This is a genomic window from Ruegeria sp. CDSC002 (assembly GCF_059610905.1).
Genome location: NZ_JBXWOM010000014.1, coordinates 54,460 through 112,130, shown reverse-complemented (window position 1 = coordinate 112,130; position 57,671 = coordinate 54,460). Strand labels below are relative to the sequence as shown.

The window sequence follows — 57,671 nt, the reverse complement described above, 5'->3', positions numbered from 1 at the left end:
TGGACAATGCAACCCGTCTGCGGGGGCGGCGTCAGGTCATCGACGACCTGATTTCGGCCCGCAGCCAGGAAACGCCTTTGTTGATCCATATCGAGGATATCCACTGGGCTTCACCCGAGATCCTGACAGCTTGCGCCCATATCGCGGCGATGACACGTAATCTGCCCTGCGTGTTGCTAATGACCAGCCGCGTGGAAGGCGATCCGATCGACCGCGAATGGCAACTTGCGACGGATGGTGCCCTGATATCCAAGCTGGAACTGGCGCCGATGGGGGACGAACAAGCCCGACAACTGGTCGAAGAGTTCACCGGGATCGATCCTGAACTGTTAGACGCCTGCGTGAAACGCGCCGGGGGCAATCCGCTGTTTCTTGAGCAGTTATTGCGCAATATCGATGTGCTGAAACAGGAATCCGTTCCCGGCAGCATTCAGGGCATTGTTCAGTCCCGTCTGGATTCGCTGGACCGGACCAGCCGGACGTCGATTCAAGCGGCATCCGTGCTGGGGCAGAGGTTCTCGCCCGAAGTTTTGAATTTTGTTCTGGGTGAAGGGCATCTGGATACCTCGACCCTGATCCGCTCCGCCCTGATCCGCGAGGCTGAGGCCGATCTGATGTTTGCCCACGCGCTGATCCGCGACGGATCTTATGCAACTTTGGTGAAATCTGAACGCGCGCGCCTGCATCGTCAGGCCGCGAGTTGGTTTGAGGACCGTGACGCCACCCTGCGGGCACAACATCTGGATCGCGCGGGTGCAACCCATGCGGCCCAGGCTTATCTGGAAGCCGCGGACAAGCTGATACAGGTTTTTCAGTTCGACGATGCCAGCCCGTTGATCGAACGGGGGCTGGAACTGCCAGCACCCGCAGGGGTTCGCTTTGATCTGTTCTGCGCCCGGGGTGAGACGCACCGGTTGCAAGGCCTGTCCAATGATGCCCTGCGTGAATTCAAAGAGGCCGCAGAACTGGCCGAAACGGATGAACAAATCTGCCGTGCACAAATCGGCCTGGCGCAGGCTGCGCGGCAGGCCAGCCTGTATCAGGAAGCACTGGAAAGTCTGGATATTGCCGAGGCAGCCGCAGAACGCTGCGGGTCTGACCGTGACATTGCCCAGATCAACTATGTGCGCGGCAATGTATACTTCCCGCTGGGGCAGGTGACAAAGGCGCTTGAGAGTAATGAAAAGGCTCTAACACTGGCCAGAAAGCTTGAATCCGCACGACTTGAAGTTGGCGCGCTCAGTGGATTTGGCGACGCCAATTTCATGAATGCCACGATGCAGACCGCAACGGGGTTCTACACGCAGGCGGTCGAACGGGCGCGGGAAAAGGGTTTGGTCCGTGACTTGGCCGCAAACCTGCACAATCTGAGCGTCGCGCGTAGTTATACCGGCGAAATAGCGCAAGGAAAGCTGGATGCGCAGGAAGCCATTGAGGTGTCACAGAAGTATTTTGCCTTTGTTCCGGAATGCGTTGCGCAGACCTGTTTGGGCGTTGCGCACACCTTTTTAGGAGAAATAGATCAGGCGCTGGACGCCTTCACCCTGTCTGCCGAGATCGCAAACCGTGTTGGTGCAAAACGCCTCGAGGCGCAGGCGCTTGAACATCTTGCCCGCACACACGTCTATGCCGGGCAGCTGGAACAGGCGCGCGAAACCGGTCGCCGCGCGGTCGACATTGCCCTTGAGCACGGTCGGAATTTTGTCGGACCAAAAGCGCTGTCAGCTTTGGCCATGGCCGAAGAGGACCCAACTGCGCAGGATGAAAACCTAAAGCTTGGCGAGAAGATCATCGCCGAAGGCTGTGTTGGCCATAGCCACCTGCATTTCTATACGGACGCTGCTGCCGTCATGCTGGCGCGCAAGCAGTGGGACGAAGCCACGCGGTACGCAGATGCCTTGGCCGATTTCACAGCGGATGAGCCTTTGCCGATGGTTGATCTGTCGATCCTGCAGGCTCGAACACTGGCTGAATGCGGGGGTTGGGGCATTCCTGTGACGGCACATGAAGGGTTCGATGAATTGAAGGCGCGGTTTCAGAACCTGGGCATCAAGCAATCGCTGGTCGGGCCGCTGGACTAATCAGGTGAGGGGCTGAATGAGCATAGAAAAGAAAGTCTGGCTGATCTCGGGTTTTGTTACGCTGGGTCTGGCCCTTGTTCTGTTCAAACTCTGGATTGAACTGAACCATTTCGACGAGGATCCGACGCAACTGCCAGATCAGGCGTCGGTCGACGCTTACCTGCAAGACCTTCCAAATTTGCCAGGCTATCAGGTCAAAACTGGCATATTTATCAAATCCTTCAGTTTTACCGGTGCCAGTGATGTGCATGTCAGCGGCTATATCTGGCAGCATTATGAGGACGGTGTGCATGACGCCATCAAACCAGCCGAAGGCGAAGTGGGGTTCATCCTGCCGGAAGCTGCCGAGGCAGCGAGTGGCCTGATTGAAGAAGCCTACAGGATAGATCAGGGCGGGTCCGAGTTGATCGGCTGGTATTTTGAACAGACCTTGCGCCAGGCCTTTGACTATACCAGTTATCCGTTTGACCACAAAACCGTCTGGGTCCGTTTCTGGCCGGGCGAGTTTGACGTAAATGTGGCTCTAATCCCTGACTTTTCGGCCTATCCGGCCACGGGGCCGAACGATATCTTTGGCATCGACAACCGGATCGTCATGGGAACGTGGGAGCGTGAAAACACCTATTTCGACTACCGACTGTCCGATCTGGATACGACCCTTGGCATCGGCAAGAACGAATATCAGACCAACCTGCCTGAGCTGCACTATAATTTCGTCATCAAACGGAACTTTGCGAATGCTTTTATCGTCCACATGATCCCCCTGATTGTTGTGACGATGCTGCTGTTCGGGGCCGTCATGACGGTCACGCGACGCCCCAATCTGGTGGAACGGCACGATTTCAGTACGTCCAGTGTTATCGGCACCTGCTCGGTCCTGTTTTTCGTGATCCTGCTGGCGCATGTACAACTGCGCGAAGGGTTTGCCGGATCGCCCGTGATCTACATGGAATCGTTCTTTTTCCTGATGTATTTCCTGCTGCTGGCAGTGTCGGTAAACACCTACTTCTTTGCAGCCGAGGCCGTGCCGTCCCTGTGGTTCATCCACTATAAAGACAACTTGATTCCCAAGGCCTGTTTCTGGCCCTTTGTCCTGTCGTGCATGGTGATCATCACGGCCTATAACCTCAGCCTCAAGGACAGCCCCAAGGATGAGGTCGGGATACAGGTTCAAAACTAGGCGGGTGGCTGCCACCCGGGTTTTAATGTGCCTGTGGCCATGTCCAGCGTGTATTCCCCGACCACCCCGGCTGCGCCCTTCTCCAACTGATCCAGATACTTGGTGGGCTGCGCGATCACATAGGCATATGCTGGTTTCATTACGCCCTCGATCAGCACGTTGATCCGCTTACGGACGTAGACGTTCTCGGGTGATCCGGGTCCGTGAAAACCTTCGAGCTTGTCGAGTTCTTTCATACCGGACGAAGTCACCCGATACACCTCTCCGTGGATCGGTTTGCCACGGCCTTTCTGGTCGACCAGCGTGGCCATCCGATGCAGGTAACCACAATTCGGATTGTCGCAATGCGGCTCATGCGGCACGATCAGGGGCATGCGCTGTCGGGTCACGGCCTTGCCGACGAAATCATCCAGCACGTCTGTGTGGGCCTCATGGTTCGGGAAGCCTTTCTTCAACGAGCCATAGGTGAAGTAGAGATAGGTACGTTCACGGTCATCTACGACATCGTCTTCGCTCTCTTCCTCGATCTCTGCAAGCGTGTGGCTGTTGGCCCAGTCATCCAGCATGCCCAGCACTTCATTCGAGATTTTGGCTTCATTGACGTCCTCGGCGTTTTTGGGGCTTTTCAGGAAGTGGATGCACGAACTTGCGTCAATGCCATCTGCGGCCAACAGTGTTTTGACCATATCAACCGAGTTGTTCATCACCGCCACGTGCAGGCTGGTGAACCCATGGTCGTTGGTCGCATTCACGTTGATGCCGCGCCGTATCAGCTCTTGCGCGGCCTCAATGTCAGGTTTGCCCAAGCCCTTTCCGTTTTCATGCAACTCACCTTCGCCGCCAGCTGCGTAATGCAACAGCGTATCGCCATTGTGCTCATCCACGATGTCGATCCCGGCCATCCCGTTTTCAATCGCGTCGAAAACACGGTGCCATTGCGCGAACTCATCCGAAGCTGCGGCCTCTTGCGCCCATTTGCAGATGTTGTGTTCCTGATCGGCTAGTTCCTCGAACGCTTCGTCCAGAACTTCCATGATCTGGTCCGGGGTGGCCATCATACCGATCCCCATCATGCCGTTCGACAGCCGCCCTTTGCGGGGACCGACCAGATCAACACCCAGATCGCGCAGCTTTTCGACATTCCTTTGGGTTGTGACGTTATTCCACATGTTGGTGTTACACGCCGGGCAAAGGATCGCCGGTTTGTTCCGGTACTGCCAGGCGACAAAGACCGAGGTCAAAAGGTTGTCGGCAATCCCATTGGCGATCTTGCCCATTGTATTGCAGGTCACGGGTGCCACGATCACGCAATCGGCCCAGTCACACAACGCAAGATGCGAGGCGCGCAGCGGCATGCCGAACTTGGTGTAGCGGAAGTTCCATTCGTCGTCGTCGCGGTAATAGTCGTTGTGAGAGATATAGTCCTCGACCTTCTCGGGCTCATACCCCCTTTCAATCTCGACATCCGCTTCAATCTCAATATCGCGAAAGAACCTTTCAGCGGACACTGAAGGGATCAGTTTCACATTGTGGCCAGCATCGGTGATTTTCTTCACCAGTTGCGGCACCTTGTCCGCCGCCGATGATCCACAAGCACACAGCAATACGTTGCGCTTTTCGCTGGGGGCATCTGTCAGCCCACCCTTGGGGTACCCAAAGATGTTCTTGTCCAGGCTGGGGGATTCATGACGCAGCAGAACCGGCAACCCGGCCTTTTCCACGTCCTTCTGAAATTCACCTTTCAGGATACTGTCCACGATGTCGTTTCGCCGGCCCAGACAAACGCCATTGAAAAACAGATAGGGAACGGTTTCCTTACCGGTTCGGGCGATCAGTTGCCGGCGCATTTTCATAACATTTGCACCGTGCCCCTCGACATCAATCAGCTTGATGTCGGTGATGCCGATATTGGCCAGGATACTGCGCAGCATGTAGGACCAGGGGTCTTCATCCGCATAAAACAGAACAAGTGGGTTGTTTTTGACGATCTGGTCTACGTCGCTGGGGTCTTCGGGTGGGTCCTGTTTTTCGATCACGAGCAAGGCCGGGTCCTTGAGGTCCCGAAGGCCGCGGAACAAATGCCCGCGCGGTGCTTGCCATACCTGTGAGGTTGCGGGGCTCATGTCCACAACCGTCACCATATCGGTTGCCTCTTTATAAGCGATACACAGGCACCAGAACTCCTCCAACAGGGCCGTTTCACGGAACGCATTTTTTGGGGGGCGTATGACCTCAGACCCCAGGACTTTATTGAAATCGATATTGATCATCAGATGACGAAGATCTTTGTGTTCGTTCAGACTTTGCAATTGGTGGTGGAACCAGTCTTCGGGTGAACTGACGTTTTTGTCCGAACGTTTGGCGTAGCTGCGGAAAGTGCTGCCCAGATGCACGTCCGGTTCCTGACTGAGGTAGCGCTGCGCCATCGCGTGCATTTCCCGGGCTGTCGACACACGGCTAAGCGCTTCGGCCAAATCGGTTTGCGTTGCTCTCAGCAGTTTGTCTTCGTCAACCTGTTCATCCCCAAGGATGGCCAGGCTTTCGGCAAGAACGCCCATCGAATTCATGTTCGGGCTGGCCCGTCGGAACAGGTTGCGCCGCTTTTTGGGGTCCTTGGCCAAGTATTGCGTACTGTCGACATAATTGCAGTCCTGCTTCAGGGTTTGCAGGTATGTTTTGACAGCGTCTAGCGCCGAAAACCGCAGCATCCCCCGTGATCGCATCGATGTTCCATCGCGGTCGGTCATCCCGGCCCACAGTCGATCAATGGTTGTCACCCATAGCTTGCCGTACTTTTCCGGGTGAACGTCCATCATATGCACAAGGCCGGTGCTTGGGTTGCACTTTGCGATAATGGCAAAATGGCCGCCCGGCATGTTCTCCTTGCCATGTGCGACACCGACTTGAAAGTTCGCCACAAGAATATCGTTCTTTCCACCCAGCCGATTGGATTCGTCTATTGCCTCAAGCAGCAGATCCACGGATGTCGTGGCCTCATCCATGAAATAGGCCTGCACCTGAATGACATCGCGCAGGTCCTGAGTATGGATGAATGTGCAGGCAACATCGAAAAGTTCGCCCAGCGATATTCCGTCGTTTACGACAAACGAGGTCGGTAAGCCGCATTCGCGAAAGATGTCGTTGACTTCGTAGCTGAATCCAAGCGCCGACATGCTAAGGGCTGCAGCGGTCACGCTGCAGCAATTGATCGGCTGTTGATAGTTCTTCAGATGCACACTGACCAGATCGCCAAACAGCGTATCTTCACAGGCATCTTTAATCTTTTCCGGGATTGCCTTCCATTGGTGTTTGGGCAGATAGGCCAATCGGGTGCCCGGAGTGGCAAGCGCCTGAAGACTGACGGGAATGTCCTCGATTTCGAGATGTTCTTCGTAAAAATAGTCCCCGGTGTCTGCGGTCGCGAGAACCGCTTTGTCCTGCCGGAGCTGAACCATGCCGCCAAGGACCACAAACATACCTTCAGAGGGCAGGACCATCTCTTCGGATACTTCGTAGAACTCGAATTTCGAATGAATGACTGATAGATCCTTAGATGGCAGAACCTCGTCTATCAGGTTCAGATCGTCTTGGGATGGATTGAATGATTGAGAGCTTTCAATTGGATCTTTAGGCACGTCTTGTCCCCCCTGAACTTCGCCGCGAAAATTGTCAAAGACCCAACGCAGAAGCTTGTTTTTGGGTCAGGCACCCATCGGTCATACGGAATAGAAAACCGGCCTGACGTAATTTCCCGCGCTGGGCGGACCGATTGAACATATTGATATGCGCGAACAAAAGGGTCCAATTGAGCGCACTGTATAATATATGAATATAAAAATCACTGGCGTTGTTGATTGGGCCAATTGCGTTGCAGCCATAGGGTGATCATGTCGTTCATCGTGCCGCCGAGCGCGGAAGCTCGCACAGGTGGTACGACGAATTGACAAAAATCTTGTCAATATGACAAGCATAACCACGATTTCGTCAAGATTGCCCCTGCGTTTCGGACAGAAGCGGCCTCATACTTTCAAAAACGAAAGAGGAGGCGCGTTTTGAGCTGGAACATTTGTGTCATCGGAGCAGGCAAGATCGGTCAGATGATCGCGACCTTGCTGAAGTCATCGGCCAATTACTCGGTCACAGTGGCCGACCGCGATTTGGCTGCGTTATCAGCATTGAACAAGCAGGGCATTTCGACCCGGCAAATCGATGTGAGCGACGAAGCGCAACTGACCGAAGGCCTGGGTGGGTTCGATGCCGTAGTCTCGGCGGCCCCGTTCTTTCTGACGCCGAAGATTGCCAAAGCGGCCAAGACCGCTGGTGCGCATTATTTTGACCTGACCGAAGATGTCGCGGCGACCAATGCAGTGCGTGACTTGGCACAAGGCAGTGATACGGCGTTCATGCCGCAATGTGGTCTGGCACCGGGTTTTGTCGGTATCGCGGGGGCATCGCTGGCGGCGGAATTCGATGAAATCGACAGCCTGCATATGCGGGTGGGGGCGCTGCCGCTCTATCCGACCAACGCGCTAAAATACAATCTGACCTGGTCCACCGACGGGTTGATCAACGAGTACTGCAACCCTTGCGATGCCATTGTGAATGGTGAACGGGTCAAGACCGCTCCGCTGGAGGATTATGAGCTGCTTGGCCATGACGGGGTGGAGTACGAATGCTTCAACACCTCTGGTGGGTTGGGAACGTTACCCGAAACGTTGGACGGCAAAGCGCGGGCAGTGTCTTACCGTTCGATCCGGTATCCGGGCCATTGCGATATCCTGAAATTGCTTCTCAAAGACCTGGGTCTGGAACACCGCCGCGATCTTTTGAAGGACATTTTTGAGACCGCACTGCCGCGCACCGATCAGGATGTGGTGCTGGTCTATTGCACCGCAAAAGGCATGATCGACGGCGCGCTGCGCGAGAAATCCCTGATCAACAAGAGCTTTGCCCGCACCATCAACGGACAGGTCTGGAGCGCTATACAGGTCACCACGGCCGCAGGCGTTCTAGGCGTCGTCGATCTAATGCGGACAGGTGCTTTGCCTGCGAAAGGGTTTGTCCGGCAGGAACAGGTGAACCTGTCCGATTTCCTGATCACCGAATTTGGCCGGCTCTATCGCGCCGGCGACGTAACCGAACAGAACAAGGCGGCCTGAGATATGAAAGACATCGTGATGACAGCCCAAACAACCCTCGCCAATCTGGATCTGACCGAGGCCGAACTGACCGGCGGCACGCTCAAAGTGACGTCTCCAATTGATGGCAGCGTGTTGGCCGACGTGCATGAGACACCCGTTGCCGACATGGACGCCATCTTTGCCCGTTCTAAAACGGCGTTCAAAGAATGGCGGACAGTACCGGCCCCACGCCGGGGCGAGCTGATCCGCCTGTTGGGAGAGGAACTGCGCGCTGCCAAGGACGATCTGGGTGCTTTGGTGAGCTGGGAAGCCGGTAAGATCACATCCGAAGGCTTGGGCGAAGTGCAGGAGATGATCGACATCTGTGACTTTGCGGTCGGTCTTTCGCGTCAATTGTATGGTCTGACCATTGCGTCGGAACGTCCGGGTCACCGGATGATGGAGACGTGGCATCCGGCAGGCCCGGTCGGGGTGATCTCGGCCTTCAACTTCCCGGTAGCGGTTTGGTCGTGGAATGCGGCACTGGCGCTGGTTTGTGGTGACCCGGTGATCTGGAAGCCGTCCGAGAAATCGCCGCTGACCGCGATGGCTTGTCAGAAGATTTTTGAACGCGCGCTGGTTCGGTTTGGCGATGCGCCGGACAACCTGCTGCAAACCCTGATCGGTGGTGCGGCGCTGGGCGAGGCCTTGGTCGCAAGCGAAGACGTTCCGGTTATCTCGGCCACAGGGTCCACCGGTATGGGTCGCGCCGTGGCACCTATCGTAGCACAGCGTTTTGGCAAGTGCATTCTGGAGCTGGGCGGCAACAATGCAATGATCGTTGGTCCTTCGGCCGATCTGGAAATGGCTGTCCGTGCGGTTGTGTTCTCGGCCGTAGGTACGGCCGGTCAGCGCTGTACCACGCTGCGCCGCCTGATCGTACATAACTCGATCCGCGAAGAACTGGTGGGCCGTCTGAAAAAAGCCTATGCGGGATTGCCCATCGGCAACCCACTGGTCGAAGGCACGTTGATTGGCCCGTTGGTAGACGAAGCCTCGGGCACGGCCATGACCGCAGCGCTTGAGGCTGCCAAGGCCGAAGGTGGAACGGTGCACGGTGGTCGTCGCGTGACCGAGGGTGTGCCCGCGGGTGTCTATATGGAACCGGCCATTGTCGAAATGCCAGGCCAGACGGCGGTTGTGAAAACCGAAACCTTTGCGCCGATCCTGTACGTCATGGGCTATGACGATTTTGATGACGCGATTGAGCTGCAGAATGACGTCCCCCAAGGCCTGTCCTCTTGCGTGTTCACCCTGAATATGCGCGAGGCCGAGCAGTTCCTGACTGCGGCCGGGTCGGATTGCGGTATCGCCAACGTCAATATCGGCCCGTCAGGTGCCGAGATCGGCGGGGCCTTCGGTGGTGAGAAGGAAACTGGCGGTGGGCGCGAAAGCGGCTCGGACGCGTGGAAAGCCTACATGCGTCGTCAGACAAATACGGTGAACTACTCGGCTGAGCTGCCTTTGGCGCAGGGCGTCAAGTTCGATATCTGAACCAATTATCCAGCGGCGCTTCGGCGCGCCGCTGGAAGATCCGCTTTAATCCGCAAAAAGATAATCAAGGCTCATGATGGCTTGCGCCTTGTCCAGCGACACGCCCAGAAACTCTGCAATCGCGGTCTCATTCTCAATATTTGAGTTGGTCTCACGGATACGCAGGTATCCGTCGAACTCTGCCTCGCGGATCAATTCGGATTCGTGCATCAGTGAACTGCGCAGTGCTGGGATCAGACGGGCCACGGATTCCCGAGGACTGCTTTCTCCGGCCAACCCCACGCGGCGGGCGTGGCCGATCAGATAATCGTCGGAGTACTCGCACTCGATTTCCAGAACATGGCTGCGGGCCTGAACCGAGCAGAAATCCTGAATGATATCCAGATCTGCGGGATCCACGCACAAGACCAGCTTGTTGGAATCAAAGCTTTCAAACAGCATGCGCGCCACCGCGCGCCGGTGCCGCGTGCGCTTGGCCAGAGACGATTCAATGCCACCCAGATCAGGCAAAGAAGTGTCTTCTTCGTTGAACAGGTATTCCACGCAGGGAATGTCGGTTTCCGAGACGATCTGATCCACCAACCTCTTGGCAACATGCCATTTCTTACTCACGATCAGAAACACTTCGCGCTCGGGGCCCAGTGAATTGCCCGCCTCCCAGAACCGTTGCGCATAGCGCCGCCCCACCCGGCCACGCCCTGTCAGAAAGCTGTACAGGTTGCGGCCTTCGTCCGAGATGTGAAAGGTCATCCCTTCGGTTGCGTACATCTGACCCAGCCTGTCCTTCAGTTCATGGGCTTCGGGGCTGATCTTGCGGGCGAACAAGTAATCTTGGGATAGCAGCAAGTCATAGTGATCGTTGTAGAACGTCACCGGCATGCCATAATCCGAGAACATCAGAAATGTGGGCGTTCGGTTGTCGATCTCAGCCTTGGGGATCAGATGGCGCACCAACGTCTGAAAAAAGGTCTCGTCCGGAATCCAGGTGGTCGAGAAAAACCGTTTTACATCCGGGCGCTTTTGCAGAAAATCCAGGATCATTTCGATGGTTCTGCGGCGCAGGCACCACCATTGGCTGCCGATCATTATCTGAACGTCTGACGGAATCTCGCGCGTCAAACCAAACCGTTTTTGCAGATTGTACGACCCGTAAAACAGCTTGGCCTGTGTGCGTTCGTTGAAATAGTGCCGATAGATCAGCCGGTCCTCAACCATGCCGGTCTTGATCCAGTTGCTTTCCAGGAAGTCATGGCTTTCGACGAAATCAACGTCGTTCTGGTTCAGAAAGTCGTGGATGTACTCAGCCGATTTGATCGGCATGCAGTCACCTGACACCATGTAGAAATGAGTGGCGCGGGGAAACGCATCCACAGCGGCCTGCAGGGCATTCAGTGTGGCCTGAACCAATGACCAAGCCCCCCAGCCGCATTTGATGCGCTTGCTGGCAAACGTGACATTGGGGTTGTCTTTCAAAGCCTCGCGAATGCGTTCGAAAGCGGCGGCACTGGCCCGCGCGTCAAAGTGGATCGCCATGCAATCCCCGGCTGCGGTCAGTTGCTCGGCCTGCGCGATGATTGCGTCAGGGTCTTTGTGACAAAGCAATATGTAGGCAATTCTTGCCATATTGGCCTATTGTTTTCCGTTTCTGCCCGTTTCCAACCGTGATACTGAGGATGAGCGATTGAATAAATAGAATATTTTTGGTTTTTTGGTTTCAAATGCTGGCGCGTCAATTTTAAGACCAGATCAGCAAAGGAGGCACAGCAGATGGGTTTTCCCGGTACATGGATGACCGAAAGCGAAAGCATGGTTTACCGTGTGGTGCCGAAATGCGCCTGTTCGACCATTGGTCAGATCATGTTTTATTCCGATCACGGGCAGTTTTTTGACGGTGATATCCATGACGCAAAAGACGGGATGCACAAATGGGCCTTCGGTCCAAGTCAGGATCAGATCTCGGGAAATGTCCGCAATCACAAGTCCTTGGCCTTTACTTGCGTGCGCAATCCCTACACTCGAATTCTAAGCTCGTTCTTCGACAAGATCTGCGGCATTCAGCGCAACGGCAAGCGGTATCGGGGCAATTTGGTGCCCACGCTTATCTATAATTACGGGATCGAAGTTGGCGGCGACGATGGCAAGGGTGAGTTCGATCAGATCGCCAGTTTCCGCCGGTTTTTGCTGTTTGCACGTGATACGATCCGCTGGCGCCGCCCGATGGATCCTGACATTCACTGGTCGGCCATGTCCGGGCATGTTTCCACCTTCATCGTGAATGGTGGGCAGTACGATCAGATTTTCTGGACTGAGCAGTTCAACGAAGGAATGCAAAGTGTCCTTGATCGGTTAGAGACACCGCACGCTGTGAATTTGTCCGAAATCCCGCGATTCAATGAATCCGAAGGCCACGGGCCCAAACGTGCGCATCCGGTCGAGGACTACTTTGACGACCTTTCGATGCATCTGGTCTACGAAATCTACAAATACGATTTCGAGTTGTTCAAATACGATTTTGAGAACCCGGGCAACAAGATGCCAATCGGTGAGATCGATCTGGACGAGGTGCACGCCAAACTGGGCGACTAGGCGAACGAGTCAGCGATTGATCAGGCACTCTTTCAGGCCAGACGGGTATAGCTCTGGGCCGCCGGTATCCAGAGCATCCAGACTGAACCATCCTGCTGTCCAGCTCAGGCCATTGTCTTCGGTGAACGAAATCGGCGCGTCGGGCCAGTTCAAAAGCTCGGGGCACTGAATCTCGGCCACAAAGATGATCTCATGCCCCTGATGCCCTTCATGCCGGTACAGGTTCTCGATCACCAGCGGTTGTTCAATGACTTCAACCGTCACATCGAGCTCTTCGCGGAACTCACGTTTCAGCGCGTCACGCCATGTTTCGCCGAATTCGACCGATCCACCCAACGGACGGACACCCTTGATGCGGCCGTGGTCATTTGGGACTTCAGCAGCAAGAAGGCGGTCCCCCCGCCAATGCAAGCCGATGGCTTTGACACGGATACCGTTATGCGGGCGCCAGAATGTCATGCTTCTCACCGATTGTGCTATGGATGTCGTTAAATACAAAAGAAAAAGGTCTCGCTAAAAGAACTAGCGAGACCTTTGAAGTTATTGCAGTTTGGGTGGTTTGGAAACCGCTTCGTCAGACTTGGCGCACGGCACCTTTCGCGGCACTTGTCGCCAGCTTAGCATAGGCCTTGAGCGCGGTTGACACCTTGCGCTTGCGCGGTGCGGCGGGCACCCATCCCTTTTCGTCCTGCTCTTCGCGGCGAGCGGCCAGTTCTTCGTCAGACACGGCCAGATGAATCGTCCGGTTGGGGATGTCGATCTCGATCTTGTCGCCTTGCTTGACCAGCCCGATTTCGCCACCCTCGGCGGCCTCTGGTGAAACGTGGCCAATCGACAGACCCGAGGTGCCACCTGAGAAACGCCCATCGGTCAGCAGGGCGCAGGCTTTGCCCAGACCCTTGGATTTCAAGTAAGACGTCGGATAGAGCATTTCCTGCATCCCCGGACCGCCGCGCGGGCCTTCATAGCGGATCACCACCACGTCGCCTTCTTTGACCTTGCCGGTCAGGATGTCGTTCACGGCCTGATCCTGGCTTTCGCAGACATAGGCAGAGCCGGTGAACGTCAGGCTGTTGGGATCAACGCCTGCCGTTTTCACGATACAGCCTTCGCGCGCGATGTTGCCGAACAGGACCGCCAGACCGCCATCCTGACTGAACGCGTGTTCCTTGGATCGGATTACACCGCCTTCGCGGTCGGTATCCAGTTCCTTGTACCGGTTCGACTGGCTGAATGCCTGCGTCGTGCGCACACCGCCGGGCGCGGCCTTGAACAGGTCCTGCGCTGCGGGGTTGTTGGCGACCTTGATGTCCCAATTGGCAATCGCTTCGCCCATGGTCGCCGAATGCACGGTGCTGCAATCTTCGTGCAGCAGTCCCGCGCGGCTGAGTTCACCGAGGATCGAGAAGATGCCACCGGCGCGGTGCACGTCCTCCATATGAACATTCTCAGTGTTGGGCGCGACCTTGCACAGACACGGCACCTGACGGCTCAGGCGGTCCATATCGGTCATGGTGAAATGCACTTCACCCTCATGTGCGATGGCCAGCAGGTGCAACACCGTGTTGGTCGAACCGCCCATGGCGATATCCAGCGACATTGCGTTCTCGAACGCGTCGAACGTTGCGATTTCGCGTGGCAGGAAGCCTTTTTCGTCCAGATCATAGTGACGCTTGGTGATCTCAACGATCCGGCGACCGGCCTCAAGGAACAGCTCTTTACGGTCGGCATGCGTTGCGAGCGTGGAACCGTTCCCCGGCAGCGCCAGTCCCAGTGCCTCGGCCAAGCAGTTCATCGAATTCGCAGTGAACATGCCCGAACATGACCCGCACGTCGGACAGGCGTTTTCTTCAATATGCTGAACCTGCTCATCGGTGAACCGGTCATCAGCGGCAGCGACCATCGCGTCCACCAGGTCGATTTTCTTGGCGTCCAAATCAGCAATGTCGATCTTGCCCGCCTCCATCGGCCCGCCCGAGACAAAGATCGCCGGGATGTTCAGGCGCATCGCGGCCATCAGCATGCCGGGGGTGATCTTGTCGCAGTTCGAAATACAGACCATCGCATCAGCGCAGTGGGCGTTGACCATGTATTCGACCGAATCCGCGATCACTTCGCGCGAAGGCAGGGAATACAGCATGCCGTCATGACCCATGGCGATACCGTCATCCACAGCGATGGTGTTGAACTCTTTCGCAACTCCGCCTGCGGCCTCGACCTCACGCGCGACCATCTGGCCCAGATCCTTCAGGTGTACGTGGCCGGGGACGAACTGGGTGAAAGAGTTGACGATGGCGATGATCGGTTTGCCAAAATCGTCGTCACCCATTCCGGTGGCGCGCCACAGGCCGCGGGCACCGGCCATGTTGCGGCCATGGGTAGAGGTTCTGGATCGGTACATTGGCATGATGCTGTTTCCCTATTACCCAAGCTGCGATATTGGGTGTGTACGTTATAGCGCACGTATCATATGTACGTTATAACGCACAAGACAAATCGCAAGGCCTGGGTATGGAATCGGACGAACTAACACTTAAACTCAGGGATGTTCGCGCAGCGTCAGGGCTGAGCCTGTCCAAAGTGGCCGAACTTACCGGGGTTAGCAAAGCCATGCTGGGTCAGATTGAACGCGGCGAATCAAGCCCGACGATCGCGACCTTGTGGAAGATCGCAAAAGGCTTCCAGCTTCCGTTAAGTGCTTTGATCGGCACCGCTGCGATGCGCGACACAAAGGATACCGGCGTATTTAGCACTGTAACTTTCCCGGGCAGCATCGAAGTCAAGATTGTCTTCCCCTTTGATCCCGCGTTGGGCGCCGAAACATTTCACGTAGATCTGTCGCCGAATCAAAGTCATGAATCACCCGCCCATGCAGCCGGCGTGACCGAAGAGGTTTTTGTACTGAACGGAACACTGGACGTCCTGCGCAATGGAAACTGGGTTCCACTACAAGCCGGTCAGGGGTTGCGGTTCGCAGCTGACGTGCCGCACGGGTACCGCGCCGGTGATCGTGGGGCGGCATTCCTCAACATGCATCACTATTCGCAACCAATTGAGTTTCCAGAGCAGGACCGAACACTTCAATGACCGCATTTTTTGACAGCCTGACCTTCGTGGATGCCATCGGTTCATTCGGGGCATTGATTGTAGTTGCGGCTTATTTTGCCACCCAGATGCGAATGATGAACTCGGATGACCTTGCTTTTCCGATGGTGAACTTGATCGGCTCGATTCTGATCGTGTTTTCGTTGATGCAGAACTTCAATCTGGCGTCGATGCTGATCGAAGGGTTCTGGATTATCATCAGCGTCATCGGGATTATTCAGTATTTTCGCCTGCGTCGGGTGCGGTAAATCCAGAACGACTTGGGCGCTAGCGTTATCCAGCCTTGAACCAGCATCCCACCAAGTATAGGGAAAAACCAAACGCGTTTAGGGGAGGCTTTTATGCAGGACGATCCGAAAACCCTCGTTTCTACCGAATGGCTTGCCGCCCATCTCAAGGACCCGGATCTGCGGGTGCTGGACGGGTCGTGGTATCTGCCTCTGCAAGGGCGGGACGCAAAGGCCGAATATGACGCGGCCCACATCCCGGGTGCGAGGTTCTTTGATATTGATGATATCTCGGACCACCGCTCGGACTTGCCGCATATGGCGCCCCCGGTCGAAAAGTTCATGTCCCGCCTGAGGGCGATGGGCGTGGGCGACGGCCATCAGGTTGTCGTCTATGATGGGGCCGGTTTGATGTCTGCCGCCCGCGTCTGGTGGTTGTTCCGGTTGATGGGGCAGGAAAACATCGCCGTTCTGGATGGTGGTCTGCCGAAATGGCAGGCCGAGAGACATGGGATCGAAGATCTGCCGCCGGTGATCCGCGACCGCCACATGACCGTCCGGGTCCAGAACCATCTGGTCCGTGACGTCACGCAGGTATCTGCCGCCGCCAAGCTGGGAGATCATGAGATCATCGACGCGCGCTCTGCGGACCGCTTTGCCGGAACCGGGACAGAACCGCGCGAAGGTCTGCGCCCAGGCCGTATTCCAGGGTCGCGCAATGTGCCCTTCGGCACGTTGCTGAACAAGAACGGCACGATGAAATCCCCTGAGGAATGCCGCGCCATCTTCGAGTCCGCAGGTGTGGATCTGTCGAAACCAGCCATCACATCCTGCGGGTCGGGTGTGACCGCCGCAATCCTCAGCCTTGCGCTTGAGCGCATGGGCAAGAAAGACCACTCGCTTTATGACGGCTCCTGGGCCGAATGGGGTGCCTTCCCGACCCTGCCCGTCGCAACCGGAGAGAACTGATGTTCGAAAACCTCAAACCGCAGCCTGCCGACAAGATTCTGGCGCTGATGCAGGCGTATCGCGAAGACCCGCGCGATCAAAAGATCGACCTGGGAGTTGGCGTTTACAAAAATGCCGAGGGCGTGACCCCGGTGATGCGTGCGGTGAAAGCGGCCGAAAAGCGCATCCTGGAAGAGCAAGAGAGCAAGGCCTACACCGGATTGGCGGGCGACCCGGCTTATGCCGATGCGATGATTGGCCTGATCCTGGGCACCTCGGTTCCACGCGGCAACATCGCTGCCGTGGCGACGCCCGGCGGAACCGGTGCCTGCCGTCAGGCGTTTGAGATGATCCGCATGGCCAACCCATCGGCCCGCGTGTTCGTGTCTAACCCCACTTGGCCGAACCACTTGTCGATCCTGAACTACCTGGGGATGGAGACGGTCCAATACCGGTATTTCGACGGTGAAACCCGTGGCGTAGATTTCGACGGCATGATCGAGGACCTGAAAACCGCGAATGCGGGCGACGTGATCCTGCTGCACGGTTGCTGCCACAACCCGACCGGTGCCAACCTGAACATGGTGCAGTGGCAGGAGGTCGTGAACCTGATCAACGAGCGCGGCCTCGTGGCAATGATCGATATCGCCTATCAGGGCTTTGGCGACGGACTGGAAGAGGATGCGCAGGCGACCCGCCTGGTGGCCTCGTCGGTCAAACGTTGCCTGATCGCAGCGTCCTGCTCGAAGAATTTCGGTGTCTACCGCGAGCGGACCGGCTTGTTGATGGCCATCAGTGATGATGCGGCGCAGACTGCTCTGAACCAGTCCACGCTGGCATTCCTGAACCGCCAGAACTACTCGTTCCCGCCGGATCACGGCGCACGGGTGGTGACGACGATCCTGAATGATGAAGCCCTGCGCGCTGACTGGGCGGCTGAGCTGGAAGAGGTGCGCCTGTCCATGCTGGGCTTGCGCCAACAACTGGCAGACGAGCTGCAGGCCCAAAGTGGGTCCGATCGTTTTGGGTTTGTCGCCCAGCACCGCGGCATGTTCTCGCGTCTGGGGGCGGCACCGGAACTGGTCGAAAAGCTGCGCGCGGATCACGGCATCTACATGGTCGGTGACAGCCGGTTGAATATTGCTGGCTTGAACGCGACGACGGTTCCGATCTTGGCCAAGGCGATTATCGACGTCGGTGTCTGATTCAATTCAATAAATCAGAAAACCCGGGCGCGAACGCCCGGGTTTTTTGTTTTCGAGTGGCTGGCTCTTAGCCTTTCGAAAACTCTGGATAAGCTTCCATACCCAGCTCTGCCATGTCGAGGCCGTTGATCTCGTCTTCTTCGCTGACGCGGATGCCAACCGTCGTCTTCAGAATCGTCCATAGGATCAACGCGCCAACAAATGTGAACACGCCATAAGCTACGATACCGGTCAGTTGGGTGATCAGGTTTGCCTCGCCGTAGAAGATAACGGCGATGGTGCCCCAGATACCGGCAAACAGGTGAACCGGGATGGCACCGACAACGTCGTCGATCTTGAACTTGTCCAGCATCGGAACCGCGAAGACCACGATGATGCCGCCAACTGCACCGATCCAAAGCGCTCCGAACAGGGTCGGGGCAAGCGGTTCTGCGGTGATCGAGACCAGACCGGCCAGCGCGCCGTTCAGCACCATGGTCAGGTCAGGTTTCTTGTACAACACCTGCGTCATGATCAGGGCTGCGATAGCACCAGATGCGGCGGCCATGTTGGTGTTGGCAAAGATGCGGGAGACGTCGGATACGTCACCTACGGTGCCCATCGCCAGCTGCGAGCCGCCGTTGAAGCCAAACCAACCCAGCCAAAGGATAAACGTACCCAGGGTTGCCAGCGCCAGATTCGAGCCGGGCATCGGGTGAACTTTGCCGTCTTTGTACTTGCCAATGCGGGGGCCAAGGATCAGGCATCCCGCCAGAGCGGCCCAGCCACCGACCGAATGCACAACTGTCGAACCGGCGAAGTCGGAAAAGCCCATGGCATCCAGCCAGCCGCCGCCCCATTTCCACGATCCAGAGATCGGGTAGAGGATACCAGTCAGCACTATGACGAAGACCAGGAAGGGCCACAGCTTAATGCGCTCGGCCACGGCACCGGACACGATGGATGCGGTTGCTGCCACAAAGACCAGCTGGAAGAAGAAATCCGAACCGATAGACGCGTAGTCTAACGCCGCGTCTGCGGGCGCAACACCCACGGCATCAAGCACGGTCGGACCGCCAAGGGCAAAGAAACCATTAAAATCGCCCGGGTACATCGTGTTGAAGCCGACCAGCCAGTACATGATCGCGGCAATCGAAAACAGCGCGATGTTCTTGATCATCTGCATGGCAACGTTCTTGGAACGCACCAGACCGCCCTCGAGCATGGCAAATCCTGCTGCCATGAAGAAGACAAGGAAGCCTGCCATCAGGAACAGCAGGGTGGTAAAAATATACTGGGTGTGCAGCGCGGCTTCGCCCTCGGCGGCCTCTTGCGCCAGGCCCATCTGCGGCAGCACGACTAGCGCGGCGGCTGGGATGAGAGATTTCATCAGGTTCATTGTCAGTCCTCGAATGCTTTGGAGTGGCGGCGCTTACAGCGCCTCTTCGTTCGTTTCCCCGGTCCGCACGCGCAGCGCCTGCTCGACATCAAGGACGAAAATCTTGCCGTCACCGATTTTGCCGGTCTTGGCGGTTTTGGTGATGGTCTCGACGATTTGGTCGGCCATCGTGGCGGGCACCACGATTTCAAGCTTGATCTTGGGCACGAAATTCACCGCGTATTCGGCCCCACGATAGATTTCGGTGTGGCCCGATTGCGAGCCGAAGCCCTTGATCTCGGTCACCATCATGCCGCGCACGCCGGCCTCGGTCAGTGCCTCGCGCACCTCCTCCAGCTTGAATGGCTTGATTGTCGCAATGATCAGTTTCACGTCTTTCCCCTCTTCCTGTCCGGCAGGACCGGTTGTTTGCACCTGCAGAAAGAGAGCGTGACTGACCGCTGTTAGAAACGGTCAGGGCGGGTGAACGCAGGGGAAAAGGGGGGAAGGTGCACAATTTTTGCACAAAGAAACGTTTTTGCCCAAAAATCAGGCAAACTTTAGAGGCCGGTTAGCGGAATTTCATACCTCTACTTCGCGCCAGTGGCAGGGTATGGTGCCTCAAAATGATAACCGGGCAGAGTTTGAGCATGACTGAGTCCAAGCGCCGCAAGACATCGCTTGTTGCGGACAAAAGATACCCTTCCAAAGGGCGCAAACCCGCGACCACAAAGCGGACGACAAAGCCCGCCGGCAAAAAGGCGACGGCGCGTAAAACGTCGACGCGCAAAACCGCCCGAAAGAAAACCCGCAAGACGTCCGGTGGTGGCGGCGGCTTCTTTCGCCGCATGTTCCGTTGGATTTGGCGGTTGATTTGGGGAGTGACCTGGCGTGTGGGCGCGGTGGCTGCCATGCTGTTGGCTTTGGCGGTTGGGGTTGTCTACTCCTCTCTGCCTGACGTCGATGCTTTGCTAGACGGTCGGGCGCGCGGGTCGGTGACCCTGTTGGATCGGGACGGCAAGGTCTTTGCCTGGCGTGGGGACCAATTTGGTGGGGTGATCACGGCCGATACCGTCTCGCCGCATCTGAAGAACGCGGTCGTCGCGACCGAGGACAAGCGGTTCTATCGCCATTTCGGCGTCAGCCCGCGCGGTGTCGCAAGCGCTGTGCGCATCAACCTGAGCGAAGGGCGCGGACCGCTGTCGGGGCATGGTGGGTCGACCATCACGCAGCAGACGGCCAAGCTGTTGTGTCTGGGTGTGCCTTATGAGCCCAGTGAATGGGAATCCGAAGCTGCCTATGAGTCCGATTGCCGTCAAGGCTCGCTTTGGCGCAAGGCCAAAGAGGCGGTCTATGCGATGGCGATGGAGGTCAAGTATTCCAAGGACGAGATCCTGACCATCTATCTGAACCGGGCCTTCCTGGGCGCGGGTGCGCGCGGGTTCGAGGCGGCAAGCCAACGCTATTTCGGGATTTCGGCGGCTGAGGTCAGCCCGTCGCAGGCTGCTATGCTGGCTGGTCTGCTGGTGGCACCGACGCGCTATGCACCGACGAATAACCTTCAACGTTCGCAGGATCGAGCGCGGCTGGTGGTTGGCCTGATGGAGGCACAGGGGTATCTGACCTCGGCACAAGCAAGCAGTGCGCGCAGCAATCCAGCGCAACTGTCCGAAGCCGCGGCTGCGCGGGCGGGCGGTTATTTCGCCGATTGGGTGATGGCCAGTGGGCCCGAGTTCTTTACACGCAACACGACCGAAGACGTTGTGATCCGCACCACGCTGGATCAACGTATCCAGAAATCAGCAGAAGAAGCGCTGCAATTCATCTTTCAAGAAAAGGTCCGCGAGGGATCAAAGGCGCAGGCCGCGATCGTGGTGATGTCGGCGGACGGGGCCGTGCGCGGCATGGTTGGCGGGCGCAAGACCCGCGTGTCCGGCGCATTCAACCGCGCCACGCAGGCGCTGCGGCAAACAGGGTCTTCGTTCAAACCCTTCGTGTATGCCACCGCGCTTGAGCTGGGATATTCGCCATTGGATACGGTGGTGGATGAGCCCTACTGCGTGAACATTCCGGGCTCTGGCCAATGGTGTCCCAAGAACTACACCAACAAGTTTTACGGACGCGTCACACTGGCAGATGCGTTGAAAAACTCGTTGAACATCCCGGCGGTCAGAGTGGCCGAGATATCCGGGCTGGACAATGTCCGCACGGTGGCCAGCGAATTCGGTATCGATAGTGATCTGGCGCAAGGCCCCGCTCTGGCGCTGGGCGCGTCGGAAAGCACGCTGATCGAGATGACGGGGGCTTACGCCGGCATCCTGAACGGTGGCTCGGCGGTGGAACCCTATGGGCTGACCGAATTGAAGCTGTTGGGCGATCAAACCCCGGTCATGGTGACGACAACCGGCATTGGTGAGCGGGTCATCAACGACAAAGCCGCCAAACAACTAACCTGGATGATGGAGCGTGTTGTGTCTGAGGGAACCGGTGCGCGTGCACAATTGCCTGGTTGGCAGGTGGCGGGTAAAACCGGCACGACGCAGGCTGCGCGGGATGCGTGGTTCATCGGGTTCACGGCCGATTACGTAACGGGCATCTGGATGGGGTATGACGACAACACCCCATTATCCGGTGTGACCGGAGGCGGGTTGCCGGCTGAAATCTGGAAAGAAACCATGCTGCGCGTGACCGAAGGCATGACACCGACGCCGTTGCCGATGCTGGCCCCGGACCCACCGGTCAGAACAGCGCAACCGCAGCAACAGCGCCGTAAGAACCAAACCGGGTTGGACCGGGCTATCAACAATCTGCTGAACAACATCTTCGGTGGAAACTAAAAAAGGCGGTGCGCTGGGCACCGCCTTTTCAATTGAATGTGGGTCTGATCAGAGGCTGTCGTCAAGGGCGGCCAAAATCGCATCACCCATTTCCGTGGTCGAAACCGGCGTGACGCCTTCATCTGCCAGCAGGTCGCCTGTGCGAACACCGTCGGCCAGAACCTTCTCGATCGCGGCTTCAAGACGATCTGCTTCTTCAAGCTGATCAAAGCTGTAGCGCAGCGCCATGGCAAAGCTGAGGATACAGGCGATCGGGTTGGCTTTGCCCTGACCGGTGATATCCGGGGCCGAACCATGGACCGGTTCGTACATCGCCTTGGGGCGGCCATTCGCCATCGGAGCACCCAACGAGGCCGACGGCAGCATTCCCAGCGAGCCGGTTAGCATCGCCGCGCAATCCGACAGGATGTCGCCGAACAGGTTGTCTGTCAGGATGACGTCGAACTGTTTGGGCGCACGCACCAACTGCATCGCGCCATTGTCGGCATACATATGGCTCAGTTCGACCTCGGGGTAATCCTTGGCCACACGGTTCACAACTTCGCGCCACAGGATGCCCGATTCCATGACGTTGGCCTTCTCCATCGAGCAGACCTTTTTGTTCCGGCGCATTGCCAGCTCAAATGCCGAGCGCGCGGCGCGTTCGATCTCAGATTCGGTGTAGCGCTGGGTGTTGATGCCAACACGTTCATTGCCTTCCTCGAAGATGCCGCGCGGCTCGCCGAAATAGACGCCCGAGGTCAGCTCGCGCACGATCATGATATCGAGGCCGGCAACGATGTCTTTCTTCAGCGACGAGAAATCGGCCAACGCGTCAAAGCACTGTGCCGGGCGCAGGTTGGAATACAGGTCCATCTCTTTGCGCAGGCGCAGCAAGCCGCGCTCGGGCTTGAGGCTGAAATCCAGATCGTCGTATTTCGGGCCGCCAACAGCACCCAGCAGAACCGCGTCAACCTCTTGCGCTTTGGCCATCGTCTCGTCCGACAGGGGCTTGCCATGCGCATCATACGCGGCACCGCCGACCAGATCCTCGCTCACGTCGAATTCCAGGCCGCGTTTCGCACCGAACCAGTCGATGACTCTGCGCACTTCGGCCATGACTTCGGGGCCAATTCCGTCTCCGGGCAGGATGAGGAGCGAGGGGTTGGACATGAAGGATCTCCTTGCGTTTTACAGCACAGGCCCTAGCGCCTGCGCGGCATCGGGTCAATGAGACGATCCCGCCTGACGGCAAGGAAAATACAGGTTTGTTTCCGTTAGCGTCTGAAAATTGCGTCAGGTCTGCTTTGCAGGCCAGATCATGGCGCAAAGTGCCGTATCAGCGAGGCAGTGTCAGGTCGACCCAGATCAGCCGGTGACGGCTGGCGCTTTCGGCGGTTTTGCGTTCTTCAGAGCCCGCGAAGGGCCAGTGCACCCCGGAATCCACCACCTGCCATTGGGCCGATGGCAGGACGTAATCGACCCGCATTGGACCAACCGTTTTCCAGACCACCGTTGTCAAATCGCCTGAGGGGTCTTGGGGTGAAGGGTCCTGAAGGCGGGGGTCGTTCAAAAACTCTCGGATCGCCTCTTTGCGTCCATCACCTCGCATTGGGTCCAGATTGGCGTCACCCGCGATGACAAACAGACGATCGGGTTTGCGCCCGACTTCACCATCCATGACTGCGGACCAAAGGCGTATTTCGTCCTGGTTTCGCAGGCCATTGCGGTCCTCTGGCCCGTCAAACACTGGGGGTGAGGCATGAAAAGTCATCAAATCCAGCTGCCCTGCCGGAGTTTCAATGGGCACAATCCAATGCGCCACGGATGAGAGCCGCTGAACGTTTTGCGCCGGTTCTGATGGGTAGGGGCCTGCGTCATGTTGAGGCAGTTCAGCGCCGGGCAGTTCCAGCCATAGCAGGTCGGACAGGTCCTGAATCTGATCCGAAGCGATGGAATAGCGGGACATCACGGCCAGCCCACCTTGTCCGGTGAAGCGACCCCAACCTTGTGCGTCACCAGGGCCGCTGGTGCGACCATCTCCGTCCAGATCAAGATCCGTTTCCAGGCCGGAATTTGGTTGGGCTGCGAAAGTGTAGGGGTAATCCAATCCGGTCTCGCGCAACCGATTTGCCAGCGCCGCCAGCGCCAGCCCCTCGAAATCCCAGTCGATCCCCTGCAACGCAATGATATCGGGGCGGGTGTCCGCCAAAACGGCAACAACCGCCATCACCTGATCATCACCGCGGTGAATATCCCGCAACAGCAAGCCCGGACCATCGCGGCTGAGTTCTGTGTTGAAGGTGGCAATACGGATCGTCTCTGCCTGCGCCACAACGGGCAACAGCAGCAGGATCAGGATGCGGATCATGCGGTCTGCGTAGACTCGGCTGTGGAATAGGCGCGCCGTTTTTCGACGATCAGATTGGCAATGCGCAGGGTCGCCATGCCACGCATGATCATGCTGGCCGGTAGGAAGGCCCAGGCGCTGAGCGTCCAGATCAGGGTTTGAGGATTGCTCAGTGAGATCGGATCGGCATAGTCAGTCAGCAGTTTGATCAGCGCCGGGATCAGGAACGGCAGCAGAATACCGATGCAAATGTTCAGCCGACCGTCGCGCTGCAGGCGCGTAACTACGTCACCGCCTTTGGTGGGGTCGAACAGCGGAAGATTGGTCCAGACATTGAAGGCGCCATTTCCGGTCGGCCAGCCGCGCACTTTCACCGCATAGGCAAAGCTGGCGATCGTCACCAAAGCAGCGACATACGCGACGCTGGCAGAAATACGGACAAGTTCGATCAGGGGGGCGCTTGCGTCAGTCGGCAGCATCAGGATGATCAGCCGTACTGGCGAATAGGGAAAGTCGACCACATTCGCGACGCCCACACCGAAGGAGTAGAAAATTGTCGTCAGGCTGGTCGGCGTATATGCGTTTTTGCAGATCAACGTCAGGAACGTGACCATCGACATCAGGCCGACAAAGCGCAAACGGTTCACAGGTGGCGCATCGCGGAATTCGATAAAGCTGGGAAAGGAGGAGTTGTATTCAGCGAATGTCAGGAAAAACGCGAGAATGGCGAGAAAGACGACAATCTCGGTCCCATTCGTAGACGTTACAGGCAGGTACAACGCGGGCGTCAGCACCAAAAGTGCGACCAATAATCCCCGAATCGCCGCCCCTGTTGTGCGCGCAATCACTATCCAAACCCTTTCAAACCGGATTGACCGCTTCTTTGACGGTTTCGTCCCAACTTGTGCCCGATAATTATTATTCGACGGGTGCCTCTATTATCGCCAACACTGACGATAAGCGGCAATCCGCTCAAGCCAAGCTGCAGAAAACACGGAATTTCAGGCAAAAAGATGGCGAAACTGGTGCGCCTTTGCATCATTCCTGTCGCAAATTCGGCGTGTATCAGAGGGGGAATACCACATGTTGTGGTTGCTGGGCTGATAACCCCAAGAACGCGAAAGGGGTCGCCCAGGCGACCCCGATAGGTTGAGTATCCACAGATTCGTTCTTGGAATCACACCCAAGGGCGGGCTTGGCTTGCGTGATCCTCGAATTTGTCGATGTGGTGATCTTTTTCCATCGTCAGGCCGATATCGTCCAAACCATTCAGCAAGCAATGCTTGCGATGTGGGTCGACACTGAATTCGATCACAACGCCATCCGAGGTGGTGATCTGCTGATCCTCCAGATGCACGGTCATGCGGGCGTTTTCGCCTTTATGCGCATCTTCCATCAGGATCGCGTGGTGTTCTTCTTCGACCACGATGGGCAGGATGCCGTTCTTGAAGCAGTTGTTAAAGAAGATGTCGGCAAAGCTGGTCGAGATCACAACCTTGATGCCGAAATCCTTGATCGCCCAGGGCGCGTGTTCGCGCGAGGAGCCGCAGCCGAAATTGTCACCGGCAACCAGAATCTCTGTCTGACGATAAGCGGGTTTGTTCAGCACGAAGTCTTCGTTTTCGCCACCATGTTGATGGTAGCGCATCTCATCAAACAGCACGACACCAAGGCCGGACCGTTTGATGGTTTTCAGATGCACTTTCGGAATGATCATATCGGTGTCGATATTGATCAGCGGCATTGGGGCGGCCACCCCGTGGACTTTGTCAAACTTTTCCATGTCTACACTCCTGCGAGAGAGGGCCGCGCCCGTATCCCGCGTTTAAGCTTGTTTCGCTTCTGTTGTTGCGTCGTTGGGTGCGTTCCGGATGAAGAACGCCATAAAGACCAGGCCGAACCCGTTGAACAGCATCTCAATGCCCAGGAAGATACCCAAAATGCTCAGCAGCACCTGAGGATCGCTTCCCACATATGTCCAGATGATGCCCGCGAGGACGATCGACAAGATGCCCGAGATCATCGTGGGCCAGAAAAACTGTGTTCCTTTCATCTGGAACGACAGAATGACCCGCGCGATGCCGCCTGCCATGAACAGGATCAGCATCACGGTTGCCAGTGTCAGGGTTCCCTGCAGCGGGTGATCCAGAAAGGACCAGCCCAGAAACAGCATCACCGCACCCATGATGAGTGACAGAATTTTGTTGCCGGTACCTTCAACCGTAAAGCCGCCAACAACTTGCAGCGCGCCCGAGATGAGCAGCAACACACCGGTTACCACCGTCACGGCGACAGACGCCACAACTGGCGCGCCCAGTACAAAGATACCGAACGCTATGGACAGAAGCCCCAGCAGGAGCCATTTGACCCAGTCACTCATGTTTTCAATCCCTCAAATATCTAGATGTGAAGGGACCTTACATCAATTCACGGACGTCTGTCAGCCGTCCTGTGATTGCCGCTGCGGCAGCCATTGCAGGGCTCAGCAAATGGGTGCGTCCGCCCCGGCCCTGACGGCCTTCGAAGTTGCGGTTTGAGGTCGCTGCACAGCGTTCGCCCGGCTGCAACTGGTCCGGATTCATCGCCAGACACATCGAACACCCGGCCAGACGCCATTCGAAACCGGCATCCTTGAAAATCTCGGCCAGACCTTCTTCTTCAGCCTGTGCACGAACCAGGCCCGAACCGGGAACGACCATGGCACGCATGCCGTCCTTGACCTTTTTGCCCTTCAGGATCTCGGCAGCAGCGCGCAGGTCTTCGATGCGACCATTGGTGCAGGACCCGATGAAAACAGTGTCAATCTCGACGTCGCTCAGCTTTTGACCGGCTTCCAGACCCATGTACTCGATCGAGCGGCGGGCTGCGTCAACCTTGCCACCTTCAAAATCTTCGGGGTTCGGTACAGTTGCGGTGATCGGCAGTACGTCCTCGGGGCTGGTGCCCCAGGTCACGACAGGTGCGATGTCTTCGCCGCGCAGGGTGATGACCTTGTCGAAATGCGCGTCATCGTCGGTAAACAGCGTTTTCCACCATGTCAGAGCAGCTTCCCACTGGGCACCTTTCGGCGCGTGGGGACGGCCTTTGACATATTCATAGGTGGTCTCGTCCGGCGCGATCAGGCCAGCGCGGGCACCACCTTCGATCGCCATGTTGCACACTGTCATGCGGCCTTCCATCGACAGATCACGGATCGCTTCACCGCAATATTCGATAACATAGCCGGTTCCACCGGCAGTGCCGGTCTCACCGATCACAGCCAGAGTGATATCCTTGGCGGTCACACCCGGCTGCAATTTGCCGGTGATTTCCACCTTCATGTTCTTGGATTTCTTCTGGATCAGAGTCTGCGTGGCCAGAACATGTTCGACCTCGGACGTGCCAATGCCGTGGGCCAAAGCACCAAACGCGCCGTGGGTGGCGGTGTGGCTGTCGCCACAAACAACGGTCATGCCGGGCAGCGTCCAGCCTTGTTCGGGGCCGACGATGTGAACGATGCCCTGACGAACGTCATTCACCGGGTAATAGTGAATGCCGAAATCTTTTGCGTTCTTGTCCAGTGCTTCGACCTGAATGCGCGATTCGGGATTTTCGATCCCGTTTACGCGATCCGCAGTGGTCGGAACGTTGTGATCCGGCACAGCGATGGTCTTTTCCGGTGCGCGCACCGGACGACCCGCCATGCGAAGCCCTTCAAAGGCTTGCGGGCTGGTGACTTCGTGCACCAGATGGCGGTCGATATAAAGCAGGCAGGTGCCATCATCGGCTTCGTGCGCGACATGGGCATCCCAGATCTTGTCATAGAGTGTTTTGGGGGACATCGGTCCTCTCCCGTATGTAATGAGAAATAGCTGGCGAGTGGCTGGGCGCCGCTTATAGGCGGGCCAGAACCGTGCGGGCGGCCCCAAAGAACCGTTCACGCAGGCGCGTGCGGTCTTGCAGTGTCGGAGCAGGGGCCAAATAGACTCTCATGCGCCTCAGATATATCGCGTGTGCCCGTCAATCAAGGTTCAATCCGGCCTCGGGCTTGCATCACCCCGAGTTGCTGTCCAAGCTGCGTGTCAGGAGACCTGTATGAACCAAGACCTGATCCCCAGCTCGCTGTCGGAACTCTATGAAAACATGGTCGCGGGGTTTTCCGTGCAGTTCGGCAAACTTGTCGATCTGATCGTCACGCCGGGTTGGCGGCGGCACCAGTTGATCATCATCCTCGCCCTGTGGGCTTTGGCATATGTGCTCAAACTGGTGACGCAAAACCGGTGGGAAACCTGGGCACGTGCCCGCACCGGCTGGCCCAAATGGCGGCTGCGCACTCTGGTTCAGCTGATGCAGCGCCTAACACTGGTCTATTTCGTTTTGTTGTCCTGGACGCTGTACCTGTTCATGCAGAATGTGACCTGGCCGTCGCACAGTTACATTATCGGCGTGATCGCGACATTGGCCGCCGCTTGGCTGGCGATCGCGCTGGTGGCGCGACTTGTCCGCAACCGTACGCTGCGGCGGATCTTCAAATGGGCAATGTGGGTCTATGCAACACTGGTTGCGCTGAACTTGACGGATGATGTGGCTGAGTTTCTGGACGGCGTGGCGATTTCCATCGGTGATCTGCACATCTCGGCACTGGGAATTCTCAAGGCCGCTTTGCTGATCGGCGTGCTGCTGACGTTGGCCCGCATCGGGACCCGCACGGCCGAGCGGGGATTGCAGAGGAACGACGACATCACGCCTTCGATGCAGGTTCTGTTGGCCAAAGGCATTCAAGTTCTGCTGTACGGAGCTGTCTTTATGGCGGCCATCCGCACGCTTGGGTTTGATCTGACTGGCATCGCGCTGTTGTCAGGCGCGATCGGCGTGGGCATCGGTTTTGGTCTTCAAAAAGTTGTGTCGAACCTGATTTCCGGGATCATCATCCTGATGGACCGCTCGATCAAACCGGGCGACGTGATCTCGTTGGGTGACACATTCGGATGGATCAACGCGCTGGGCGCGCGGTATGTATCGGTGGTCACGCGGGATGGGCGTGAATACCTGATCCCGAACGAAGACTTGATCACCAATCAGGTGGTGAACTGGTCGCATTCGGACCGTTATGTGCGTCTGGATCTGGACTTTGGCACCAGTTACGACGACGACCCGCATCAGGTGCGCGCAACCGCGATCCGGGCAGTTAAATCGGTGAAACGTGTTCTCAGCGGCGGTTCACATGAGCCGGTCTGCCATATAACCGGGTTCGGCGACAGCAGCTTGGACTATGTGCTGCGGTTCTGGATCAGCGATCCGACCAAGGGGCTTACCAATATCAGGGGCAATGTTTACCTCGCCCTTTGGGATGCTTTCAAGGCCGAGGGGATATCGATTCCTTTCCCTCAGCGCGAGGTTCGGTTGCTGTCGGACGGCGCAGAGCAGCAACAGATCGCCAAAGAGTGAGCGCCTGTGCGGCCCCTAAAGCGCCCGTTCATTGAAATGTTGCATTCCCCTTGTTACCTTATTAGTACCCCTGCGCCGGGGTTTGGCGGCGCGCAACAAAGGAGGACTATGTCCTGTCTCTACATACACAGGCGGGTTTGCCCGCCGATGATGGGGCCAATGTAGTGGCCCACTCTCAGTCAATCAGCGACAAGCTGCTTGAACGTATCCTTTCCTCACTTTCCGATGACAAGGCCGAAGATGTCGTGCAGATCAACCTGCAAGGCAAGTCGTCTGTCGCGGATCACATGGTCATTGCGTCCGGGCGTTCGACACGTCAGGTCTCGGCCATGGCGGAAAAGCTGACGGATCGCATCAAGCAGGAATTCGGTTTCACCTCGAAGGTCGAAGGCAAGGATGCCGGCGACTGGGTGCTGATCGATACGGGCGACGTGATCGTCCATATCTTCCGCCCCGAAGTGCGTGAATTCTATCAGCTGGAAAAGATGTGGCTGCCTCAGGGTGGCAGCGCCTCAGCCAACTGAGGCGCCATCCCGGCCTGCATTAACAGGCCGGAGGCGAGAGAAATATGCGTATAAGCATTTGTGCGGTCGGGCGATTGCGTGCCGGACCGGAGAAGACCCTGCTTGACGATTATCTGACCCGATTTGACCGGACCGGCCGCGCGCTGGGCCTTGGTCCTGCGCGCGTGGTTGAGGTCGAAGACAAGAAAAACGCAGGCATGGGCGCCGAGGCCGCGTTGCTGCGCAAGGCCCTGCCCAAAGGCGCGGTGATCTGCACACTGGATGAACGCGGGCGGGTGATTTCCTCGCCTGATTTTGCCAAGAAACTGGGTGGCTGGCGCGATGCCGGGCGGCAGGATCTGGCATTGATCATTGGCGGTGCGGACGGAATAGACGCTGATCTGCGGGCCGAGGCCGATTTTTCCATCTCATTCGGGTCGATGGTCTGGCCGCATATGCTGGTCCGTGTGATGCTGGCCGAGCAACTTTACCGGGCCGCGACCATCCTGTCGGGCGGTCCCTATCACCGGGTTTGACATGGCGCAGCTTCTGATTGTCTACCATTCGCGCACTGGCGGAGCCCGTCAAATGGCCCAAGCCGCCGCGGCTGGAGCGCGGGACGAAGCGGAAACGGTTCTGAAAACTGCAGATCAGGCGACCCCTGAGGATTTGCTGGCCGCGGATGGGTTTATCTTCTGCGCGCCCGAGAATCTGGCCGCGATTTCAGGTTTGATGAAAGAGTTCTTTGATCGCTGCTACTATCCTGTGCTGGGCAAGATCGAAGGACGGCCCTATGCCCAGATGATCTGTGCCGGGTCTGATGGCGAGAATGCGGCCCGCCAAACTGCGCGGATCGCCACTGGTTGGCGCTTGAAAGAGGTTCAGTCGCCGCTAATCATCTGTACCCATGCGCAAACGCCCGAGGCTATTCTGGCCGAAAAGACCATCCCGCAAAACCAACTGGATGAGTGCCGTGATATTGGGGCTGCGTTGGGTGCGGGTCTGGCGCTGGGTGTGTTCTGAAGATCAGTTCAGTGTGACCAACGTCGTCTCGTCACCCCAGCCATCGACACTGCACCGCGCCTGAATCTGAACCTGAGACACGCCATCTGGAATCGCCACCCCGGATAGTGAGCGTGTAAAGGGCTGCTCGTTCTCATGTGGATGATGCAATACGCGCATGCCCAGTTCATTGCCGTCCATGTCCAGAACGCGCCAGCCATCAGCATAGTGATCCCACCCGGTATCGGGATGGCGGATCGTCACGTCGAATCGCCACGTGTCACCGCTTTGGCTGGCCGCCACTTTTTCAATCACAGAGGGGTCGGCAAGCGCCGGGCTGGCGAGAAGAAGGCTGAGAATCATATACCGCATGTGGCGATCCTAGGCTGTGTCCGTCGGCTTCGCGATCACGAATCCGTGTCGCCCGGTTGGGACAGCAGGACCAGCCGGGAATGCGACGCAAACTCGCGCCGGTATAGAACGCCAAACGTGATCGCCGTGCCCAGCAACAGCGCCACCGGCCCAAGTATCCAGGCAACGGATGCCAGGGCAAAATAGGTCACGCGCAAACCGCGGTTAAAGCTGCGCGCCGCGGTGACGCAAATCTCGGCCGCTTGTGCTGCGCGCGGATAGGCTTGTGGGTCCGATGGTTCATTGGGCACCGAGGCCATCAGAACCGCGCAATAGCCAAACAACCGGTGCGCCCAGACATATTTCAGGAATGCATTGGCCAGAAAAAGGATGATGATCAGAATCTTGATCTCCCACACCATGGCCGGTGCGCTGCCGATGGCCAGATCATTGGCGACACCCGCAAGGCGTTCGGTATTGCCCAGCAAAGCCAACCCGCCCCCGACAGCGATCATCGTAGTCGAGGCGAAGAACGTGCTGCCCTGCCGCATCGCCGCGACCACCTGCGCATCGAACATTCGGGGCTGCCGAGTGACCATTTCCCGCATCCACTCTCGACGATAGTCATCCATCATCATCGTAACAGAACTCTTGTTAGGGGAGGGGTTTTCGATCCGCCACCCGATCCAGAGCCAAGCAATTAGCAGCACGGCAATTGCCGCATAGTCCAGCGGTGAAAAAAGTTGTGCCCGATCAATCCACGTCATGCGGCGACCTTAGGGCCAGACATGAGAACTTGCCAGATGGAGAAATTGGTAATATTATTTTACCAAATGGAGGATCAGCCATGGAAATGCCAACGCCAAATCCTGACGTTCTGCGCCGCAAGGCCGTGGTTCTTCAACGTTTGTTGCAGGTCTTGCCCGAAGAGGCGGTTATTCACGAGCCGTCCGAGACACGTGCTTATGAATGCGACGCACTGACGGCGTATAGGTGCCCTCCGATGCTGGCGGTGCTGCCGTCGACCACGCAAGAGGTCTCGGACGTTCTACGCATCTGCAACGAGGAAGGCGTTCCAGTGGTTCCGCGCGGGTCGGGTACTTCCTTGGCAGGTGGCGCGTTGCCAACAGCGGATTGCGTCATCCTTGGAGTCGCCCGGATGAACGAGGTGCTGGAGGTCGACTATGACAACCGCTTCATTCGCGTTCAATCAGGCCGCACGAACCTGAGCGTGACCGGTGCGGTCGAGGAAGACGACTTCTTCTATGCGCCAGATCCGTCCTCACAGCTCGCCTGTGCCATTGCTGGGAACATCGCCATGAACTCAGGCGGGGCGCATTGTCTGAAATACGGCGTGACTACCAACAACCTGTTGAGCGTAAAGATGGTGCTGATGGATGGCAGCGTGGTCGAGATTGGCGGCGCGCATCTGGACTCTGGCGGCTTGGACCTGTTGGGAGTCATCTGCGGGTCTGAAGGGCAGTTGGGCGTGGTGACTGAAGCCACGCTGCGTATCCTGCGCAAACCCGAAGGTGCACGACCCGTGCTGATGGGGTTTGATGACAACGAGGTCGCCGGGCAATGCGTCTCGGACATTATCAAGTCGGGCATCCTGCCGGTTGCGATCGAATTCATGGATACTCTGTGCATCAAAGCCTGTGAAAATTTCGCCCATGCCGGTTACCCCGACTGCACCGCTTTGCTGATTGTCGAGGTCGAAGGGTCCGAGGCCGAGATGGACTATCAGTTGTCAAAGATCATCGAAATCGCCAAGCGCCACAATCCGGTCGAACTGCGCGAAAGCCAGTCGGCCGAAGAAAGCGCGAAAATCTGGCTGGGGCGCAAGTCGGCCTTTGGTGCTATGGGGCAGTTGAACGACTACATGTGTCTGGACGGCACGATCCCGGTGTCGTCCTTGCCGAAAGTGCTGCGCCGGATTGGCGAAATGAGCGAACAATACGGCTTGCCGGTCGGCAACGTGTTTCATGCAGGCGATGGCAACATGCACCCGTTGATCCTGTTCGATGCCAACAAACCCGGTGATCTAGAGAAATGTGAGGCGTTCGGAGCTGATATCCTGAAGCTTTGCGTAGATGTGGGTGGCTGCCTGACAGGTGAGCACGGGGTTGGGATCGAAAAGCGCGATCTGATGTCCCACCAATACGCGCCTGCGGACCTTGAGGCGCAAATGGCCGTAAAGGACGTGTTCGATCCAAAGTGGTTGCTGAACCCCGCCAAGGTGTTCCCATTGCAGGCGTCTAAATCCCGGCGCATCGCTGCTTAAAATACGGCTCTAACAAAGAAGAATTTCCATGTATCCAAAGACAGAAGCCGAACTGGCCGAGATGGTGGCCGGGTTAGATGAACCAGTGCGAATTACCGGCGGCGGTACGCGTGGCGTCGCGGGGCCGGACATGGCTATTCAAACCAGCGGGCTGACCGGGATCACGCTGTATGAACCCGGCGCGCTGACGCTGGTGGCGAAGGCCGGCACGCCGATTGGAGAGATTGAGGCCGCATTGGACGCTGAAGGTCAGCAATTGGCCTTTGAGCCTATGGATCACCGGGGACTGCTGGGAACCAGTGGCACACCGACCATAGGCGGTGTTGTGGCGGCCAACATATCTGGGCCCCGGCGGGTACAGGCAGGGGCATGCCGCGATTTTCTGCTGGGCGTGCGCTATGTCGATGGCATGGGGCAGGTCGTCAAGAATGGCGGCCGGGTCATGAAGAACGTCACCGGCTATGATCTGGTCAAACTAATGGCGGGATCCTGGAGCACTCTGGGTGTTTTGACCGAAGTGTCGTTGAAGGTACTGCCCAAGCCCGAAGTCGCCGCAACGATGTCTGTTCAGGCGCACGATGTGACCACCGCAATTGCAGCGCTGTCCGCCGCATTGAAATCCCCTTTTGAAGTCAGCGGAGCAGCGTACGACCCAGACATGGGGTGCGCCTTACTGCGCCTCGAAGGATTTGCGAGTTCGGTGACATACCGGTCGGATCAACTGAAATCCCTACTGTCTGTTTTCGGCGAGGTTGCCGAACTTGAGCATCCTGGCACATTGTGGGCCGACCTGCGTGATGCAGCCGGTTTCCACGAACAAAGCGGTGATGTCTGGCGCATTTCGGTCAAACCCTCGGATGCGCCGGACATCGTTGCGCGCATCCGGGCAGATCGGACGTTGTTTGATTGGGGTGGCGGGTTGATCTGGGCCTTGGTGCCGGTTGGAACTGATCTGCGGGCGCAATTAGGCGCGTTTGACGGTCACGCAAATATCGTGCGGGCAGGACAGGATACACTTGCCGAACTGGGGCGTTTTCAACCGGAGGCGCATGGTATTGCGGCTCTAACCAAGGGTATTCGTCAAAGATTCGACCCCCGCGGTTTGTTTAATCCGGGGTTGATGGGGTAAGCCGATGCAGACGACGTTCACCGAAAAGCAGTTGCAAGATCCCGCGATCCAAAGATCAAATGAAATCCTGCGAAACTGCGTCCATTGTGGGTTTTGCACAGCCACATGCCCGACATATCAGGTGCTGGGGGACGAGTTGGATAGTCCACGGGGGCGCATTTACCTGATCAAGGACATGCTGGAAAACGAGCGTGTGCCGGATGAGAAAACGGTCAAGCATATCGACCGCTGCCTGTCTTGCCTGGCCTGTATGACCACATGCCCATCGGGGGTGCACTATATGCATCTGGTCGACCACGCGCGGGAATACATCGAAGAGAACTACAAACGCCCCTTCTCGGATCGAGCGCTGCGTTGGGTGTTGGCTCAGATCCTGCCTTATCCGATGCGGTTCCGCTGGGCTTTGATCGGGGCGAAGCTCGGGCGGCCATTCCGCTTTCTGATGCCTGATGCCCGGTTGCGTGCCATGCTGGACATGGCACCCAAACATATCCCGCCCGTTAGTCGCAATGACGACCCGCAGAGATTTCCGGCCAAGGGACCGCAGCGCAAGCGCGTTGCTCTGATGACGGGTTGTGCGCAAAAAACTTTGAATACTGACATTAACGACGCAACTATTCGACTTTTGACCAGGGCGGGATGCGAGGTCGTCGTGGCTGAAGGGGCAGGGTGCTGCGGCGCGCTGACCCATCACATGGGCAAGACCCGCGAAAGCCATGAGGCCGCAAAGGCCAACATCAGGGCCTGGACCGCAGAAATGCACGGCGACGGGCTGGACGCCATTGTCATCAACACCTCGGGCTGCGGCACGACGGTCAAGGATTATGGCCATATGTTTCGCAACGATCCCATAATCGAAGACGCGGCGCGGGTGTCATCGATTGCAATGGATATCAGCGAACTGCTGATCCAGCTGGAACTGCCTGAAGGTGAAGAAAGGGGCCTGACCGTTGCATATCATGCAGCTTGTTCTTTGCAGTACGGTCAAAAGATCAAAGCTCATCCCAAAACTCTGCTGAAACAGGCCGGTTTTGCTGTGTTAGAGCCTACAGATAGTCATCTGTGCTGCGGCAGCGCGGGAACTTACAACCTGATGCAGCCCGAGATTTCGGGCAAGCTGAAGGACCGCAAGGTCAAAACGCTGGAAGCCAAAAAGCCGGACGTGATCGCGGCGGGCAATATCGGATGCATGATGCAGATCGGCTCTGGCACGGACATTCCCGTGCTGCACACGGTCGAGCTTTTGGATTGGGCAACCGGCGGGCCGGTGCCGCGGGCCTTGCGTGAACCAGCCAAACCTGAGGTTCCGGTCCTTAGATAGACCATGCTGATGCAACAGCGCACCACTCGCCCTGTTAATCGGACGCGGGCGTCATCGCCCTATTTTTGCCGCACCGGAGACGTAGGAAAATACGTCAACAGCAAAGCCGGAGTGCCATTTGCGAAACTGGATCACAGCATTGGCGCTGGCTTTGACGCCGTTGTCCGCCGCAGCCCAGGATACCGGGTTGAAAAGCCTGGAAACCACCGATGCGGGGCGCGCGTGGATGGCGGTAGGGCGCCTGGATATCAACGACGGCGCCGGGTTTTGCACCGGGACACTGATTTCTCCGACCCAGGTTTTGACGGCTGCCCATTGTCTGTTCGATAAGGTAACTGGTCAGCGGATTGACCTGGCAGAGGTCGAGTTTCTGGCCGCCTGGCGTCTTGGCCGTGCATCGGCCTATCGGGCCGCACGTCGCGCTGTTGTTCACCCGGACTACGAATACAGCACCGAGGCAACGGCCTCGCGGCTATACAATGACATCGCGCTGATCGAGCTGTGGCAACCGATCCGCAATACGAGCGTAATTCCGTTCGAGACCGGAGACCGCCCGTCCCGAGGTGCCGAAGTGGGGGTCGTGTCCTACGCACAGGATCGGGCCGAGGCCCCCTCGTTGCAAGAAGTGTGCTCGGTCATGACGCGCACATCCAACGTTTTGGTGTTGTCCTGTGACGTCGAGTTCGGGTCGTCGGGCGCGCCGGTCTTTTCCTTTGAAGGGGACCGGCCGCGCATCGTTTCGGTCGTCGCAGCCAAGGCCGAATTCAACGGGCAGCGCGTGGCGGTTGGCACCGCGGTCGAAGATTCATTGGAGCTGCTGCAGGCAGAATTGTCGGCTGGCCGCGGATTTGGCGTGTCTTCCTCCCAAGGTGGGGCACGCCGCAACATTGGAGCAAGGTTCATAAAACCATGAGTCGCTTTTTTCTGAATTTTCTTTTGTTTCTTTCAATTTCCGCTTCTGCAACTTACGCCCAGACCGCCAAGCGTAAACTGACGGACCGCGATGACCTTTACGGGTGGGAGGCGGTTGGACGTCTGGACATCGGCGATGACGGGTTTTGCACAGGCACCCTGATTGCGCAGGATCTGGTTTTGACCGCTGCGCACTGTGCGTTGGACAAGGCCACCGGCGAACCGTACCCGCCGGGAATGGTGACTTTTCGGGCGGGGTTGAGCGGCGAGGACGCATTAGCCGACCGCAAGGTAATTCAAATCGCGGCGCACCCGGATTTCGTGGCAAACGGCCCGGTGTCGGCACCGCGGGTGAAGGTTGATGTGGCTCTGATGCGTCTGGACGAGCCAATCCCATATTCCATCGCCGATCCTTTTGCCCTGCATCAGGGTAGGGTCTCGGGAAATGAGGTCAGCCTGGCCTCATACGGGCGCGGTCGGTCCGAGGCGATTACACGTGAAAGGTCCTGTCGGATATTAGATCGAGACCAGGGATTGATAACTTTCAACTGCGATATCACCTTTGGGTCCTCAGGTTCTGCCTTACTTGCCAAAAACGGCCCGCGTTGGCAGATTCTGTCTGTGGTTTCCGCAGTCGCGTCCAACGGGTATCAGAAAGTAGGGTTTGGCATGGAACTATCTGGAATCGTTTCCGAACTAAAGGCGGACTTGCGACGCGATGCCCCGCGTCCACAGGCAACGATCCGCCGGTTGCAGGTCGGGTCCGGCAAGTCGAATTCCGGCGCGAAATTCATCAGCTCAGGCGGGGGTTGAACTCGATCAAATTGCTACCCATGTGAACTGTATCGGGTCGCCACGAACGGGGCCCGTATCAACCAGATGCCCGTCCGAACGGAGGGCAGAACACAGATCGCTCTGATATGAGGATATGACACATGCGTAGTTTTGATTTTGCACCCCTGCACCGTGCCACCGTTGGTTTTGACCAGATCGCCGACATGATGGATCGCGTGCTGACCAATGATGTGGCTCAGCCGAGCTACCCGCCTTACAACATCGAAAAGACCGATGCCGACACTTATCGCATTTCGGTTGCAGTCGCCGGTTTTTCGGAGAATGACCTTTCGGTCGAAATGAAAGAAAACGCCCTTATCGTTGCTGGCAAAAAAGCCGCCGAGGATAAAGAGCGCAGCTACCTGCACCGTGGCATCGCCACCCGCGCGTTCGAACGCCGCTTTGCTCTGGCTGATCACGTACGGGTCATCGGCGCGAGCCATGAAAACGGCATGCTGAACATCGACCTGAAGCGCGAAGTGCCCGAGGCATTGAAACCGCGCCGGATCGAGATTTCTTCGGCCAATGCCATTGAAAAGGACGTGGTCGACGCCAAAGCCGTGAACTAAGGCGACCGCTATACGCCGCGATAATCGTTCCTCTCTGGATTATCGCACCACACGCCCCGCGTTCCTCCAGACGCGGGGCGTTGTGTTATAGCGAGGCTCTCAAATAGAGCCACTAGGGTATTGAGGTATCGTCGCGCTTGGCGAAAAAAATCCACGCTTCAGGTGTTTGCAGTTCGTTGGGGGGTCGAAGATTTCAACGGATTGCGATAGAGGACGCTCTGGTTTTACCCCCAACGAAGATGCGGGCTAGTTCTTCATTTTTTGTGCACGACCAGAACTTGGTCTTTGCGGTGTTTCTGATACCGCGCAGGTTCAATAATGCAGGCCGAAATCTGAGGAATTAGTGCGTTAAATTCTTCGGCTATGGATGGGTCTGAATGTGTAAATTCTCGGTCATTCTGAAAGCTACGAAAAAGTGCGGCAGTCTTTGTTATGCCCGCTAATTCATAGGTTTTTGGCTGCCACCTCAAATCTTCGATAATATAGAGCCCTCCTGAAGCGAGCTTCGGAAAAACCTCTAAAAAAGCACTCTGTTGATGATGACTTGCATGACTTGCATCATCGATCACGATATCTGGCGCTGGGTCAATCTTGCCTGCTGTATTTGCAATTTCCTCTCGGTTATTCATGTCACACCGGTGAAATGTGAAGCGTTCGTGTTCAAACCACGAGAAATCGGAGACATCCAAGCCATGAATTTGTGCCTTCGAAAAGTACTCAAGCCACATTCGAATAGAGGGGCAATCTTTGGTAGCTCGATCTTTGTCGACCCCGTGCTCAGGTCCACCGATCAGAAGGCCCATCTCTAGAAAAACAATTTCGCTATGACGGTAAGGGTGAAACAGCAAATGGTAGAGTTCGGTGTATCGATGTTTTGATGAACCTTTGTCTGATCCATAGCGATCTGCCAATTCGGTCAGATTCTCAGCCTCACTTATGCTCATTCGGCTTACCCTTGGCTTTGCGGTCTATTCGCTTTGATTAAACTCAACACTGCGTTGGTGTAAACTCCCGGAAATCCGGACAAGCCATTTGCTACCAAGCTCCTGGTATTGCCGGCGCCCAAAATGTCACGAATTTCTTGATGGGTCTGCGAGAAGAACGGGGCAGTGTCATTTTCGATACGCGCGATAAAATCACTGATAAAACCCAATTCCTAACTGAGGTATCGCCTTGGTTTCTAGAGCATTGACCACCAAGCCCCGCGCGCAATACGCGGGGCTCAACATAATTCGAGATAGCGCTCAGTTCCCAGCCGTAACCGATCCAATCGACCAGAACATCGTCTCGCCCGAAGCATCGTCGACGCCGTCATTGTCGGTCATCACAAACGCCTCGCCCGAGGGCAGGATGGCCAGACCTTCGATCTTGTCCAGAACGTAACCGCCGGTCGAGGTCAGATCGGGCAGCAGGTCGCGGACCTCTTGCTTGCTGACCACGGGCAGGGGACCGCCCAGCGGCGCCGGAGTCATTTCCGACAACGGGATGCGGTAGATCTTTTTGGTCACGGCGCGGTGGTCATGTTGATTGTCGCGCTCGATGACATAGACATGGTCACCAAATGCCACGATTTCCGACAGGCCAACCCAGCCTTTTTCCGGGTCAGCCTTGGGATAGTGCACTGCACCCCATTCCTTGGTGTCCAGATTGTACGCGACCAGTTTCACGTGGTTCTTGGGGTCGTCCTTCCATTCGCGCTGAACGGCCATCCACAGGGTGTCGCCAACCTTGGTGATGCCCTCAAAGCCAAAACGCTTTTCGACTGCCATCAGTTCCGGCGGCAGGCCGATCTCGCCTTTGCGATCCTTGATCAGGCCATCAGCGGACACGTGGTAAATCGCATGCGGGATAACACGGTCAGTACGCCCTTCGGAGGCGACGTAGAACCCGCCTTTACCGTCCAGCGTGATGCCCTCCAGATCCAGTTTCTGTGCCGGGTTTCCGTCCTGACGGTGAATGCGGATCACGTCCACGATGCGGGCGGGCTGCTGGCTGGGGTCGATCTTAAAGATCGAAGGCTGGAAGCCATAAAAGCTGTCGTTGACCGCGTAGATCATGCCGTCCTCAGCTGCCACCAGACCGGACAGCGCGCCCCAGCCGATCAGCTCACCCGTGCCTGCGGAGGTCAGATGCGGATAGGTGGCCGGGGCGTCCTGATATTCGTAGATCATCACGTGTGCACGCGGGCCACCGTCTTCAATCAGGTCCTTTTCATTGGCCGAGATCAGCAGGTTGCGTTCCGGGATCGCAACATAACCTTCGGGGCCAACACCCGAGGGCAGCAGCTGTTTCAGCACGGGGTTGGCCGGGTCGGTGGCGTCATAGACACCCACGACCGAGGCGCGCTCGGCCCCTATAAAGATCATTGGTGTGTCACCGAAGGTCGCTGCGGTCACACTTTCAGGCTCAACACCTTTGCTGTCCGAGCGTTTGTCCGGGTAGTGACCGATCTGAATGATAGCCTTCTCAAACTCGGTGCCGTTCTCGTAAACAACGGTGCCGTCCTTGTGGAAGATCGTCCAGCCGCGCGAGCCGCCTTTGTAGTCACCTTCGTTGGCGGTTGCGAAATGGTTGTCGTCGATCCATTTCACTGCATCAGGCTCACGCAAACGGCCCGGCTGGCTTTCGGTGAAGATCAGCGCACCGCGTTCGTCGGTGGCGTCGATGCCTTCCAGATCCACGCTACCGGCCGAGAAATGGCTGATCACCTTGCCGTCTTTGTCCACGACCGCGATGTGGTTGTTTTCCTGCAGGGTGACGACAGTTTCGCCCAGACTATTGATGTCCACGAACTCGGGTTCGGGGTCGGTGGGGGCAACGTCGGCCAGACCGGTCAGCGAGGCCATCTTCATGCCCGCGCAATCCAATGCGCCGTCTTTCAGCGGCACCAGAGCCAGTGTTCCGGCAGGCAGCTGAGGGAGGACCCCGTCGTCCAGGTCTTCGTCACGCTCATTTTCGATGGCTACGGAAACAAAGTTGCCATCCGGGGCAATCGCGACACTGTCGGGCTGACCACCCAGGTCACAGGCACCGGTTTCCACCTTGCCTGCAATATCGACCGAGATCAGCTTGCCCGAAGGGACAGTATAGCTTTCCGAAGTGTTCACGCCCACAAAAGCCGTCGTGCCAACAATCCCCACGGATGTCGGCTCACCACCCACGTCCATCGCACCCAGTGGCGCGGGGTTCGCGGGGTCGGTGATATCGACCATACCAATCATACCCAGCGGGCTGTCCGTATAGACCAGCGTCATGCCATCAGCAGTCGCCGCGATGATCTCGGGCGAGGTTTCGCGGGTGGTATCCGCCCCCTCGGCCATATTTTTGACGACGGGGAAAGACGCAATTCGGTTGAAATTCATTTCTGCCGCTGCCTGACCGGCGGTCAGGGCAAGGGCAGATGTCAGGCAGACACAGCGCAATGACATCGGGTGGTATCCTCTCTCACTTGGATGAGAGGGGGATGAACGCGGGTCATTGCAGGGATGTGACGGTTTGTTTGCAGTTTTGTGACAAACCGAATGGCCCCGGCGCTGTGCTCCGGGGCCTTTTCAGATCAGACCGACAGGCAGACGTACTTCATTTCAAGATAATCTTCCATGCCGTGATGGCTGCCTTCGCGGCCCAGGCCGGATTGTTTGACACCGCCAAACGGGCCGAGCTCGGTCGAGATGATACCGGTGTTCACGCCGACGATGCCGTATTCCAGAGCCTCGGCCACTTTGTACACCCGGCTCAGGTCCTTGGCGTAGAAATATGAAGCCAGACCAAAGATCGTATCGTTGGCCATTGCGATGACGTCATCTTCGTCTTCGAACTTGAACAGGGGCGCGAGCGGGCCAAAGGTTTCGTCCTGTGCGACCATCATGTCCTGCGTCACGCCGGTCACGATGGTGGGCTGGAAGAAGGTGCCGCCCAGATCATGCGGCAGACCTCCGGTCAGAACCGCGCCGCCCTTGTCGGTAACGTCTTTGATGTGTTCCTCGACCTTGGCGACCGCTTCTTCGTTGATCAGCGGACCGGTGGTGGTGCCATCGGCCAGACCGTCACCGATTTTCAGCGCTTCGACGGCGGCTTTCAGTTTGGCCGCGAATTCATCGTACACGCCCGCCTGCACATAGATGCGGTTGGCGCAGACGCAGGTTTGGCCGTTGTTGCGGAACTTGCACATCATCGCGCCTTCGACAGCCGCATCCAGATCAGCGTCGTCAAACACGATGAACGGAGCGTTGCCGCCCAGCTCCATCGAGCATTTCATGACCTGATCGGCCGCCTGTTTCAGCAAGATGCGACCTACTTCGGTCGAGCCGGTGAAGGTCAGTTTGCGCACGCCGGGGTTTTCGCAGAATTCCTTCCCAATCTCGCTGGCGCTGGAGGACGGCAATACGTTGAACACACCAGCCGGAATGCCAGCCTGTTCGGCCAGAACGCCCATGACCAATGCGGACAGCGGTGTTTCCTTGGCTGGGCGCGCAACAAAGGCGCAGCCAGCCGCCAGCGCTGGAGCTGCCTTGCGGGTGATCATCGCATTGGGAAAGTTCCAGGGCGTGATCGAGGCCGCAACACCGATCGGCTGTTTCAGCACCATGATCCGCTTGTCGCGCTGGTGACCGGGGATCGTCTCGCCATAAACGCGCTTGGCCTCTTCGCCGAAGAACTCGATGAACGACGCGCCATAGCCGATCTCGCCAACGGCCTCGGCCAGCGGTTTGCCTTGCTCGGCGGTCAGGATCTTGCCCAGATCTTCGGCGTTTTCCATCATCAGGTCGTACCAGCGACGCAGAATCACGGCGCGTTCCTTGCCGGTCAGCTTGGCCCATTCCTTTTGCGCGGCCTCAGCTTGTGCGATCGCGCCGGCGACTTGCGCGCGGCTCAGGTCTGCGACTTCGGCTACGACGTCGCCGCGCGCCGGGTTGGTCACGGCAAAGGTGCCATTGTCCCCGTCGACCCACTGACCGCCGATATAGGCTTTGGTTACAAGCAGATCGGGGTTTTTCAGGATTGATTTCAGGTCGGTTGTCGCGTCCAGCATAGGTCAGCCTCCGGCAATAAAAATTTGTTAGCACTCAAACATGTGCCTCCCGGATTGTCTATGGCCACCCGTGGGGTCAGATCAATCCAGTTTTCGTATGGTAAACGTGACGTTTTTTGCCTACCGGAGCGCATTCATGCGATCTGAGGCCAAAGTGTCAACCCGCCTATCTTTTTTTGGCGGAGTTTGCCAAAGTTCCACAGGATTGGTTGCCCAAGGGGATGTAAATGATCGTAACATCTCCTATCTTGTTGGGTGCATAATTAAAAAAGGAATAGGACAGATGTCGAACCAGCAGTTTGATGCGTTGATTGAGGAAACGCAGCAAAAAGTGCGCGAAAGCCAGTCTCAGATCGAAGGGCTGACATCCCGGATTGAAGCCGCGCGTTCTAAGATCGGCTCTGCCGAGGCCGACATCGACATCGAAAACGCCACACTTGAGGATGTGCACGCCCATACCGAGGTGATGAACGCCAATATCGCTGAGTTGATCATGGGTCTGGACGACGTCACCAGCGCCTTTTCCAAGGATTTCGATGAGATGCGCTCGAAGTCCGGGTGGGAGACGTTTGTCGGCATCTTCTCGAAAGGAAAATCCGAGTCGATGCGGCAGGAACGCATGCGCACCGCCAATATCGACGACAAGCTGCAGGACCTGATCGCCAAATCCGACGTAATCGTTCAATTGCTGCAAGGGCAGTTATCCGTGTTGGAAGAACAGCGGGTGAAGGTCGAGGAAAACCTGACCGGTACGCTGGACGACCGCGAGGCGACGGTGGCCGAGTTGGAGGCGCTGCGGGCCGAGATTCAGGATATGGATCCGACGATCATAACTCTGGAAAACAAGATCAGTGTCGAACAGGATGCCGCCGCGCGGACCCAGTTGGAGACTGAACTGGCCGAGCTGAACAAGCAATACAACGCCAAGGTTCAGGACGAGCAGGTCAAGCTGGCCAAGTCGCAGACGCTCGAGCGCTATATCGAGAAGGGCAAGACCTGGGTCGATTCACTGCAAAACCAGGCGGCGACGCAGATGGTGCTGATCAACAAGCTACAGACAGACACGCAGCAGCGTGTGGTGCTGTATGACGCCCTGACCAAATCGCTGAAAACCGCGCAGCAGCAGGACGTGGCCCACCGCATCAACGAGATCGGCGTGCAGACCGACCAGGAGGCGCAAACCGCCATGGCCGCCATCGGCACCGCGACCAACCAGAAGATGGCCGACATGCTTGAAGCGCATGAGGACCACATGGTCTTTGCCCGCGATGTGCTGGAGAAAAAGGCCAAGGCAGACGAACGCTTTGCCCGCCGGTTTGCGTCGATTGTCGAGAAGCATGATAAGAATCTTTACGGTGGATGAAGTAAGCGTTGTACCAGAAACGAAACCAACCACTTCGCATAAAAAGCATCAGAGAGCTTGATCCGAAATTCAAACCAAGATGGTTTCGGATATTCATTCGGCTGGTTTTGGTCGGCATGATTTCAATGGTTGTTTTATTCCTTGGAGCAATCTTGGAAATTCAATGGCTTGCTTGGACAGGGCTTGCTGTCGTCGGTGCGGTTGTAGCTTCGATCTTCGTTGTTGAGATCGGGTCTAAGTTATTATCCCTCGCCGGTTACTGGATTCCATGGGCTGGCCTTAAAGCTGCTCAGATGGAGGCTTGGCTGGAACGCGATTTGGATTGGGGTGGTTGGAAATGACTGACCTCACCCAAGACCATGTCGGCCTGACCGACACTTTCGCCTCGCGCCGCTATTTCCGCAAATTCGAGGTGATCACCGTCCACCTCCTGCGCGTGGCCGCAACGATGGAGGCGGAAGGCGCGATCAGCAAGCAAGAGGTGCGGATCGTGTCGCGTTACCTCTCGGGGCTGCTCTATACCTTCCGCGCGCTTTCCATGAAATACCTGTTGGTCGGGCGCGATACGGGGCGGTTCTTTGGCAGCCTCGCCATGGATAAGCGCGACAGCGGGTTTCCGGTGGCGGCCGAATTGCTGACCATGGCCAATGACGCGCAGCAGGCGCAGGTGCATCTGGCGAATATGCCCTCGGAAGACGACCTGAAAACCGACATGGTCCGGACGATCATTGGCGATCAGGAAATTCCGACCAGGCTGCAATTCGCCCTGTCTCAAAGGCTCTATTACGAGGAATTGTTAAAGGGTCAGCTGTTCTGGGCCCGCAATGATCCCGAATGCCACTGGATCGGAAATGAGGGCGAGCGGCGCAAGTTTATGATCCACTGGGCGGTTTATGACAGCCAGATCAACCTGCCGGTCATCTACTTGATGCAGTTGGAGGATAGCGGCAAGACGGCTTTGCCCAAGGATCAGCGTCGATGGCCCGAGGTGCAGGCGCATCTGATGGCGCAAAGCTTAGGCGGTCTGAAACTGGTGACCATTGCCAAAGGCTTCGATCAGGATTTCGACGACCTGCACCCCAAACACCTGCGCCGCATCCACGTGGGACCGATGTATTCCTCGGCCTATACCGAGCAAACCGGCCCGTTGCGGCAGGTACTTGAGGATGCACAGGCACCGCAAGGTCAGGATTGGGCACTGGCCTGGACCACCGAAGAGCTGGAAAGCGAAGAGGTGATCGAAGAGCGCGCCGGATGGTTTTCCACAGTCGAGCGCGAAGTCTTCGCGCTGGACCCATTCGGCGGGCAAGGGGCCGAAACCGGGGCCACGCGCACCCAACGGTCGATCATCCTGCCCCAGCGCCCGTTTCAGGTGCTGGCTGAACGCAACCCGCCGGGGTTCGGTGATGTGCGCAAATTCGTGGTTAGCAAGAGCGGGCAGGTGCTGAGATATTGAAGACAACAAAGGCTATTTTCAAATGAGTTTGACGTCAGATCAAATGGAATTACGCGAAGACGACATTCGCAAACACTATCCAGCGGCGACCGCCTTGCTGAACGGGTTTGAACACGCGCCACGGATAGCCAAAGCGGTTGAGGTGGCGACCGAACTGTCTCCGGGCGTTTCAACTGGGCGGCGGTTTCGCTCCACGACGCCGGGGCTGGTGACACGCCGAACCGTGCGCGCAGCCGGAGTGCATCTGGTCGAACGAATTGAGGCCTCAGACGATGGCGATGTGTTGGTCTCGCCGCCTCAGGCGACCACGCAGCAGGCCATCCGCCGCGCCATTGCCATCGCTCTGGCTGTGGGTGAGGCCTATGCGGAACAGACCTCGCTGGCTGATCTGAAACGCGCGAATCTCGCTGGGGACTTGCCCGCCGCGCGCAAGACCGAATTCTCGGAACTGCTGACGGCGGAGGCTCTGATCACCTCGCACACGTTCGGCAATGCGCTGGCGTACTTGATGTCCTCGCATTTGGGTGAAACCACCGCCGATATCAGTGAGATCGAAGAGGTTTTGACCGATAATGGCCAACTTGCCCTGCATGGCGCGCTGTGGGAGCTGGACCAGACCCTCGCCAAACATGCCCCCGATGACGCCCATCTGATCGCCGCCACCAGCGCTTATGCCGAGCAACTGATGGAAAAGGCCGCGCTGCGCGCGCAGTCAGCAGGCCATCTGGCCCCGTTCCAGAACGCCGCCTGGCATATCGAGGCCGACGACCTGACAATCCGGGGGTTCGAACCGGCCTCCAAGGCCAAATCCACCACCCTGACCATGACGTTCAAAAAACCGAACGAGGTGGTCGGCAACCATATCGCCAAATATCAGGCGATGAAGCTGGCCAAGATGGTCATGGCCTATGACTTCGACCGCCGTCTGAACCCGTTCGCGGAACTCGGCGGGTTCATCTTTACCTTTATGGGGGATGGCAAACCGGGCACCGGCAAGACCACTCTGATTCAGATGATGGCGGGGCTGATCAACGATTATTGCCAGAACGCGGGTTATCCGTTCCGCTATCAGAACCTGAGTACCGACAATATCGACAGCTATCAGGGCAAATCCGGTCAAAACGCGAAGGCCTTTATCAACACGATCATCGACCCCTCGGTCATCGGCTTCGGCACCATCGACGATATCGACCAACTGGCGGGTAAGCGCGGTGACCGGCAATCCTCGGCCGGGCAGTTGGAAATCACCGCCGTGCTGATGGAGAGTTTTGCGGGCGCCAACACCGTCGTTCGGGGCAACTGCACCTTTGGCATGTTCTCGAACTACCCCGAGAATGTGGACGACGCCTTGCGCCAACGGGCGGGCGCGCGGTTCCTGGTGGACGGGCCGCAGACGCGCGAGGATTACATCGATATCCTGCACCTGCTGATGGGCCGCAATCACGACATCCCGCTGGGCGAACACGAGGCCTATGCCGCGCAGGAAATCAAAAAGGCTGTCGCTGCCAGTTTCGAAAGTCATTCCCGCCCGCACGAAGAGGCTCTGCTGCAGGTCTATGACCGGGTCTCCGGCGATATCGGCCAGATGGATACGATTGCCAAGATGGGCACCTACCTCAAGGCGATCCAGCAGGCGGATGAGCGCTTTACCGGCCGCGCGATCAAGAACATCACCGACGCGGTCAAGGTCCGCGCGATGGATTTCGAACTGCCCGACGAGTGGATGGAAAACCCCGACCTGTTCCTGTTCCGTGACTACGACACCAAGAAGGCGATGATCGAGGACCTGCGCCAGCCGATCACGGTCGAGATGGTGATGCAAGAGATCAACCGCTACGCCGATAGCGAGTTCCGCTATGCCGACAAGAGCGACGAGGTCGCCATCGAGAACGCCGTCCGCGAGATGGGCCGGATGGAAGAGGCCAAGCGGCGGTATTTGGAGGGGAAGGGTTGATCGACGGTCTGGGATTTTTTGTGTTCGCCATTTCCAGCATGGCGGTGTCCTGCCTTGTTGGCTGGCGTACAGGAAAAACAGGTTCAGAAAAACTAAACCGACTTAGGCTTCGCGCAGTATTGATTACTGTGGCGTTGTTTTTCACAGTCGTCCCCCTCGTCCCAGTAGCGATATCAATAGTGATATCAATCGTTTTGACCGGAGGTGTAGAAAGCTTAGACTACTTTCTAAGCATGGGGGCACTTTCCATATTCATTGTTCTTGTTGGTGTGATGTCCGGAATTGTTGGTCTCTGGGCAATATTGGTCTTGAGTGTCTTGTTTTGTCTGGCAACGCTTTCAATCAGTCGCCGTAGTTCTGGTAGCGGTGAATTGCTTTCTAAAGGTCAATTTGTCCGACTGGCCCAACAGGAAGAATTTCTCTGGAACGTTGAGGAAAAGAGCGCCGGACAGAAAGGATGCCAATGATCCGCCTCATCAAAAAAGGCCTGATGTTCGGCAACCTCGTCCACATCTCCAGCCCGGCTCTGGTCGAGCGGTATAACCGCGCGCTGCAGCATCTGGCGGGCAAGACCACGGCGCTGACGGATTTCCACATCGATATCTCGGGCTATTCACCCGAGGTGGGGATTGAGTTGGAGGATGAGCTCTACCTCAACCCCAACGGAGTCAACCGACAGTTCATTCTGTTGACGACCGAGCAGAAACGCGCGCCACTGCTGAACGTCAAATTCTCGACCTCGCGCGATATCCTGCGCGAATTCATCGAGATGAACGAGGCGCAACTGTTTGCCCTGACCGCCACCGATGCGGTGGCTGGAGAACTGGTGAACTCGGTCATCAAACTCACCACACCGCGCGATCTGCTGAACCTGCGCAAGATCGAGATTGAGGCCGACACCGCAGGCGGCACTCTGCGCAAGGCACAACAACTGGCGGGCATGGTCGAGCAGTTCAAAACCGAAGAGGACGCCTGGTTCGACGATGTGCTGATCGCCAAGATGATCGAAACGGCCAAGGAAACCGGCGACGTCACCCGCAATCCCGTCCGCCTGCGCCATACCGCCTTTGAACAGCGCAATTTCTGGACGGCGCACTTCGGTGGGCTCTACCTGTTCCCCGATCTGGATCATCCGGCGGTGATCTGTATGGGCGACAGACCCGACGATATGCCGATCAAATACGTTTTTGACCCATCTCAGCGGAACCAGATTGCCAAGTTCCTCGGGCTAAACGGCTTGGTCGAAACGATCATTGAGGCGCGCGGCGTGAATTCCGCCGCAATCCTGCAGCAGAAAATGGACTTCCTGACCGTGGATGCCGCAGCCGATGCAGGCGTTGACCTGACAGGGTTGGACCGTGGCGATATGCGACGGCTGGCGCGAAACCATTCGGATCGTCTGCCCGACGCCTATCACGGATTGGCGCAGCTGTTGCGCTGGGCAAAGGATGGCGGGCCGTGGCCGCGTATCACCTCGGATCACCCGGCCTATTTCTATACGCTGCGGGCGACCAACACACCGAACCGCGATCTGGTGAACATGCTGCTGGCGGAACTGGCCCCGTTGGACCCGCGTCAGGTGTTCATTTGCCATAAGGAACTGTTCTACCGCACCTATGCGACTTGGCCCGAGGCCAAAAAAGCCTATGTTGCCGACTTCCTTGCGCGCGAGTATCAGGTGGATAAGGCTGGCGCTCGGGCCGCACTATTCGGCCACGAACCGGATATGAGCGGTAATGACCGGATCAGCGAAGACATCATCGCACGCGTCGGCCCCTGGGGCGCAGTAGGGAGAAGTTAAATGTTCGTCGCACTGCGTTTCTTGATCCCGTTGCTGGTCGTTCTGACGGTCATTTATGTGGGCGTATCAATCTATTCCCGCTGGATACGGCGCAATAAGTTGATCGCCCATTGGGAGAAAAAGGGTCTGACCGGCGACCGCGATGCATTTGTCCAGCGAGGGCTAAAAAAGTACGACGGATCGTTTCGACGCAAACTGATCCTTGGGATTTACGTGGTGCCGCTGGGCCTGATCGCAATCCTGATTTATGTTACGAATTTCATGTGAGGGTTTCGCTGATGCGTTACATCAAATGGGCTATCATCATCCTGTTCTGGGGCACAATTGCCGCGGTGTTGAATTACACCCTTCCGCAGCACGATGTGGTTCGGATTTCGGATACCTATGAGAAACGGATCGACCCCGGTGAGAACAGCATCTTCTGGTCGGTTCATGACGTCGGCAGTGATGCGACAACGCCAAACCGCGATGTGTTTTTCATTCAGACCCGCAAGACCAACGGCAAGGTCATGGTGTATCGGAACGAAGACACGGGCTGGGGCTGGCCACCCTATTTTAAACTAAACTCGTCGAACCTGCAGGCCGAAGCCGCAGACTTGAAATCAACAAACGAAGCGCCTCGCTGGGTGGTTGTTCGCCACTACGGTTGGCGAAGTGAGTTCCTGTCGATTTTCCCGAATGCAGTGAAGATTTGGTCAGTAGACAGCCAAGACGTTCGGATTATTCCCTGGTTCAATATCATTTTCCTGACCTTATTCTTCGCGATAGTTTGGGCCCTTTGGGTCCGCTGGCGCCGGTTTCGCGAGGCGCGGGTTGATCCCGTGATCGAGAATATGGAAGATGGCCTTTATGCCGCTGGCGACGCCATAGAAGAGCAGGGCAGCAGGTTCCGAAAGTGGCTGAACAGTTGGAAATCCAAATAGTTTTTGGTGGGGCCGTTTGGCACCTCCCTCAGCCTTGGCGGTGACCTGTTGGCCTGAGTTCCTCAGCGTACGATAAATTCGGCGTGCAGCGCTCCGGCGGCTTTGATCGTCTTCAAAATGTCGATCATGTCGCGGGGCGACACCCCAAGCGCATTCAGACCTGCCACAACTTCGGACAAGGTTGCTGCTTCGGGTATTTCAGCCAGTCCGGTGCCTTCCTCTTCTTCTATTCCCGCGATTGTTCTGGGCACCACAACGGTTTCGCCGCGCGCGAAGGGGTTGGGTTGAACCGCAATCGGCGCCTCTTCGACTGTTAGCGTAAGGTTGCCCTGCGAGACCGCCACGCGGGATATCCGCACTTCCTGCCCCATCACAATCGTGCCCGAACGCTGATCGACCACGACGCGGGCCTTGGTTTCGGGTTCGACCAGAATGTTCTCGATCCGCCCAAGCGCGTGGGCGGTCGAAATTGCCTGCGTTGCCGCGATGTTCAGCTCAACCGTCCCGGAATCGCGCATGATGGCCACCGCGCGGTTGAACTCGGTATTGATGGCAAGCTCGATCCTGCCTGCCGTAGTAAAATCAGGCTCTCGCAAAGCAAGGCGCATCTGGGTAAGCGCCGAAAGTTCGAAATCGATTTCACGTTCCACCCTTGCTCCGGAGGGGATCACTCCGGCAGTAGGAACGCCCTGCACAACCGAGGCGGCCTCTCCCTCAGCCGACACGCCGCCTGCCAAAACGGTGCCTTGCGCAACAGCGTAAATCTGCCCGTCAGCAGCGTTCAATGGCGTCATGATCAGCGTACCGCCCAGTAGACTTTTGGAATCTCCGATGGCAGAGACCGTCACGTCGATCTGCCCCCCAACGCGCGAAAAAGGCGGCAGGCTTGCAGTCACTAGAACAGCGGCCACGTTTTTGGGGCGGAAGTCCTCGCCGTTGACGTTGACGCCCAACCTTTCGAGAATGTTGGACATGATCTCTTCGGTAAAGGGCGAATTCCTGAGCCCGTCACCGGTTCCATTCAGCCCCACAACCAGACCGTAACCGACCAGATCGTTTCCGCGGACTCCGTCGAAGTCCACCAGATCTTTCAGTCGGATCGCGCCGGCGGAGGCCAGGCCAGGAAGCAACATCAGAAGAAAAACAAGAACTCTCATCTCAGGAAATTCACCAGCGACAGGTTCGCGTTGCGAACGGTGACCGAATACAGGCTTTCCAGTTGGAACTGCACGGTTTGCAACTGAGTGGCGGTTTCATAGGGATCCGCCGCGATCAATTTGCTTCGGCTGCTTTGCAGGCTGGTCCGCGCCGCATTATTTCGCGTTTGCGCCTGTTCGATTCGAGCCTCGGTCGCGCCGACATCGGCGCGCAGCCCCACCAACTGATCCTTGGCGTTGACCAGATCGACGCCCAATTGTTTGAACAGGGCCGTTCTTTGTTGCGTCGGGACATTCAGACCGCTGTCCGCGACCACGGCTGCGACTGCAATGTCGCGAATTGCGGCTTTGATGGCTGGGTCGGTCGCTGTCACAGGAATTGAAACGCTTTCATTCTCGGATATCTGCATGGGGGCCAGTTTTGTGCCGGATCCCTGATAAATTACCGCATCGAAACCGGTAGGATCGTTGAACCAATCCTCTGCCCTCTGCCGGATGTCCGCGACAGTAGCTGCGCCCGTCAACTCGGCCTCTAGCGCGGTGATCAGCGTGTCAGCGGACGGAAGCGGAGAGACATCCGTTGCGGTGCCTGAGTAAAGGCTGCGCCCTCCGGCGCGGGTGTTCAACGCAGATACGATCGCGTCCAGTTCGTTTCTGGCCTGAGCCGATGCGTTTTCGTGGGTCACCGCCTGATTTGAGGTGCCAAAGGACAGAAGTGAGGCGGTAATCCCCTCAACAGCGCCGGCAACTGTGTTCAGGCTCAGCTGCATCGCATCCGTGAACAACCCGGCTTCGGCGGTCGATACTTTGAACGCATCCAGTCTGGACAGGCTGCGATCCAGATCCAGCAGATGAGAGTAATCACCGTCCAAATGGCCAGACAAGTCCTGAACCCGTCCGGATGACAATTCGTAGGACAGTGTTTCGATCTGATTTTTGATCTCGGTCGACCGGGTTCTCAGCGTCAATCCGCGCGCCAGATCACCTATGGATGTCAAATTCATCGTCATAACCTCAGCAGAGTGTCCATCATCTCATCCACGGTCGAGATGAGCCGCGCATTCGCGGCATATGCCTTTTCGATCTGCATCAGATTTTGCAGTTCGGTGTCAGTATCCACGCCGCGTTCGGCTTCGATCTTGGCCATTTCTAGTTGTGATTGCTTGGCGAATGTCATGCGCCCCTCGGCGGCATGGGCGTTTGCCCCGGCCTTAGACAGCAGTGCCTCGGCAATTTCCGCAGCTCGCATGTTGCCGGTGCCAAATACCGCCCCGGCAACGGGACGGGCATCGTTCAGGACCGCGCTAAAGGCCCTCAGCTGCGCTGCATCGCCCGGATCCCCTGGAGTGGCGGCGCCGAGGCCCGTCCGCAATTTCCAGCTGTCACCACCAGCATCGGGGTCCACCGTCACGTTCAAGCGTATGCGCGAAGCCAATCCGATTGCCGCAGTTGCGTCGTAGCGATTGCCATCATCGGTGAACACGCCGGGATCAGTTGCCGCGACGGTCGGATCAAGACCGGCGGTCTCGAACCGTTCGATCAGGTCTTGGGCGGCGGTGTCCAAGTGTACTTGAGCCTCAACCGCCAGTTCATCGCGAATCTCGAACTGAGCCGCCAGCGCGCCGCCCCTAAGCTGCGCACTATTGCCGCCGGTGCGCACAGGCTGCCCGTTCACTTCAAGACCGGACAAAAGGCTGTTGGCAATTGTCATGTGCGGCTTGGTTTCGCCGGTAGTCGTAAAACTGAATTCTGCTGCCTGCCCCTCTAAAAGGATCAGGCCGCCGTCTGAATATAGCGACACACGGTCGTTATCCCGCGCTACGACATTGACCGGCATCAGTTCGTTCACTTGATCAATCAATATCTGGCGCTGATCCAGCAAGGCATTGATATCGCCTCCAGAATTCTTGATGCTGGGGATCTTGTTGTTCAGGTTTTCGATGTCCTGCAAGGACTGGCTCAGGCGGTTGACCTGCTTGCCGATGGTCCTGTCTGCGTCCGACCGTGCCTGACGCAAACCTTCGGATGCCGCGTTAAGGCTGTCCGCCAAATCCCGGGCAGCGCGGGCCGCCTGATCCAGCCGCACTTTGGAATCGGGCAAGCTGGCGGCCGTTGTCATGTCGTTCTCAAATTCGGTCAACCGAGAGGCAATGGATTTGGGGTCATCAACCGAACCCACGGCCTTTTCAAAGCGGGTGTAGAACTCTGAAATTGCGCTTGTACCAGCAAGCTTTGCGTCGGAATCGCGCCGGTTGGCGATCAGGGCCGGGTCCTGATGGCGCGTCACGCCGACGGTGCGCACGCCGTTGCCTGAGATCGGACTTGTCGCCAATTCCAGCGAGCGACGCGCATAGCCCGGTGTCAGGGCGTTGGCGATATTGCCCGAGACAACTGCGGCCCCGCGGCTTGCGGCGGTCAGACCGCCCAACGCGTTGTTCAATGCTGTCGTCATGTTCATTGGATAGGTCCTTTCCCTAGCTGAATGCCCCAGATCAACGTTTGATATTCGTCGTTTCCTGCAGCATCTCGTCGACTGTCTGGATCACTTTGGCGCTTGAGGAAAATGCCCGCTGCGTCTGGATCATTGATGTCAGTTCAGTTGCAACATCTGTCGTCGATTCTTCGCGCGCAAAGGACACCAGATCGCCCGTTGGCCCATCGCCCGCGTTCCAAAGGAAGAACGTTCCGCTGTCGCGGGATGGGGCATAGGTCTGATTATCCAGCGCCGTTAGCCCATTCGGGTTGGGAACATCGACAAGCGGAATCTGGTACACGCGCCGGCTGACACCGCTGTCGTATTGCGCGTAGACGTAACCGTTTTCGTCCACCTTTACGCCGGTCATCGTCGCAACCGGGGCACCGTCGCGCGTGATTGATACTGGGGCAAATGTATCCGACAGCTGGGTAATCCCATCTTTGTCGCCAATCTGACCGATATTAATCTCCATCGGCCCACCATCTACGTTTACCACAAAACTGCCATTTGCCGGATCGTAAGCACCACCTGAAATGGTAGTCACGCTGGCCAGCGTGCCGCCTGCGGTTCGGCTGTCGGTGAAGGTCAGGCGGTACTCTCCGATCACCGCACCGCCAGATGCGGTATCGCGCAGCGTCATGGTCCATTCATTGCTGGATCCTGTTCCGGGCACAGTCGGGACCAGTTCAATGTTCACGGATTCTGATTTTCCGAGGTTGTCAAAATATTCAACCGACAAAGGCTGTGCGTCACCCGGTGCGCCGGCATCCGTCGCCGTGGCCGGAAGGTTCATGCGCAGGTTCATGCTTGTGGTCGGCGAGCCGGTCAATTGATTGACGCTGAGTTTGACGGGTTCCAGCGCAGCTGGTGTATCCCTTGGCACATTAGGGATCGATCCGTCCGGGCCAGCGGGCCAACCCAACAAAACAAGCCCCGATTGCGTTACCAGATGACCCTGCTCATTGGTGCGAAACGAGCCGGTTGTGGTCAGAAGCATTTCATTCGAGTTTGACGCCACCTGAGAGCTGGGCCGCACGGGTAGCAGGCCACGGCCGCGCACTGCCAGGTCGGTTGAATTGTTCGTTGTGACCAGCGATCCGCGCTGGTCGATCATGCGTTGACTTGTGGTTCTGACACCACCTGCCGAATAGCTTCCGCCCTGACCGGAGGTGACCATCGAGTGAAAGTCGGTCTCAACCCGTTTGTAGCCAAAGGTGGACGAGTTGGCGATATTGTCAGAGATGGTCGCCAGCCGGTTCGCGTTGGCCTTCAAAGCGGCCACACCGGCATTCAGCGAAGAGGAAATTGTCATTGGCACGCCCTTCTGTTGCGTCAAAACGTGATGCAACAGCTAACGTACTGGCCCTTAACAGCACGCTAACAGGTAAAATGCGTTCTATCCTTTTGAATTCTACGGCGTGCGCAGAAAAATGATCTCGATCCTGTTGTTGCGAACCGCCATCGGGTTTTTGGCCGTCAACTCGCGGTCTGCGTGCCCCGTGACCCGATCCAGCCTTTCGGCAGCCAGACCCTTGCCTTGCAACATCTGGCGCACGGCCTGAGCGCGGGTCGTCGACAAATCCCAGGCCGAGTTTTGCGCCAGAACGACCGGCGAGGCACGCACATGTCCCTCGACAGCAATGGAGTTCTGCACCAGGTCCGAAGATCGCGCCACCAGCAAGGCGAGCGCGCGCATCATGGCGGTGGGCTTGTCGGTTCCCGATTCGAACAGCGGTTGATCCTCGGTATCGAACAGCTCGACAACCAAGCCTTCGTCAGTGACGCGTGTGACGATATGTTTCCGGACCTTGTCCGAAACCAGACTTTCGCCCGTGCGCCCCAGAAGCTCGGCTTCGAGTGTCGAAAAATCCTCGACGGTCTCTTTACCACCTTCTGCGTTCACGCCGACCGAACCGCGTGCCTGCCGGGCAACCGTCGGGCTTTTCTGGCTGGCGCCCGAACCATCCATCACCATGGTCTTTTCCGAGAACATATTGTTGCCGCCAAAGGCCCCATCACCGCCACCTGACACCGGATTCACCGGGATTGTTGGCGAAAAGTAATCCGCCAGTCCTTTGCGTTGTTTTTCCGTCGTTGCATTCAACAGCCACATCAACATGAAGAACGCCATCATGGCCGTGACAAAGTCGGCATATGCGACTTTCCACGCGCCACCGTGGTGACCTTCGCCACCGGACACACGTTTCTTCTTGATGATGATTGGCGCCGCATTGGATTGCGCACCCATCTCCACCACCTTTGTATCACCCGCTTCCGAGGTAGCAGTGCAGGTCTTAAGGCGGGCTTAACGTTTAAAACTGTCGCGATATCTCTACTGCGCCAAAGCGGTTCCTGCCCGACGCAGGATCAGCTGCAGGTGGTTGAAGCTGTTCTGGATGTCTTCCGTTTCGGGTTTAGCAAAAAAGCCGTCCAGGTCATCATGAACACGCACCGCCTGATCGAGAAGTGGGTCCGTGCCCTCGGAGTAAAGCCCGGCCCTGATCATAACTTCGGATTGCTCATAGCTGCCAACCAGTCGGCGGGTTTGGGATATCAACAGGTTTTCTTCCTCTGTGGCCGCACCGGGCAAGCTGCGCGAGACAGAGCGGCTGAGGTCGATCGCGGGAAACCGGCCACGCTCGGCAGTC

The 57,671-nt window shown here is 57.3% G+C and carries 52 protein-coding genes (2 of these 52 only partly in view); 28 read left to right on the top strand and 24 right to left on the bottom strand.

Annotated features, from left to right (window positions below):
• Both AC2FJE_RS21110 and AC2FJE_RS21105 read left to right on the top strand, forming a co-directional pair.
• A protein-coding gene (locus AC2FJE_RS21110) for an adenylate/guanylate cyclase domain-containing protein (RefSeq protein WP_496757903.1) crosses the window boundary here: on the top strand, positions 1-2,081 show its 3' portion. The gene continues 1,183 nt to the left of window position 1, outside the view; only the last 2,081 of its 3,264 coding nucleotides appear in the window; its start codon lies beyond the left edge, outside the window; it ends in the stop codon at positions 2,079-2,081.
• Positions 2,082-2,097: 16 nt separating this feature from the next.
• A complete protein-coding gene (locus AC2FJE_RS21105; protein WP_496757905.1) occupies positions 2,098-3,261 on the top strand; it encodes a hypothetical protein in 1,164 nt (387 codons plus the stop codon).
• Here the strand turns inward: AC2FJE_RS21105 and AC2FJE_RS21100 are convergent.
• Positions 3,258-6,896 carry a flavoprotein gene (locus tag AC2FJE_RS21100; RefSeq protein WP_496757907.1) on the bottom strand — a complete coding sequence of 1,213 codons (3,639 nt, stop codon included), beginning with the start codon at positions 6,894-6,896 and terminating at the stop codon, positions 3,258-3,260. The genes AC2FJE_RS21105 and AC2FJE_RS21100 overlap by 4 nt on opposite strands.
• Positions 6,897-7,313: 417 nt before the next feature.
• Between AC2FJE_RS21100 and AC2FJE_RS21095 the strand changes: the two genes are divergently transcribed.
• Both AC2FJE_RS21095 and amaB read left to right on the top strand, forming a co-directional pair.
• A complete protein-coding gene (locus AC2FJE_RS21095; protein WP_496761457.1) occupies positions 7,314-8,420 on the top strand; it encodes a saccharopine dehydrogenase family protein in 1,107 nt (368 codons plus the stop codon).
• An 18-nt stretch (positions 8,421-8,438) separates the two neighbouring features.
• The gene (amaB, locus tag AC2FJE_RS21090; protein WP_496761455.1) at positions 8,439-9,935 is read left to right on the top strand and encodes an L-piperidine-6-carboxylate dehydrogenase; all 1,497 of its coding nucleotides are present in this window, start codon (positions 8,439-8,441) and stop codon (positions 9,933-9,935) included.
• Between the two features lie 45 nt (positions 9,936-9,980).
• Here amaB and AC2FJE_RS21085 read toward each other — a convergent pair whose 3' ends face one another.
• Positions 9,981-11,558: a DUF5928 domain-containing protein gene (locus AC2FJE_RS21085; protein WP_496761452.1), complete on the bottom strand. Its 1,578-nt coding sequence runs from the start codon at positions 11,556-11,558 to the stop codon at positions 9,981-9,983.
• A gap of 144 nt (positions 11,559-11,702) precedes the next feature.
• Here AC2FJE_RS21085 and AC2FJE_RS21080 point away from each other — a divergent pair, with 144 nt between their 5' ends.
• Positions 11,703-12,521, top strand: a complete 819-nt coding sequence (locus tag AC2FJE_RS21080) for a sulfotransferase family protein (protein ID WP_058273044.1) — start codon at positions 11,703-11,705, stop codon at positions 12,519-12,521.
• Between the two features lie 9 nt (positions 12,522-12,530).
• Here AC2FJE_RS21080 and AC2FJE_RS21075 read toward each other — a convergent pair whose 3' ends face one another.
• Entirely contained in the window at positions 12,531-12,980 is a 450-nt protein-coding gene (locus AC2FJE_RS21075) for an NUDIX hydrolase (protein ID WP_058273043.1), read from the bottom strand.
• A gap of 115 nt (positions 12,981-13,095) precedes the next feature.
• Complete coding sequence (gene ilvD, locus AC2FJE_RS21070; protein WP_108861683.1) at positions 13,096-14,928, bottom strand: dihydroxy-acid dehydratase; 1,833 nt, start codon at positions 14,926-14,928, stop codon at positions 13,096-13,098.
• Between the two features lie 104 nt (positions 14,929-15,032).
• Between ilvD and AC2FJE_RS21065 the strand changes: the two genes are divergently transcribed.
• The 4 genes from AC2FJE_RS21065 to AC2FJE_RS21050 all read left to right on the top strand — a co-directional run bounded on the left by AC2FJE_RS21065 (position 15,033) and on the right by AC2FJE_RS21050 (position 18,006).
• Complete coding sequence (locus AC2FJE_RS21065; RefSeq protein WP_472722419.1) at positions 15,033-15,608, top strand: helix-turn-helix domain-containing protein; 576 nt, start codon at positions 15,033-15,035, stop codon at positions 15,606-15,608.
• Positions 15,605-15,874 carry a CBU_0592 family membrane protein gene (locus AC2FJE_RS21060; RefSeq protein WP_282120956.1) on the top strand — a complete coding sequence of 90 codons (270 nt, stop codon included), beginning with the start codon at positions 15,605-15,607 and terminating at the stop codon, positions 15,872-15,874. Before AC2FJE_RS21065 ends, AC2FJE_RS21060 begins: the two co-directional genes overlap by 4 nt.
• Positions 15,875-15,967: 93 nt before the next feature.
• Entirely contained in the window at positions 15,968-16,822 is an 855-nt protein-coding gene (gene sseA, locus AC2FJE_RS21055; RefSeq protein ID WP_496757922.1) for a 3-mercaptopyruvate sulfurtransferase, read from the top strand.
• Positions 16,822-18,006: an amino acid aminotransferase gene (locus AC2FJE_RS21050; RefSeq protein ID WP_282170879.1), complete on the top strand. Its 1,185-nt coding sequence runs from the start codon at positions 16,822-16,824 to the stop codon at positions 18,004-18,006. Before sseA ends, AC2FJE_RS21050 begins: the two co-directional genes overlap by 1 nt.
• A gap of 67 nt (positions 18,007-18,073) precedes the next feature.
• On the opposite strand, the gene AC2FJE_RS21045 is transcribed toward AC2FJE_RS21050, so the two are convergent.
• Together AC2FJE_RS21045 and AC2FJE_RS21040 are read right to left on the bottom strand one after the other, a co-directional pair.
• A complete protein-coding gene (locus AC2FJE_RS21045) occupies positions 18,074-19,384 on the bottom strand; it encodes an ammonium transporter (protein ID WP_472722416.1) in 1,311 nt (436 codons plus the stop codon).
• Between the two features lie 33 nt (positions 19,385-19,417).
• Positions 19,418-19,756, bottom strand: a complete 339-nt coding sequence (locus AC2FJE_RS21040) for a P-II family nitrogen regulator (protein WP_058273036.1) — start codon at positions 19,754-19,756, stop codon at positions 19,418-19,420.
• 257 nt (positions 19,757-20,013) lie between these two features.
• Between AC2FJE_RS21040 and AC2FJE_RS21035 the strand changes: the two genes are divergently transcribed.
• The gene (locus AC2FJE_RS21035; protein ID WP_496757924.1) at positions 20,014-22,200 is read left to right on the top strand and encodes a transglycosylase domain-containing protein; all 2,187 of its coding nucleotides are present in this window, start codon (positions 20,014-20,016) and stop codon (positions 22,198-22,200) included.
• Between the two features lie 48 nt (positions 22,201-22,248).
• Here the strand turns inward: AC2FJE_RS21035 and leuB are convergent, their stop codons facing one another.
• The 7 genes from leuB to AC2FJE_RS21000 form a co-directional block, all read right to left on the bottom strand.
• Complete coding sequence (gene leuB, locus AC2FJE_RS21030; RefSeq protein WP_058273034.1) at positions 22,249-23,352, bottom strand: 3-isopropylmalate dehydrogenase; 1,104 nt, start codon at positions 23,350-23,352, stop codon at positions 22,249-22,251.
• Between the two features lie 166 nt (positions 23,353-23,518).
• A complete protein-coding gene (locus tag AC2FJE_RS21025; protein ID WP_496761448.1) occupies positions 23,519-24,550 on the bottom strand; it encodes an endonuclease/exonuclease/phosphatase family protein in 1,032 nt (343 codons plus the stop codon).
• On the bottom strand, positions 24,547-25,377 hold the full coding sequence (locus AC2FJE_RS21020; protein ID WP_496757930.1) for a hypothetical protein: 831 nt from the start codon (positions 25,375-25,377) through the stop codon (positions 24,547-24,549). The genes AC2FJE_RS21025 and AC2FJE_RS21020 overlap by 4 nt, the downstream gene beginning before the upstream one ends.
• 329 nt (positions 25,378-25,706) lie before the next feature.
• Positions 25,707-26,312, bottom strand: a complete 606-nt coding sequence (gene leuD / locus AC2FJE_RS21015; protein ID WP_058276554.1) for a 3-isopropylmalate dehydratase small subunit — start codon at positions 26,310-26,312, stop codon at positions 25,707-25,709.
• A 42-nt stretch (positions 26,313-26,354) separates the two neighbouring features.
• On the bottom strand, positions 26,355-26,909 hold the full coding sequence (locus tag AC2FJE_RS21010; RefSeq protein WP_109311305.1) for an HdeD family acid-resistance protein: 555 nt from the start codon (positions 26,907-26,909) through the stop codon (positions 26,355-26,357).
• Between the two features lie 37 nt (positions 26,910-26,946).
• Positions 26,947-28,350 carry a 3-isopropylmalate dehydratase large subunit gene (leuC, locus tag AC2FJE_RS21005; protein WP_058276552.1) on the bottom strand — a complete coding sequence of 468 codons (1,404 nt, stop codon included), beginning with the start codon at positions 28,348-28,350 and terminating at the stop codon, positions 26,947-26,949.
• A gap of 52 nt (positions 28,351-28,402) precedes the next feature.
• Positions 28,403-28,501: an isopropylmalate isomerase gene (locus AC2FJE_RS21000; RefSeq protein ID WP_108861670.1), complete on the bottom strand. Its 99-nt coding sequence runs from the start codon at positions 28,499-28,501 to the stop codon at positions 28,403-28,405.
• 102 nt (positions 28,502-28,603) lie between these two features.
• On the opposite strand from AC2FJE_RS21000, the gene AC2FJE_RS20995 reads away from it, so the two are divergent.
• The 4 genes from AC2FJE_RS20995 (at position 28,604) to AC2FJE_RS20980 (ending at position 31,482) form a co-directional block, all read left to right on the top strand.
• Positions 28,604-29,956, top strand: a complete 1,353-nt coding sequence (locus AC2FJE_RS20995; protein WP_496761446.1) for a mechanosensitive ion channel family protein — start codon at positions 28,604-28,606, stop codon at positions 29,954-29,956.
• 164 nt (positions 29,957-30,120) lie between these two features.
• A complete protein-coding gene (gene rsfS, locus AC2FJE_RS20990; RefSeq protein ID WP_058276550.1) occupies positions 30,121-30,480 on the top strand; it encodes a ribosome silencing factor in 360 nt (119 codons plus the stop codon).
• A 44-nt stretch (positions 30,481-30,524) separates the two neighbouring features.
• Entirely contained in the window at positions 30,525-30,995 is a 471-nt protein-coding gene (rlmH, locus tag AC2FJE_RS20985) for a 23S rRNA (pseudouridine(1915)-N(3))-methyltransferase RlmH (RefSeq protein ID WP_496757936.1), read from the top strand.
• Position 30,996: 1 nt separating this feature from the next.
• Positions 30,997-31,482 carry a flavodoxin family protein gene (locus AC2FJE_RS20980; RefSeq protein WP_282170872.1) on the top strand — a complete coding sequence of 162 codons (486 nt, stop codon included), beginning with the start codon at positions 30,997-30,999 and terminating at the stop codon, positions 31,480-31,482.
• A gap of 3 nt (positions 31,483-31,485) precedes the next feature.
• On the opposite strand, the gene AC2FJE_RS20975 is transcribed toward AC2FJE_RS20980, so the two are convergent.
• On the bottom strand, positions 31,486-31,833 hold the full coding sequence (locus AC2FJE_RS20975) for a hypothetical protein (RefSeq protein ID WP_496723557.1): 348 nt from the start codon (positions 31,831-31,833) through the stop codon (positions 31,486-31,488).
• 35 nt (positions 31,834-31,868) lie between these two features.
• On the bottom strand, positions 31,869-32,579 hold the full coding sequence (locus tag AC2FJE_RS20970; RefSeq protein ID WP_058273022.1) for a DUF599 domain-containing protein: 711 nt from the start codon (positions 32,577-32,579) through the stop codon (positions 31,869-31,871).
• 80 nt (positions 32,580-32,659) lie between these two features.
• Between AC2FJE_RS20970 and AC2FJE_RS20965 the strand changes: the two genes are divergently transcribed.
• The 6 genes from AC2FJE_RS20965 (at position 32,660) to AC2FJE_RS20940 (ending at position 38,861) form a co-directional block, all read left to right on the top strand.
• Positions 32,660-34,096, top strand: a complete 1,437-nt coding sequence (locus tag AC2FJE_RS20965; RefSeq protein ID WP_496761445.1) for an FAD-linked oxidase C-terminal domain-containing protein — start codon at positions 32,660-32,662, stop codon at positions 34,094-34,096.
• A 28-nt stretch (positions 34,097-34,124) separates the two neighbouring features.
• Complete coding sequence (locus AC2FJE_RS20960; protein ID WP_496757940.1) at positions 34,125-35,225, top strand: FAD-binding protein; 1,101 nt, start codon at positions 34,125-34,127, stop codon at positions 35,223-35,225.
• A gap of 4 nt (positions 35,226-35,229) precedes the next feature.
• The gene (gene glcF, locus AC2FJE_RS20955) at positions 35,230-36,546 is read left to right on the top strand and encodes a glycolate oxidase subunit GlcF (protein WP_496761442.1); all 1,317 of its coding nucleotides are present in this window, start codon (positions 35,230-35,232) and stop codon (positions 36,544-36,546) included.
• Between the two features lie 118 nt (positions 36,547-36,664).
• On the top strand, positions 36,665-37,459 hold the full coding sequence (locus AC2FJE_RS20950) for a trypsin-like serine peptidase (RefSeq protein ID WP_496757947.1): 795 nt from the start codon (positions 36,665-36,667) through the stop codon (positions 37,457-37,459).
• Positions 37,456-38,271 carry a trypsin-like serine peptidase gene (locus AC2FJE_RS20945; RefSeq protein WP_496757948.1) on the top strand — a complete coding sequence of 272 codons (816 nt, stop codon included), beginning with the start codon at positions 37,456-37,458 and terminating at the stop codon, positions 38,269-38,271. Before AC2FJE_RS20950 ends, AC2FJE_RS20945 begins: the two co-directional genes overlap by 4 nt.
• A 122-nt stretch (positions 38,272-38,393) precedes the next feature.
• Entirely contained in the window at positions 38,394-38,861 is a 468-nt protein-coding gene (locus AC2FJE_RS20940; RefSeq protein ID WP_058276541.1) for an Hsp20 family protein, read from the top strand.
• A gap of 254 nt (positions 38,862-39,115) precedes the next feature.
• Here AC2FJE_RS20940 and AC2FJE_RS20935 read toward each other — a convergent pair whose 3' ends face one another.
• The 3 genes from AC2FJE_RS20935 to AC2FJE_RS20925 all read right to left on the bottom strand — a co-directional run bounded on the left by AC2FJE_RS20935 (position 39,116) and on the right by AC2FJE_RS20925 (position 43,893).
• On the bottom strand, positions 39,116-39,805 hold the full coding sequence (locus AC2FJE_RS20935; protein WP_496757950.1) for a hypothetical protein: 690 nt from the start codon (positions 39,803-39,805) through the stop codon (positions 39,116-39,118).
• A 300-nt stretch (positions 39,806-40,105) separates the two neighbouring features.
• On the bottom strand, positions 40,106-42,289 hold the full coding sequence (locus tag AC2FJE_RS20930; protein ID WP_496757952.1) for an esterase-like activity of phytase family protein: 2,184 nt from the start codon (positions 42,287-42,289) through the stop codon (positions 40,106-40,108).
• A gap of 128 nt (positions 42,290-42,417) precedes the next feature.
• Positions 42,418-43,893, bottom strand: a complete 1,476-nt coding sequence (locus AC2FJE_RS20925; RefSeq protein ID WP_058276539.1) for an NAD-dependent succinate-semialdehyde dehydrogenase — start codon at positions 43,891-43,893, stop codon at positions 42,418-42,420.
• A 283-nt stretch (positions 43,894-44,176) separates the two neighbouring features.
• Here AC2FJE_RS20925 and AC2FJE_RS20920 point away from each other — a divergent pair, with 283 nt between their 5' ends.
• Genes AC2FJE_RS20920 through AC2FJE_RS20885 form a run of 8 tightly spaced genes read left to right on the top strand, consistent with a single transcriptional unit; the run spans position 44,177 to position 51,390 of the window.
• Positions 44,177-45,256, top strand: a complete 1,080-nt coding sequence (locus AC2FJE_RS20920) for a coiled-coil domain-containing protein (protein WP_472722402.1) — start codon at positions 44,177-44,179, stop codon at positions 45,254-45,256.
• 8 nt (positions 45,257-45,264) lie between these two features.
• Positions 45,265-45,597 (top strand): hypothetical protein, encoded by a 333-nt coding sequence (locus tag AC2FJE_RS20915; RefSeq protein ID WP_472722401.1) that lies wholly within the window; start codon positions 45,265-45,267, stop codon positions 45,595-45,597.
• Complete coding sequence (locus tag AC2FJE_RS20910; RefSeq protein ID WP_496761439.1) at positions 45,594-46,712, top strand: hypothetical protein; 1,119 nt, start codon at positions 45,594-45,596, stop codon at positions 46,710-46,712. The genes AC2FJE_RS20915 and AC2FJE_RS20910 overlap by 4 nt, the downstream gene beginning before the upstream one ends.
• Before the next feature lie 22 nt (positions 46,713-46,734).
• Positions 46,735-48,666: an AAA family ATPase gene (locus AC2FJE_RS20905; protein ID WP_496761438.1), complete on the top strand. Its 1,932-nt coding sequence runs from the start codon at positions 46,735-46,737 to the stop codon at positions 48,664-48,666.
• Positions 48,663-49,133: a hypothetical protein gene (locus AC2FJE_RS20900; RefSeq protein WP_282120931.1), complete on the top strand. Its 471-nt coding sequence runs from the start codon at positions 48,663-48,665 to the stop codon at positions 49,131-49,133. Before AC2FJE_RS20905 ends, AC2FJE_RS20900 begins: the two co-directional genes overlap by 4 nt.
• The gene (locus AC2FJE_RS20895) at positions 49,130-50,467 is read left to right on the top strand and encodes a DUF6638 family protein (RefSeq protein WP_496761433.1); all 1,338 of its coding nucleotides are present in this window, start codon (positions 49,130-49,132) and stop codon (positions 50,465-50,467) included. The genes AC2FJE_RS20900 and AC2FJE_RS20895 overlap by 4 nt, the downstream gene beginning before the upstream one ends.
• The gene (locus AC2FJE_RS20890; protein WP_109311285.1) at positions 50,468-50,734 is read left to right on the top strand and encodes a hypothetical protein; all 267 of its coding nucleotides are present in this window, start codon (positions 50,468-50,470) and stop codon (positions 50,732-50,734) included.
• 11 nt (positions 50,735-50,745) lie between these two features.
• Positions 50,746-51,390 carry a DUF1523 family protein gene (locus AC2FJE_RS20885; protein WP_496699640.1) on the top strand — a complete coding sequence of 215 codons (645 nt, stop codon included), beginning with the start codon at positions 50,746-50,748 and terminating at the stop codon, positions 51,388-51,390.
• A 62-nt stretch (positions 51,391-51,452) separates the two neighbouring features.
• Here the strand turns inward: AC2FJE_RS20885 and AC2FJE_RS20880 are convergent, their stop codons facing one another.
• From AC2FJE_RS20880 to AC2FJE_RS20855, 6 genes are all read right to left on the bottom strand, one after another.
• The gene (locus tag AC2FJE_RS20880; RefSeq protein WP_496757970.1) at positions 51,453-52,547 is read right to left on the bottom strand and encodes a flagellar basal body P-ring protein FlgI; all 1,095 of its coding nucleotides are present in this window, start codon (positions 52,545-52,547) and stop codon (positions 51,453-51,455) included.
• Positions 52,544-53,551, bottom strand: coding sequence for a flagellin (locus AC2FJE_RS20875; protein ID WP_282120927.1), 1,008 nt, complete (start codon positions 53,549-53,551; stop codon positions 52,544-52,546). Before AC2FJE_RS20875 ends, AC2FJE_RS20880 begins: the two co-directional genes overlap by 4 nt.
• Positions 53,552-53,553: 2 nt before the next feature.
• Positions 53,554-55,005, bottom strand: coding sequence for a flagellar hook-associated protein FlgK (gene flgK / locus AC2FJE_RS20870; protein ID WP_496761431.1), 1,452 nt, complete (start codon positions 55,003-55,005; stop codon positions 53,554-53,556).
• A gap of 34 nt (positions 55,006-55,039) precedes the next feature.
• Complete coding sequence (locus AC2FJE_RS20865; protein ID WP_282120925.1) at positions 55,040-56,335, bottom strand: flagellar hook protein FlgE; 1,296 nt, start codon at positions 56,333-56,335, stop codon at positions 55,040-55,042.
• 99 nt (positions 56,336-56,434) lie between these two features.
• Positions 56,435-57,271, bottom strand: coding sequence for a flagellar motor protein MotB (locus tag AC2FJE_RS20860; RefSeq protein WP_496757974.1), 837 nt, complete (start codon positions 57,269-57,271; stop codon positions 56,435-56,437).
• A gap of 84 nt (positions 57,272-57,355) precedes the next feature.
• Positions 57,356-57,671, bottom strand: the 3' portion of a protein-coding gene (locus AC2FJE_RS20855; protein WP_496757976.1) for a FliI/YscN family ATPase. It continues 1,022 nt past the right edge of the window; only the last 316 of its 1,338 coding nucleotides appear in the window; the start codon falls outside the window, past its right edge; its stop codon occupies positions 57,356-57,358.

What these genes read in the sequence shown, in the direction of transcription:
- AC2FJE_RS20880 (WP_496757970.1), bottom strand. Translation starts at nt 52,547, where the DNA reads ATGAGAGTTCTTGTTTTTCTTCTGATGTTGCTTCCTGGCCTGGCCTCC.
- AC2FJE_RS21045 (WP_472722416.1), bottom strand. Translation starts at nt 19,384, where the DNA reads ATGAACCTGATGAAATCTCTCATCCCAGCCGCCGCGCTAGTCGTGCTG.
- rlmH (WP_496757936.1), top strand. Translation starts at nt 30,525, where the DNA reads ATGCGTATAAGCATTTGTGCGGTCGGGCGATTGCGTGCCGGACCGGAG.
- AC2FJE_RS20975 (WP_496723557.1), bottom strand. Translation starts at nt 31,833, where the DNA reads ATGCGGTATATGATTCTCAGCCTTCTTCTCGCCAGCCCGGCGCTTGCC.
- ilvD (WP_108861683.1), bottom strand. Translation starts at nt 14,928, where the DNA reads ATGCCAATGTACCGATCCAGAACCTCTACCCATGGCCGCAACATGGCC.
- AC2FJE_RS21050 (WP_282170879.1), top strand. Translation starts at nt 16,822, where the DNA reads ATGTTCGAAAACCTCAAACCGCAGCCTGCCGACAAGATTCTGGCGCTG.
- AC2FJE_RS20920 (WP_472722402.1), top strand. Translation starts at nt 44,177, where the DNA reads ATGTCGAACCAGCAGTTTGATGCGTTGATTGAGGAAACGCAGCAAAAA.
- AC2FJE_RS21080 (WP_058273044.1), top strand. Translation starts at nt 11,703, where the DNA reads ATGGGTTTTCCCGGTACATGGATGACCGAAAGCGAAAGCATGGTTTAC.
- AC2FJE_RS21000 (WP_108861670.1), bottom strand. Translation starts at nt 28,501, where the DNA reads ATGAGAGTCTATTTGGCCCCTGCTCCGACACTGCAAGACCGCACGCGC.
- AC2FJE_RS21105 (WP_496757905.1), top strand. Translation starts at nt 2,098, where the DNA reads ATGAGCATAGAAAAGAAAGTCTGGCTGATCTCGGGTTTTGTTACGCTG.
- AC2FJE_RS20970 (WP_058273022.1), bottom strand. Translation starts at nt 32,579, where the DNA reads ATGACGTGGATTGATCGGGCACAACTTTTTTCACCGCTGGACTATGCG.
- sseA (WP_496757922.1), top strand. Translation starts at nt 15,968, where the DNA reads ATGCAGGACGATCCGAAAACCCTCGTTTCTACCGAATGGCTTGCCGCC.
- leuC (WP_058276552.1), bottom strand. Translation starts at nt 28,350, where the DNA reads ATGTCCCCCAAAACACTCTATGACAAGATCTGGGATGCCCATGTCGCG.
- AC2FJE_RS20935 (WP_496757950.1), bottom strand. Translation starts at nt 39,805, where the DNA reads ATGAGCATAAGTGAGGCTGAGAATCTGACCGAATTGGCAGATCGCTAT.
- AC2FJE_RS20885 (WP_496699640.1), top strand. Translation starts at nt 50,746, where the DNA reads ATGCGTTACATCAAATGGGCTATCATCATCCTGTTCTGGGGCACAATT.
- glcF (WP_496761442.1), top strand. Translation starts at nt 35,230, where the DNA reads ATGCAGACGACGTTCACCGAAAAGCAGTTGCAAGATCCCGCGATCCAA.
- AC2FJE_RS20895 (WP_496761433.1), top strand. Translation starts at nt 49,130, where the DNA reads ATGATCCGCCTCATCAAAAAAGGCCTGATGTTCGGCAACCTCGTCCAC.
- AC2FJE_RS20930 (WP_496757952.1), bottom strand. Translation starts at nt 42,289, where the DNA reads ATGTCATTGCGCTGTGTCTGCCTGACATCTGCCCTTGCCCTGACCGCC.
- AC2FJE_RS21075 (WP_058273043.1), bottom strand. Translation starts at nt 12,980, where the DNA reads ATGACATTCTGGCGCCCGCATAACGGTATCCGTGTCAAAGCCATCGGC.
- AC2FJE_RS20980 (WP_282170872.1), top strand. Translation starts at nt 30,997, where the DNA reads ATGGCGCAGCTTCTGATTGTCTACCATTCGCGCACTGGCGGAGCCCGT.
- leuB (WP_058273034.1), bottom strand. Translation starts at nt 23,352, where the DNA reads ATGTCCAACCCCTCGCTCCTCATCCTGCCCGGAGACGGAATTGGCCCC.
- AC2FJE_RS20875 (WP_282120927.1), bottom strand. Translation starts at nt 53,551, where the DNA reads ATGAATTTGACATCCATAGGTGATCTGGCGCGCGGATTGACGCTGAGA.
- leuD (WP_058276554.1), bottom strand. Translation starts at nt 26,312, where the DNA reads ATGGAAAAGTTTGACAAAGTCCACGGGGTGGCCGCCCCAATGCCGCTG.
- AC2FJE_RS21065 (WP_472722419.1), top strand. Translation starts at nt 15,033, where the DNA reads ATGGAATCGGACGAACTAACACTTAAACTCAGGGATGTTCGCGCAGCG.
- flgK (WP_496761431.1), bottom strand. Translation starts at nt 55,005, where the DNA reads ATGAACATGACGACAGCATTGAACAACGCGTTGGGCGGTCTGACCGCC.
- AC2FJE_RS21060 (WP_282120956.1), top strand. Translation starts at nt 15,605, where the DNA reads ATGACCGCATTTTTTGACAGCCTGACCTTCGTGGATGCCATCGGTTCA.
- AC2FJE_RS21010 (WP_109311305.1), bottom strand. Translation starts at nt 26,909, where the DNA reads ATGAGTGACTGGGTCAAATGGCTCCTGCTGGGGCTTCTGTCCATAGCG.
- AC2FJE_RS20860 (WP_496757974.1), bottom strand. Translation starts at nt 57,271, where the DNA reads ATGGGTGCGCAATCCAATGCGGCGCCAATCATCATCAAGAAGAAACGT.
- amaB (WP_496761455.1), top strand. Translation starts at nt 8,439, where the DNA reads ATGACAGCCCAAACAACCCTCGCCAATCTGGATCTGACCGAGGCCGAA.
- AC2FJE_RS20925 (WP_058276539.1), bottom strand. Translation starts at nt 43,893, where the DNA reads ATGCTGGACGCGACAACCGACCTGAAATCAATCCTGAAAAACCCCGAT.
- AC2FJE_RS20965 (WP_496761445.1), top strand. Translation starts at nt 32,660, where the DNA reads ATGGAAATGCCAACGCCAAATCCTGACGTTCTGCGCCGCAAGGCCGTG.
- AC2FJE_RS21085 (WP_496761452.1), bottom strand. Translation starts at nt 11,558, where the DNA reads ATGGCAAGAATTGCCTACATATTGCTTTGTCACAAAGACCCTGACGCA.
- AC2FJE_RS20940 (WP_058276541.1), top strand. Translation starts at nt 38,394, where the DNA reads ATGCGTAGTTTTGATTTTGCACCCCTGCACCGTGCCACCGTTGGTTTT.
- AC2FJE_RS20865 (WP_282120925.1), bottom strand. Translation starts at nt 56,335, where the DNA reads ATGACAATTTCCTCTTCGCTGAATGCCGGTGTGGCCGCTTTGAAGGCC.
- AC2FJE_RS20890 (WP_109311285.1), top strand. Translation starts at nt 50,468, where the DNA reads ATGTTCGTCGCACTGCGTTTCTTGATCCCGTTGCTGGTCGTTCTGACG.
- AC2FJE_RS21035 (WP_496757924.1), top strand. Translation starts at nt 20,014, where the DNA reads ATGACTGAGTCCAAGCGCCGCAAGACATCGCTTGTTGCGGACAAAAGA.
- AC2FJE_RS20945 (WP_496757948.1), top strand. Translation starts at nt 37,456, where the DNA reads ATGAGTCGCTTTTTTCTGAATTTTCTTTTGTTTCTTTCAATTTCCGCT.
- AC2FJE_RS20960 (WP_496757940.1), top strand. Translation starts at nt 34,125, where the DNA reads ATGTATCCAAAGACAGAAGCCGAACTGGCCGAGATGGTGGCCGGGTTA.
- AC2FJE_RS20910 (WP_496761439.1), top strand. Translation starts at nt 45,594, where the DNA reads ATGACTGACCTCACCCAAGACCATGTCGGCCTGACCGACACTTTCGCC.
- AC2FJE_RS21025 (WP_496761448.1), bottom strand. Translation starts at nt 24,550, where the DNA reads ATGATCCGCATCCTGATCCTGCTGCTGTTGCCCGTTGTGGCGCAGGCA.
- AC2FJE_RS20995 (WP_496761446.1), top strand. Translation starts at nt 28,604, where the DNA reads ATGAACCAAGACCTGATCCCCAGCTCGCTGTCGGAACTCTATGAAAAC.
- AC2FJE_RS20905 (WP_496761438.1), top strand. Translation starts at nt 46,735, where the DNA reads ATGAGTTTGACGTCAGATCAAATGGAATTACGCGAAGACGACATTCGC.